This is a genomic window from Mycobacterium sp. Root135, from assembly GCF_001426545.1.
GTDB lineage: Bacteria > Actinomycetota > Actinomycetes > Mycobacteriales > Mycobacteriaceae > Mycobacterium.
The window spans coordinates 285,096-340,883 of sequence record NZ_LMEZ01000006.1 but is presented as its reverse complement, the minus strand read 5'-3'; the positions used below and the strand labels follow the sequence as shown (position 1 = coordinate 340,883).

Genomic DNA, 55,788 nt, shown 5'->3' with positions numbered 1-55,788 from the left:
TGGCACTGCAGTTCATCTCGGGAACCTACGTGCCGCTCGTCGTCCTGCCGGCCTGGATGCTGACCATCGGCTCGATCTTCCCGATCAAGTGGATGGCCCAGGGATTTCGCTCAGTGCTCCTGCCGCCGGAGATGGTCGTCTTCGAGCCGGCAGGAAGCTGGGAGCACTGGCGAATCTTCCTGGTGCTGACCGCATGGAGCGTCGGCGGCCTGATCGGATGCCTCGCGGTCTTCAGGTGGTCGGACGAGCGGTGAGTCGTGCTCACCGCACCAGCGTGGCACCGCCGTCGAGGCGGATCTGCTGCCCTGTCATGAAGCGGGACTCGTCGGCGAGGAGATACACCGCGGCATAGGCGGACTCCCACACCGTGGCTCGACCCATCTTCAGCTTGACCACCTTCGCGTAGGCCTCTGCCACCGCGTCGGCGTCGAGGTCGAACAGCGACTGGGAGTCGTGGTTGCCGATCACCGAGTCGATCGGGCCGAGCATCAACGTGTTGGCGCGGATCCCACTGGCGGCGTACTGCACCGCGGTCAGCTCGGTGATCTGGTTGAGCCCGCACTTGCCCAGTGCGTAGGGCATGATCCCGATGTTCAGGCCAAGTTCGTTCTTCATGCTCGCAATCGAGGAGACGTTGACGATGCTCCCGGTGGTGTCGCCGTCGTTGCGTTCCATGCATTGCGCGGCAAGCAGATTGCAGTGAAAGCACCCCAGCATGTTGACGTTGACGCCGTAGTTGAAGTCCTCGACGGTCATCGAGTTGGTGGCGCGGTCGAACGGAGGATTGACCGCGACGCTGTACACCATGCCGTCCACCCGACCACTCGTCGACGTCGCGACGTCGAAGATGCGTTCGCAGTCCTGTTTCTGGGACACGTCCGCGGCGACGGCGTAGGCGCGGCCGCCCTCGGCGGTGATCAGGTCGACGGTTTCGTTGGCGGCCAGCAGGTTCCGGTCCGCCACGACCACTTCGGCGCCGTGGCGCGCCGCGAGCAGGCAGATGGCGCGTCCGTTGCCCATGCCGGGCCCGGGTTGCTGGCCCCCGCCCACGACGACGACCACCTTGCCGGACAAGTCGAGCGTTGCGCGGTCCCTGCGGCTGAAGTCAGTCGACATCGGACGGTCCTCTCGTGGTCGTAATGGCGTGTTCTGGACAACTGCCGATCGCGTCGACCACCGAGGCCTCCAGCTCAGGCGGAATCTCCGATCGGGTGGCTTCGGCGTAACCGTCGGCGGTGAGCGCGAACACCTGCGGGCACACCGCGACGCAGACACCGTGGCCGGCGCACGCGTCGTCGTCGACGATCACCATCATGTCGTGGCCTCCCGAGGTACGGTCGGGTTGGTTGTGACGTGGAGTTGGGTGAGGCCGCGCAGGATGTAGGTCGGAACGTAGTCGAAGTGCCGGTCGTGTGCGGGACCGTGGACCTCGTCGTCGAGAGCGATTGCCGTGGTTCGTTCGAGCAGTCGTCGGATCAACACGTTGCCCTCGGCACGCGCGAGTGGCGCGCCGATGCAGCTGTGTATGCCCCGGCCGAACCCGATGTGTCGCCGGGCATTCGGTCGATCTGGGTCGAATTCGCCGGGTGTGTCGAAGACACGGGGATCCCGGTTGGCCGCACCGTAGTGGACCATCAGTGTGGTGCCGGCGGGAACGTCGACTCCGCCGACTGTCGTCGCGGACCTGGCCAATCTGAAGTCGCCCTTGATGGGACTCTCGAACCGCAGCGTCTCCTCGACGAAGTTGGGAATCGCCGAGGGATCAGTGCGCAGCCGCGCCTGCAGCGCAGGGTCTTCGGCGAGCACCTTGAGCGCCGAGGACAACAGCCGCACGGTGGTCTCCTGGCCGGCGGAGAACAGGTTGGCGGCCACTCGGACGACGTCGATCACCTCTGGCGTAGACCCGTCGGGGAACGTGGCGAGCGCCATCTCGGTCATCACGTCGCCGCGCGGTGTCTTGCGCCGCTCGTCGATGTAGCCGGTGAAGCGCGAATAGAGATACTCCAGCGGGGAGTGCGCCATGACGGTGGTGCCGTCGGGGCTACCCAATGCGACGTCTCCGGTGAGGACGGCGGTGAGTTCGTCGTGGTCGTCCTCCGGCACGCCGAGCAGGTCGGCGACGACGAGGAGCGCGAACGGATTGGCCACCTGCGCAATGACTTCACCGCCGCAGGTGGCGAGCAACGGGTCGAGCACCCGGTCGGCGAGGCGCCACATGAACTCCTCGTTCTGCTTGAGCCGCTTGGGTGTGATGAGCCGCGAGAGCAGCGACCGGTGGGCGGTGTGCTTCGGCGGATCGAACGAGGGCAGTTGATCGCTGAAGGGCAGCTCGTCACGGTGAGCCTCGATGAGCGCGCTGACCTCGGCGTCGTCGAGACCGTTGAGGGAAACCGGGAATCCCGGGATTGGCCCGGTCACGGAGTGGCAGGACGAGAACGTGTCGGGATCGCCGACGACGGCCAGCACCTCGTCGTAACCGGTGACGACCATGACGCCGTATGTCGGTTCGCGCAGGACGGGGCTCGCAGTGCGCATGCGGTCCAGGGTGGGGTATGGGTCGGCGATCAGTGCCTCGTCGTGAAAGAAGTCGAGAGAGTCCACGCCGAAAGTCGTTGCAGGCGTGCACTCGTGGGTTGAATCCTGTGTCGGCACGTGCGCTCCTCGCGTCGAGTCCGGGACGGGTCTTCGGTCGTCGATGACTGACCAATCGTATTGGTATCTACTGACCAAACGTACAGTACATTCCTGTACGGATGGTCGGCTGACGTACCATGGTCGGCAGTCGACGGTGAGGGCAACGCGGGTGAGTCAGCAGGGAGTGCAAGCTGGTCCGACGCGGCAGCGTCTGGTCGAGGTGGCGGTGGAGTTGTTCACTCGGCACAGCGTCGCCGGAACGTCTCTGCAGATGATCTCCGACGAGCTCGGGCTCACGAAATCGGCGATCTACCACCACTTCCGCACGCGCGAGGAGCTTCTGGGCGCGGTGATCGAACCACTCATGGCCGAGGTGACCGCGCTCGTCGAGGCCGCCGAGGCACGTCGGGGCGCGCGCGCCCGAGCCGATCACCTGATCGTCGGATTCGCCACCCTTGCCGCGTGCAACCGGGAACTGGTGCCGCTGCTCAGCGGTGATCCGGGGGTCCTCGAACTCCTACGGATGCGGTCTGAGTGGGCTGCGGTGGTGCGGCGCCAGATGAGTCTGCTCGCCGATGTCGAACCTGGCCTTGGCGGCCAGGTGAAGGCGGTCATGGTGATGTCGGGGCTCGCGTCGGCGGTGGGCGCCGATTACGGCGACGTCGACGACGATGCATTGCGCGAGCAGCTGATCGCGGCCGGCCGGCGATTGCTCGGCCTCCGCAATACGCGCGACGGGTCGTGAACGGCGCGGCAAGTGCGCGCGCGTTCACGACCCGTCGGTGACGAACGGCTAGCTTGCGCCCCTGGCGGCCGGACCCGGAAGGATCGGCTGACCGGGCGCAGGTGCACCTGCGGCGGGCGGGAGGATCGGGTCGCCCTTGCCGCCGTATCCGCCAAGTCCACCCATGCCGCCAACCGCCGGCGCCAATGGTGCGGCGGCCGGAACGATGGGCGGGACGATGGGGGGCGGGACGAGCGGCGGCACGACGGGTGGCGGCGCGATCGGCGGCACCACGGGCGGCGGCGCGATCGGCGGCGGCGGGCCCGGCAGGCCCATGGGAATACCGCCCATGGCGCCGGTCTCCGGCGCGCAGACCGCTCCGCCCGCGCCGGGAGCGGCGCCGCCCGCCGACGGCGCGACGCAGTCGTAACCCCCGGTTTTGTATGGCGCAGCTGCCGCTACGGGGCCCGCAGCCATGGCGACCCCGCACAACCCAGCAACGGCCCCTACCAACCCGATGTTGAATCGATCCAAGATCGTCATCGACGTCGACTCCTTCATATTCGTTCTCATTCCACATTTGATGTAAAGCGGCGAATCGCCCTGCTGCTGCCGACCGACGACTCTGTCAATTATCGGCAGCAAATTCGAACCGAGGACCCGTCCACGCCGTGTCGTATCCAAACGGTGACGTCTCTCGGTGAACCCGCGCGCCGCGGTCACCGCGTCACCGCTCGCGGAACTTCGATGCTGTTCTCCTGAATGATCACCGGGTCGCCGACGTTGACGGTGTTGTAGTACCACTCCGCGTCCTCGGCGCTGAGGTTGATGCAGCCATGGCTGACGTTCTCGTAACCCATGGAGTTGACCGCCCACGGAGCGGAATGGACGAAGAGGCCACGGCTGGTGATCCGCACGGCGAAGTCGACGTCCATTTGGTATCCGTCGGGTGCGCTGACGGGAATGCCCACGCTGCTCGAATCCATGAACACCGTCCGCTCCTTGCCGAGGACGGTGTACGTGCCTACCGGCGTCGGATACTCGGCTCTGCCCATCGAGGCTGGTAGCACACCCGGCTCGCCCCAGTGGGGTCGGTGGTGCGGGGTGGGAACCGTCGACGGCGGTCCCGAGTCGACGCCGTCGATGCGGACGGTGAACGTGTGCGCCGACAGGTCGGCGATGCCCACGACCTCGGCGCCCGTGACGAATTCGGTCTTGAAGCGACCCATCGAAAGCGCGACGGTGCTGTGCGCCGGCCAGAACCTGTCGGGCACCCATTGCAGCGAGGTGGGACTCAGCCATTCGTAGGTGCCCGTCATCGCCGGAGACGACGTCACGTCAAGGGAGCGCTCGGTGGCGAGACGGTCGGCGACCGGCGTGCTGAACGTCATCACCACCGGGTGGGCGACGCCCACCACCTCGCCCCTTGCGGGAAGCACCGACGCGATGGTGGGTGCGGCGGCCGCCGCCATGCTGGTGCCCACCGGCATCGCAGCAACGAGCGTGCTGGCTCCGATCATTGCCAGAACACACCGAAACACCTGACGCATGGCCCCCGACTTTCTAAATTACATGGTTGTCAATTGATCGTAGGGGTGCCATGTGGGTTCGGGATATGCGCGCGCATGAGCAATTCGATGAAGGAATCGTCACGCTTCGGATACGGCCAGCAAATTCGAATGCGCCAGCTGTCGATCACAACCAAGCTCACGGCGAGTCGTCCAAGACACGCCGGAGGGGTCAGGGTGTTTCGAGCGGAACCTTCGTGATGCGGTAGGTCAGCTGATCGGTGCCGAGGACGTCGGCGAAACCCCACTGCGACGCCGTCTCCTGAACGCGGGTCTCCGCGCCGGCCTGCGAGGTGTGGGCCGAGGTGTACTCGTTGCCGTCGTACTCGATGTAGACGACGAACACCGGATCGGGATCGGCGACCGCGGTGGCCAACTCCTGCTCCACGATCTCACTGATCTGAGCGTCGTCGATTTCGTCCGCTCCGACCTCGTCCGCTGTAGTCATGACCGTCCGTTTCGGCTCGTCGGATGTCGCGCCCGTGGACCCGCCACGGGTGCACGGCCGACTCTACGCACCACGCTGATCCCCGGCGCACCGAACCGAATCACCGGGCGACGTGGTCCTGGGGTGACTGGTCGAAGGCGTTCCCGTCGGTGTCCTCCGACGACTCGTCGGTGAAGGCGACCGTCCGCAGGAGGGGTCCGATCAGGGCGTCGAAGACGGCCGGCAGCAGCGTGTAGGCGACGATGGCGGGTCGGTTGAACCACCCCACCTGGCGCTCGCTCGAGTGACGTCGACCAGTAGCTCGGACGATCGCCGTCACGACCGTGGCGGAGGTGACCGCGGTCGGTGGCACGCGAGGGGTACGGCCGAAGTAGTTGCCTGCAGTGCCGTAGACCGGCGTGTCGACGGGCCCGGGGTACACGCCGTGCACCCTGATTCCCGGCAGGTGCCGATTTTCTTGTCGCAGGGCGCGAATCAGACCGCGCAAGGCGAACTTCGTTGCCACGTAGGCGGTCTGGTAGGGGGCGGCGACCGTGCTCAGGAGTGAACCGATCAGCACCAGATGTCCGGTACCGCTGTCGTGGAAGTGATGGAGCGCAGACCGTGCGACGTTGGCCGATCCGACGAGATTGGTGGCGACGATCCTGTCGAAGACCGACGCCGGGACGTCCTCGAAGCGCCCGAAGGCCGTGATCGCCGCGCACTGGACGGCGACGTCGACGTGCCCGAACCGGGCGATGGCGACCTCGAAGAGCGTCTCCACCTGAGCGGAGTCGGAGATGTCCGTCACGTGGACGACGACGTCGGCGGCGCCCGCCAAGCGGCATTCCCCGGCCACCCGCAGCAGTGCGTCCTCCGATCGCGCCGCCAACGCCAGTCGCGCGTGCCGCTCTGCGTAACGAATGGCGGTCTCCCTGCCGATCCCGCTGGACGCACCGGTCACCACGACGACTTCTGAGTCACCCATGGGACACACCCCGATTGCGTTGTCGTTCAGAGACGTTCAGCACATTCAGGACGCCGGTCGCGACGACCGGGGCCCAGCCACCGTGCCGGGTCGCTGCCACGGCGACGGCCACGGCAACGGGCGCGAGCAGGGCGACGGGGTCGCGACGCCGGGCCAGCACACGCTGCGCGGCCATCGGAGTCCCCGAGGCCAGATTGGTCACCACCGCGGCGGTCGTCGGGGCGCCGGTCTTGCCGACCCCAAGCGCACGTGCAACGGCCAACGCGGTCCACAGCAGGAGGCTCACGTCGTGGGTGCGGTCGGAAATTCTGCGAAATCCCGTGGCGGGAAGCGTCTTCCCATTGGTCGGCGTCCATCCCGTCGCCGGACTGCTGCCGACGGCTCCGTCAGCCAGCCCGTTGATGAGTTCCCACGCGCTCTCGGCAGACGACCGCGTCGGTGCCCAGTCCAATTCGTCACGCGCCCTGGAGGTGTCCATGAGAGGGGTATTGGTGGCGACGTCGTACCAGCCCGGCGTCAGCGGCACCATTCGAAGCGCATGCAAGACCGTGACCGCGGCACGTACCCATCGCGGGTCGACGGCGACGGCGCGCCCACCGACGAGACCGGCGATGCCATCGGCGTCCAAGACGTCGGCCGCGACGTTGAAGGAACCGTGCGAACGGCGCTCGATGAGCCGGGTCACCAGGTCGCCGACATCGTCGGCATGGACGAATTGCAGTGCGATGCCGGTGGGTAGCGGCACGGCGGGCAGCGGTCGCCGACGAAGCAGACCGAACAGGGCGCGGGGAACGAGCGGCCCCAGGTAGAGCGACCTGATCAGGTGGGCCGCCTGGCGCTGGACGACCACGGTCGGGCGGAACCGGGCCACGGTGATTTCCGGGTGTCGTTCGATGAAGTCGTCGAGCATCCGCTCGACGACGACCTTGTGCCTGCTGTAGGCCGAGGTGGGCTGGCCGGTGTCGGGCCAGTCCTCCGTGACGGGCACGGTTGCGGACTCAGTTGCGGACTCAGTGGCGATGGGAGCGTAGATCCCGAGGCTGGAGGCGTAGACCAAGTGCGGCACGCCGGCCGCCGCCATCGCATCGAGGACCGCACGTGAGCCGAGGACGTTGGCCCGGTAGAGATGGGCCTCGTCGTCGACCGGTTGCACGGCCAGGGCGATGTGCACCACTACGTCGGCGGATTCCATGGCGGGGGCCAACTCGGCGGTCGCGGTCGGCGAGGAGAGGTCGATTGCGTGCCATCGAATGCCGTCGTAGATCTCCCCGACCGTTGGTGGCCGACGGCACACCCCGACGATCTCGGCCTCGGGCATGCGGCGTGCGAGGGCGCGCAACACCCCGCTGCCCACGTTGCCGGACGCGCCGGTGACGACGATTCGCGACGGGGGAGCGTTCACGAGGCGCACGTGGTGGAACCGATGAGAGGCACCTCGTTGGTCCTACCCGCACGGCACGCGCACAAACGCCGTTTACGCACTCCAACACCGGGTATGCGAACGAGGTGACGTCACCTGCCACGTATCTCGAGCCCGATCTGCCGACCGCCGCCGGCCCTCTCTCCGGTGCCCTCATTGCGCACCTGAAGTGCCGCGCGCCACGACGCAGCTTCATCCCCGTCGACGCGCCGGTCGGCGACTCCTCCCCGTGGGGGCGCGACCTGCAGTTGGCCCTCTACGTTTGCTACGAACTCCACTACCGCGGATTCGCCGACGTCGAACCGCGCTGGGAGTGGGATCCGGGCGTACTGCACCTCCGGGCCCGACTCGAAGACGCGTTCCTGTCGGCGCTGCAGCAGGAGATCGGGGTCGTCGACGCCTCGGCCGAGCAGGAGATGGCCGACCTGTCGACCACGCCGGTCGAAGGCACCGGCCTGTCCTACCACCTGCGCGACGAGGGCACCTGGGAACAGATGCGGGAGTACTTCGTGCATCGGTCGATTTACCACCTCAAGGAGGGCGACCCCCATGCGTGGGCGATTCCTCGGTTGTCGGGGGCGGCGAAGGCGGCCTTCGTGGCGGTGGAGTTCGACGAATTCGGCGGTGGCCGAGCCGATCACGCGCATCAACAGCTCTTCGGCGACCTGTTGGATGCCGCGGGACTCGACTCCCGTTACCTGCACTATCTGACCGAAGTGCCCGCGGAGGCGTTGGCCGTGGTGAACGTGATGTCGCTGTTCGGCCTGCACCGGGAGTTCCGAGGCGCCGCGGTGGGCCACTTCGCCGCCACCGAGATCACCTCGTCGCCGGGGTCGGCTCGGCTGGTCGACGCGCTGAGGCGGATGAAGGCACCCGAGGCCTGCGTTCGGTTCTACCGGGAGCACGTCGAGGCCGACGCCGTGCATGAACAGATCGTCCGCACGGACGTGGTCGCAGACCTGGTGAGGCGCGAGCCGCATCTGGAGTCCGACGTGGTCTTCGGCATGCGTGCCTTCGACGTGGTGGAGGACCGACTCGCCGCGCACATGATGTCGCGCTGGACGGTTGGCGAGTCGTCGCTTCGGACGTCGCTGTCGTGACGGGTATTTCCGACGACGCGCGAGTCGACGAGGTCGCGCCCGGTGACCTCGTCACCTTGGACGTGCCCGGCGACGAGCGCGCGGGGAAACGTCAGTACAAGGTGGTCTTCGTCGACGCTCGCGACGCGGCCGAGGGTGCGACGTTCACCGTGACCCTCGAGACCGACGACGGGCAGACCTTCGACGTGGAGCTTCCCGGTGACGCCGTCGTGCAGCGGTCGATGGAGTCCAAATGGGAGTCCGCCCAAAGCCCGACCGCCACGGAGGACTGATCGCCCACCGCCAGGGGCGCCGTTTGTGCCCGACGGGCCGGGGTAAGCCCTAGATCATGAGTGGCACAGTCGTTCTCGTCGTCGACATGCTCAACGCCTACGAGCATCCCGATGCCGACCTCCTCATTCCGAACGTGGAGCCGATCGTCGATCCGTTGTCGCAGCTGCTGAAGCGCGCCCACGACACCGACGACGTCGACGTGGTCTACGTCAACGACAACTACGGCGACTTCACCGCCGACCACCGCGACCTCGTCAACGCAGCGATGGCCGGACGAAGGCCGGATCTCGTCGGGCCGGTCGTGCCTGCGCCGGACACCAGGATGCTGACCAAGGTGCGCCACAGCGCGTTTTACTCGACGCCGCTGGGATACCTGCTGGGACGGCTCGGCACCGAGCGGGTGGTCATCACCGGACAGGTGACCGAGCAGTGCATTCTCTACACCGCGCTGGACGCCTACGTGCGGCACTTCGACGTGGTGCTGCCACCGGATGCGGTGGCCCACATCGACGCCGAGCTCGGCATGGCCGCCTTGAAGATGATGGAGCGAAACATGGCGGCCACCCTGCTGCCGGCCGCCGAGTGCATTTGATGGGTGCGGTGAGATGGGCGCGTTGAGCAAGGCGGTCTACCTGACGGCAACGGTCGTCGGCGGCGTCCTGGTTGCCAGAGTGGCGGCGGGCAAGCAACTCGCGCACCGCGAGGTGCCCGTCGCACGGCTCGAACCGGGTGACGGGTTCGACGGGGGCGGTCCTTCCCATCCATCCGATGAGGCGGCTCCGCGTCCCGACCCCGACGATCCCCGGAAGCCCGACTCGCCAACCGATCTCACGAAGCCGTCGCTGTGGTTCGTGATCCGCAAGACGCTGCGGGAATTCTCGACCGATCAATGCACGGACCTCGCGGCTGCACTGACCTACTACGCCGTCCTGTCTGTCTTTCCTGCGCTGGTCGTGGTGGTCTCGCTGCTCGGTGTCTTCGGGCAGGGCAAGACCACGACCGACGCCATCCTGCAGATCGCGGGGGAGGTGGGGCCGTCGTCAGCCGTGGACGTCCTGCGTGCGCCGATCGAGCAGTTGGTGCAGTCGCCCACAGCCGGGCTGACGTTGGCCATCGGCATCGTCGGCGCAGTGTGGTCGGCGTCGGGTTACATCGGGGCGTTCGGCCGGGCGATGAACCGGATCTACGAGATCGACGAAGGCCGCCCGGTGTGGAAACTGCGTCCCCTGCAACTGGTTCTGACCATCGTCGGCCTCGTGGTGGTCGCCGCGGCCGCGTTCCTGTTGGCCGTCAGCGGGCCGCTCGCCCGGGCTATCGGGGACACCATCGGCGTCGGGTCGGCGGCGGTCACGGTCTGGAACGTCGCACGGTGGCCGGCGTTGTTGGTCTTGGTCGTCCTCGTCGTCGCCATCCTCTACTACGCCACCCCCAACGTGGAACAGCCCAAGTTCAAGTGGGTGAGCGTCGGTGCCGCCGCGGCCATCCTGGTGTGGGTCGTGGCCTCGTTGGGCTTTGGTCTCTACGTGGCGAACTTCAGCAGCTACAACAAGACCTACGGGACGCTGGCCGGGGTCATCGTCTTCCTGCTGTGGCTGTGGATCACCAACCTGGCGTTGCTCTTCGGCGCAGAACTCGACTCCGAGCTGGAGCGCGGCCGCCAACTGCAAGCCGGGATGTCTGCCGCGGAGGATCTCCAGTTGCCCGCCCGTGACACCCGCCTCATCGACAAGAACGAGGCCAAGGAGCAGCAGGACGTCGAACGCGGCGAGGAATTGCGGCTGTCGCGGGGCCGAGCCGAGGTGTGAGCGGGTAGGACGGACGCGGCAAATTCCCCGCAACCGCTAATTGCCGCCGCGCGTCATCTACTGTTTCCCAAGGTAGCCGCCGCGGGGGATCGGACATCTCGATGACAGACGACAACGTGTTCGCAGTCGTCGCCCCGTGATCCCCGAGTTGAAGCGGGCCATGCGATTGGCCGGCATGCGTCCGGTGCCGCGCTGGCCCGCGCGGACGGCGGTCGATCTGCGTGGCAAACGGGTGCTGCTCACCGGTGCGTCGTCGGGAATCGGTGCGGTTGCCGCGCAGCTGTTCGCCGCAGAGGGCGCCACGGTCGTCGCGGTCGCCCGTCGGGCGGACGCGTTGGCCGACGTCGTCGAGAGGATCACTGCCGGTGGCGGAAGCGCCACCGCAATGGCGGCCGACCTGTCCGACCTGGACCAAGTAGACGCGGTCGTGAACGCCGTTGGCCCCGTTGACATTCTGATCAACAATGCGGCGAGGTCCATTCGACGGCCGCTGATCGAATCTCTGGAACGGTGGCATGACGTCGAACGCGTCATGGCGCTCAACTACTACGCGCCGCTGAGACTCATTCGCGGGGTGGCCCCCGGGATGTTGGAGCGCGGTGACGGCCACATCGTCAACGTCGCGACGTGGCGGGTGCTGCCCGAGTCGTCACCAATGTTCGCCGCCTACAACGCATCCAAGGCCGCACTGAGCGCGGTGAGTCGCGTCGTCGACACCGAGTGGGGTCACGCCGGCGTGCATTCCACGACGGTGTACTACCCCCTGGTGGCCACCCCGATGATCGCCCCAACCCGGGTGTACGACGGCATCGCCGCGCTCTCGGCGGAGGAGGCCGCGCAGTGGCTGGTGACCGCCGCCAAGACCCGGCCGATCCGCATTGCGCCCCGCAAGGCGCTCGCGCTGCGCGCCCTCGACGTCGTCGCACCCCGGATGCTCAACGCCGTACTGGAACGCGAGACCGACCGCATGAACGCCAGAGCCCAGCCGGCCGAGGTTGCCAATCCCACATCAGGAGAACACCGTTGACGCCAAGATCCGCCTTCTTCGCCGTGCTTGCCGCGTGTCTGCTCGTGACGGGTTGTCAGGGTTCCGCATCCGCCGACGGGTATCCCGCGGGTCCGGTGAACATGACCGCGGGCGCCTCGCCGGGAAGCGGCTTCGACCTGACCATCCGCGCGGTGGTGGATTCGGTCCAGAAGGAGGGCATCGTCGACGTGCCGCTCCCGGTGCAGAATCGACCGGGTAACAGCGGGGCGGACTTCCTGGCCACCATGGTCGACGACTACCGGGGCCACGACGACCAGATCTCGGTGACGTCGCTGTCGATGATGACCAATCAGCTCAGCGGCGCGTCCAAGTACGGCTATGCCGACGTCACGATGATCGCCCGCCTGATGACCGAGTACTTCATGGTCGTCACCCGATCCGACGCCCCGTACCAGAACCTCGGTGACGTCATGTCGGCCATCAAGTCCGATCCCTCCCGTGTCGCGGTCGGCGCCGCCCTCGACGACCAGGCTCCGTTCGACCTGCTGGTGTCCGCGGCCGGCGGCAATCCGTCGTCCATCCACTACGTCACCCACGAAGGCGGTGGCGACCAGAGTGCCGCGCTGGCCAGCGGTGAGATCGGCATCGCCATCGGCGGGGTCAGCGAGTTCATCGGCCAGGTGAAGACCAGGGAGCTCAGGGGACTCGGCGTCCTTGCCGAGGACCGGCTGCCCGGATTGGACGTGCCCACCGCGCGGGAACAGGGGCTCGACGTCACGCTGTCGAATTGGCGCGGTCTCTACGGTCCGCCCGACATGCCGGTCTACGCGGTGGAGTACTGGCGCCAGGCGCTGGCCAAGATGGTGGACACCCCGACGTGGAAGGACACCGCGGAGCGCAGCCAGTTCACCACCACCTTCATGGTGGGCGAGGAGTTCCAGACCTTCCTCGCCGAGACCCAAGCCGACGTCGCGGCTGCGCTGCAGGCGGCTCGCCGGTGACGGACGCCGAGACCAGTTTGGGTCGGAGACCCGAAAACCTGGTTCTCGGCGCACTTTTGACCACGGCAGCCTTCTTCTGCGTGGCAATGGTCGGCACGCTGGCGAAGGTGGCCGGTCAGTACACCTCGACGGGCGTGCTGCTGCTGTTTCAGAACGCGATCTGTCTGATGTTCGTGATTCCGGTGGTGACGCGCGGTGGCTGGTCGTCGATGCGCACCGGCAAGATCGGTCTGCACGTGCTGCGGGCGGTCACCGGGACCGCCTGCTGGTACGCGCTGTTCTTCGCGATCGCGCGGATTCCACTGGCCAACGCCACCCTGCTGACGTACAGCGCCCCACTGTGGATGCCGTTGATCGCCTGGGCGGTGACGCGCCAACGGGTGGCGACCGCGACGTGGGTCGGAGCGGTCGTCGGTTTCGCGGGGGTGGTGCTGGTGTTGCAGCCCCAAGGCCACCGCGTCGACGTCGGCGAGTTGGCCGCCTTCGCCGGCGCGTTGTTCCTGGCCGTGGCGATGATGTCGGTGCGGTGGCTCGGCGCCACCGAACCCATTCTCCGGGTGCTGTTCTACTTCTTCCTGATCTCGACGCTGCTGTCGGTGCCCATCGCGATGCTCGACTGGCGGCCCATCCCGCCCGCGGCCTGGGGCTGGCTGATCGGCCTCGGGTTGGCGCAGTTGTCGTCGCAGACACTGATCGTGCTGGCCTACCGCCATGCCCCTGCCGAGAAGCTGGGTCCGTTCATCTACTCCGTCATCGTGTTCACCGCGGTCGCCGATTGGCTCATCTGGAACCATCCGCCCACGTTGGTCACCTATGGCGGAATGGCCTTGGTGATCGGGGGAGGCCTCATCGCGATTCGTGCGAGACGCCAAGGGCGACAACCAATTCCGGAGTGACGCTCAGGCGTCGCTACCGTCCCCGTCACGGAGCAGGGCGACGTCTGATACCAAGCGGATGTGTTCGGCCATGGCGCGACCGGCTTCCATCGAATCGCGCCTGCGCACCGCCTCTGCGATGCGTCGGTGCCCCTCGAGTGACGCGCGCGGACGCTGTGACTGGGAGAGCGACTCGATGCGCGTCTCGCGGACGAGTTCGGCGATCTCACCCATGAGTCGGGCCAGCAGCGGAGAGTGCGCGGCCGCGGTGATCGCGCGATGGAAGTGCTCGTCACCGGACACTCCGCGCTCGCCCTCGGTGATCTCCATGTCCATGATCGCCAGGGCGTCGTCGATGGCGGCCATCTCGGCGTCGCTGCGACGTTCGGCGGCCAACTCGGCCAGCTTCACCTCGAGTGCCTCACGGGCCTCGATCACCTCCGGCAGTCGGTCGGCGTGCTCGCGCAGGGCGCGGATGGCCGAGTCGCCGACCGGGCGGCGGATCAGAACCGCACCGTCGCCGTGTCGCACCGAGAGGATGCCCTGCACCTCGAGCGCCACCAGGGCCTGACTGAGTGACGCCCGGCTGACTCCGAGCTGAGCTGCGAGTTCACGCTCCGGGGGCAGGCGTTCGCCGGCCTTCATGTCCCGGTTGGCCATGTGCTCGCAGAGCTGTTCGACGATGACTTCGTACAGCCGGGGCCGGGCCACCGGACGAATTTGCTCAGCCACTGTGTCACTCACTCTCTGTTCCTCTGGACCACACGATAGCCCGACGATTGGCATGACGGCCGCCATAGTCGGGGTTGACAGTGACCTGGTTCACTGATTCACTGCAAGTGACCCAGTGGCTAGTCCAATTAGCCACCTGACGAGGCGGAGATCGAGATGCCCACCGAACTGATACCGATCTTGGCGCTGGCCGTCATGTTCATCGCCGCCACCGTGTTGCCGGTCAACATGGGCGCGCTCGGCTTCGTCGCGGCGTTCTTCGTTGGCACCGTCGCCGTCGGAATGGACGCCGACCAGATCATCGGCGGCTTTCCCAGCAGCCTGTTTCTGACCCTCGTCGGCATCACCTACCTCTTCGCGATCGCGCAGAACAACGGCACGGTCGACCTCCTGGTTCGCGGTGCCGTGCGTCTCGTCGGAGGGCGGGTCGCGCTCATCCCGTGGGTGATGTTCGGCATCACCGGCGTCCTGACGTCGATCGGAGCGCTCGGACCCGCCGCCGTCGCCATCGTCGCCCCCATCGCCCTCGGCTTCGCGGCTCGATACAAGATCAACGCACTGCTGATGGGCATGATGGTCATCCACGGCGCCCAGGCCGGCGGTTTCTCGCCGATCAGCATCTACGGCGTCACCGTCAACAACATCGCGTCCAAGGCGGGGCTGGAGAACAGCCCGCTCACCCTCTTCCTTGGCAGCCTGCTGTTCAACGCCGCCATCGGTGTCCTGCTGTTCGTCTTCCTTGGCGGCCGCGCGCTGATCGGACGCAGCGTGCACGACGAGGACGCCACCCGTCCGGTCGACGACACCGGCTCGGTGGGCGGTGGCAAGACGCCGACGACGGTGATGCGCGGCTTCGGCACGACCACCACCAAGTCCCCCTCGCAGGCGGTGACCGCCGAGAAGGCGCCGCCGCTGGCCACGGCCGTCAAGGCCATCACGTTCGAGCAGATCCTCACCCTGGTCGGACTGGTGTCCCTGGCGGTGTTCTCGCTCATTCTCGATCTCGACGTCGGCTTCGTCTCCATGACCGTTGCGGTGATCCTGGCGCTCGCGTCGCCGAAGGCTCAGAAGGGAGCCATCAACCAGATCAGCTGGTCGACGGTCCTCCTCATCGGCGGCGTCCTCACCTTCGTCGGGGTTCTGCAAGAGGCGGGCACCGTGGAATGGGTGGGCAACGGCGTTGCGGGCCTTGGTGTTCCGCTCCTGGTGGCCTTGCTGCTGTGCTACATCGGCGCCATCGTCTCGGCCTTCGCCTCGTCGACCGCGATCCTCGGCGTCACCATCCCGCTCGCGGTCCCGTTCCTGCTGGCGGGCGACGTCGGTGCCATCGGGGTCATCGTGGCACTGTCCATCGCTTCGACCATCGTCGACGTCAGCCCGTTCTCGACCAACGGAGCGCTGGTACTGGCCAACGCCCAGGGCGTCGACAGAGACGTGTTCTACAAGCAGATCCTCAAGTACAGCGCGCTGGTGGTCGTCATCGGACCGGTCATCGCGTGGGCGATCCTGGTGGTCCCCGGCTGGCTCTGATCCCAGACGCGACGGCGGCACGCGGCGACGCGTGCCGCCGTTTAGTGCGTCAAAATGATCGCTGAGCTGCAAATTTCGGCATTGACACCGGCTTTCGTTACGTTGATAATTGGCTAGGCCACTAGGTCACCAATCCAACGGGAGGATCGCGCCATGCCACTCAATTCAGGGAGAACGGGTCCGCTGGCCGGCACCGTGGTCGTCGATCTGACGCGGGCGCTCGCCGGCCCCCACGCGGCCATGATGCTGGGCGATCTCGGCGCCGACGTCATCAAGGTGGAGAGCCCCAAGGGCGGGGACGACACCCGGTCCTGGGGACCGCCCTTCGTTGAGCCCAAGGATGCCGAACGCGAATCCACCTACTTCCTGTCGGCGAATCGCAACAAGCGGTCGATCGCGCTGGACCTGAAGACCGACGAGGGCAGGGAGGCGCTCGAGCAGATGGTGTGCCGCGCCGACGTCCTGCTCGAGAACTTCCGGACCGGCGTGCTGGACCGCCTGGGCTTCTCGACCGAACGGCTCGCCGAACTCAACCCGCGACTGGTCGTGCTGTCCATCAGCGGGTTCGGTCACGACGGGCCGGAAGGCGGCCGGTCGGGGTACGACCAGATCGCCCAGGGGGAGGCGGGTCTCATGTCGTTCACCGGTTCGGGGCCCGATGACGTTCAGCGCGTTGGCGTTCCGATCGCCGACCTGCTCGCAGGCATGTACGGCGCGTTCGGCGTCCTCGCCGCACTGCGCGAACGCGACCGTACCGGCCGCGGCCGGGTCGTGCGAACGTCGTTGCTGGCCAGCGTCGTCGGCGTGCACGCCTTTCAGGGCACCAAGTGGACCGTCGCCGGCGAGGTCGGCGAGGCCCAAGGCAACCATCATCCGTCGATCTGCCCGTACGGCTTGTTCCCGACCGCCGATGGGGCAGTGCAGATCTCGGTGGGCAGCGAAGGTTTGTGGCACCGCTTCTGCGAGGGCTTCGGCGTCGACCCCGACCGCGACGGCATGGCCACCAACCCGCAGCGGGTCGGCAACCGCCTCCGTGTGATCGAACTGGTCTCGGAACTGTTCGGCGCGTGGGACACCGAGCCGCTGCTGAAGTTGCTCGACGAGATGGGCGTCCCGGCGGGCAAGGTGCGCAACGTCCAAGAGGTGTACGAGTGGGAGCAAACCAAGTCTCAGGGCCTGCTCGTCGACGTCGACCATCCGACGTTGGGCCGGGTCACCCTGCCTGGTCCGCCGCTGCGCTTCTTCGACGCCGACGGCACCGAAGTCACCGAGACACACCACCTTTCGCCGCCGGTGCTGGGTGGCGACGACGAGCTGGTGCGGGCCTGGCTCAAGGAGGCGGTGTGACGACGCGGCTGAGCGCGGCCGAGCTGCTCGACGTCGTCGCCGACTCTGACAGCTTCGAATGCTGGGACTCGCCGGCCGTCGAATACCCCGTCGACCGGGCCTACGCCGACGAACTGGCGGCCGCCAGAGCCAAGACCGGCCTCGACGAATCGGTCGTCACCGGGGCGGTGACGATCCGCGGCCGACGGGTCGCAATCCTGTTGAGCGAGTTCGCCTTCCTGGCCGGCTCGATCGGCGTCGCGGCGGGGGATCGACTGGTCACGGCCATCAACCGGGCGACCGCCGAAGGCCTGCCGCTGTTGGCGCTGCCCACCTCGGGGGGAACCCGGATGCAGGAGGGCACCGTCGCATTCCTCCAGATGGTCAAGATCACCGCCGCGATCACCGCCCACAAGGCGGCCCACCTGCCGTACCTCGTCTACCTGCGCCACCCGACGACCGGTGGGGTGTTCGCGTCGTGGGGGTCACTCGGACACCTGACGGTCGCCGAACCCAGCGCGCTGATCGGGTTCCTGGGGCCGCGCGTCTACGAGGCGCTCTACGACGACCGGTTCCCCCGTGGCGTGCAGACGTCGGAGAATCTGCAGGCCCACGGTCTGATCGACGCGGTCCGGCCGCCCGAGCAGCTCGGTGAGATCGTCGACCGCGCGCTGCGCATCATGACCGACGCGCCGCGGTGCCGCCGGCTGGTGGTCGACCCGCCCGACTGGGGCGTCGAGGACGTGCCCGCGTGGACGTCGGTGCTGGCGTCGCGGCGCAGCGACCGTCCTGGCGTCCGCGAACTCCTCTTCAATGCCGCCGCAGACGTGTTGCCGCTCAACGGAACCGGGCAGGGCGAGTCGGATCCGGGGCTGATCCTGGCGCTGGTGCGCTTCGGAGACGTGCCGTGTGTGCTGTTGGGTCAGGACCGGCGCGGTCAGACGCCGAGCACCCCGCTCGGACCCGCCGCCCTGCGTGAGGCGCGCCGCGGGATGCGCCTGGCGCAGGACCTGCAGCTGCCGCTGGTCACCGTGATCGACACCGCGGGCGCGGCGCTCTCCAAGGATGCCGAGGAGGGCGGGCTCGCCGGCGAGATCGCGCGGTGCATCGCCGACATGGTCGACCTGGACACCCCGACGGTGTCGCTGCTGCTTGGGCAGGGCACCGGGGGAGGCGCATTGGCGCTGGTGCCCGCCGACCGTGTGCTGGCCGCGCAGCACGCGTGGCTCTCGCCACTGCCGCCGGAGGGCGCCAGCGCGATCGTGCATCGCGACGTCGCCCACGCCGCCGAGATGGCCGACCGGCAGGGAATTCGGTCGCTGGATCTGCGGCGGGCCGGGATCGTCGACCTGGTCATCCCCGAGCGTCCCGACGCGGCCGAGGAGGCGCAACAGTTCTGCGAGCGGGTGGGTGCCGCGTTGCATCGGGAGCTCGCCGAGCTGATCGCTCAGGACGGCGACATGCGAATGATCGCCAGGGCCAAGCGGTTCAACCGGGTGGGATACGGCTCGGCCGACGCAATCAGTCTTGGAGCGCTTCCTCCACCCGTTGCACCTTCGCGCTGAGCTGGCCGGTGTAGCCGGGGCGGATGTCGGCCTTGAGCACCAGGCTCACCCGGGGCGAGGCGGCGGCGACGGCGTCGACGGCCTGCTTGACGACGGCCATCACCTCGTCCCATTCGCCTTCGATGTTGGTGAACATTGCGTTGGTCTCGTTGGGCAGTCCGGACGCGCGCACGACGCGGACGGCCTCGGCCACCGCCTCGTGGACGCCTCCCGTGTCGTCACCGGCAGATGGGCTGAGGCTGAACGCGACGATCATGGCGTCCAGCCTGGCACACCCGCGGACGCTCAGCCCAGGGCGCGTGCTCCGATCGGCTCGTTCAGCTGCGAGCGCACGTTGCGGGTCAGTTCGTCGGCGAGCACCTCGTCTGCGCCGGCCTCCACGCCGTCGAGAACCTGGCGCACCACCTCGGCGGGGTCGGTCTTGGGGGCGTCGGTGAACGACGCCATGTCGGTGTCGACGTAGCCCACGTAGACCCCGACGACCTGGACGCCGCGCGGGGCAAGCTCCAGGCGGATCGAATCGGTGGCGCTCCACACCGCGGCCTTGGACACCCCGTAGCTGCCGGCGACGGGCAACCACGACAGCACCGATGCGACGTTCACGATGGCGCCGCCCCGGTCGGCGATCCGGTCGGCGAACGAGGACGCCAAGGCGAGCGGTCCAAACAGGTTGGTTTCCAGCTCTTCTCGTAGTGTCGGAGCGCCGGGCTCGAGCACGGACGCGATCCGTGCAATGCCCGCGTTGTTGATCAGGACGCTGACGTCTGATGCCGTCTCCGCCGCCGCGGCCACCGACTGGGGGTCGGTGACGTCGAGGGTCAGGGCCACCACGCGAGGATCGGACGCGTCGACCTGTGAGGAGTCTCGGGCCGCGGCGTAGACCTTGGCCACCCCACGGTCGAGGAGCTGGGTCACGTAGTGGCGCCCCATCCCTCGGTTGGCTCCGGTGACGAGGACGGTCTGGTCCTTGAGTGTGGTCATGTGAAATCTCCTGGTGTGCGCCGACTCGAAGTACACCGAATGGTGTACTTCGACGACGGTACACCGCACTGTCCACGAAGTAAACCAAGCGGTATACTTCGGTGATGAACACGCATGTCGAGCCGCAGCGCGGCGGCCGGGGCGCCCGTCAACGAATCCTCGACGCCGCGGTCAGGCTGTTCTACGCCGACGGCATCAACGCCACCGGCGTAGAACGCCTGGCCGCCGAGGCGTCGGTGTCCAAACGCACCCTCTACCAACACTTCCCGAGCAAGGAAGCGGTCGTCGAGGAGTACCTACGCCACATCAGGGAGGGCATCGGCGATCCCGTCAACCCCGGTTCGACGGCAAGCAAGCGCAGCCCCAAGTCGCGCATCCTGGCGCTCTTCGAGGTGCCACCGGGCGGTGAGGGGCCGTTGCGTGGTTGCCCCTTCCACAACGCGGCCGTCGAAGCCGCCGGCGGCATGCCCGAGGTTCACGACATCGTCGAGGCGCACAAGCGGAGCTACGTCGACGGCGTGGTCGAACTGGCGCAGGCCGCGGGTGCGGCCAACCCGAAGCTGCTTGGCAACCAACTCGCCATCCTCTTCGAGGGCGCGGCCGCGATGTCCACGTCGCTCAACGACCCTGCGCCATGGGCGCAGGCCAGGAAGGCCGCTCAGACACTTCTCGACGAGGCGGTCGGCCGCGGCTCGCGGTGACGACCCTCAGCCGTGGGGATTGCTGGCGCACCGCACGATGAGCGCTGCCAGCGGCTCCGACAACCCGTGCCTCTTGACCACTGCGGCGGTCGCCTCCTGCTGGGCGGCCTTGCTCGACCCGCCACCCATGGAGTCGTAGGCCTCGGCGCCGATCTTGGCTGCGGAACTGGAGTCGATGGTGAGACCGCCGACCGACATCGCGTCGGACACCATGCACCGGAGGTAACCCGCGCGGTCGAAGTCGGCCGCCGCAGAGGGGGCCAGCAGAAGGGCCAGCGCGCCAACCGTCGACGTCACTGCGGCGATGCGGATCTTCATCACGCGTAAAGGCCTTTCCGTCCGCCCCCTGCAAGGATTGCCTATGCTACCGACGCCACCCTTAAAGTCAGCATTGGGCTGGGACGCACTGCCCCCTACCTCCCGCCGAGCGTGGACTTTCGTCACGCGTTCACACCCCGCGGCGTCGCAAAAGTGCACAATCGGCGGTAAGAAACCAGTCGGATAACGATTGCGAACCCGAACGATTGCGATTCGTCCCGCAGGGCCGACCCGCCCGCCGCGGAACCTACGGTGGGCCTGGTGCGCCGCAGAACTGCCCTGAAGCTTCCGCTGATGATGGCAGCAGGCGCCGCGCTGACCCGTGTCCCCCTGGCCTCGGCCGACCCGGTGCGGTGGACAGCGGATCGTGCCAACGCCTGGTATCAGGGCCAGGGCTGGCTGGTCGGCGCCAACTACGTGCCGGCAACAGCCATCAACCAGATCGAGATGTTCCAACAGGGCACCTACGACCCGAAGCGGATCGACGCGGAATTCGCGATCGCCCGCCAACTCGGGTTCAACACGATGCGGGTCTTCCTCCACGATCTGCTGTGGGCGCAGGACCGCCAGGGATTCCAACGGCGCCTCGCCCAGTTCGTCGGCATCGCAGCCAGTCGTGGCATCAAGCCGATGTTCGTCCTGTTCGACTCGTGCTGGGACCCGCATCCCAAGCTGGGGCCGCAGCACGCGCCCGTCGTCGGAGTACACAACTCGGGATGGGTGCAAGGCCCTGGTGCCGACCGTCTCGGTGACCCCCAGTACGCCGCCACGCTGCGTGACTACGTGACGGGCGTCGTCGGCCAGTTCCGCAGCGATCCAAGGGTTTTGGCATGGGACATCTGGAACGAACCCGACAACCCGGCCAAGGTGTACCGCAAGGTGGAACGCGGCGACAAGCTGGAGCTGGTGGCGGGGTTGCTTCCGCAGGTGTTCGGGTGGGCCAGGGCCGCGAACCCCGGACAGCCGCTGACAAGCGGTGTGTGGCAGGGCAGTTGGGGTTCGGGTAGTCGCAGCAAGATCGCCGGCATCCAGCTCGACAACTCCGACGTCGTCAGCTTTCACTCGTATGCGTCACCAACGGAGTTCGAGGCAAGGATCGACGAACTTGCCCCGCTTGGCCGCCCCATCCTGTGCACGGAATACCTCGCCCGGCCTCAGGGCAGCACCGTCGAGGGCATCCTGCCAATTGCCAAGCGCCGCAACGTCGCCGCCTACAACTGGGGCCTGGTCGCAGGTAAGACTCAGACTTACCTGCCGTGGGACACCTGGGACAAGCCCGACCCGTCCGAACCCAAGGTCTGGTTCAGTGATCTGCTGCGACCAGACGGAAGTGCCTATCGCGACTCGGAGGTCAAGGCGATTCAACAGCTGACCGGAGTCCTCGGGCGGGCCTGAGCGCCGTGATCCAATCCCGCTGATCGCAACCATCCTTGATTACCATGACCCGGCGTTAGCGTCTGTCAGCTTAGATACCCGTCCTCAATCTTGGTCTAGACGAATCGGTATCGGCACCGACAGATTGGGAATTCGAACATGGCGAATCAGATTGACGGGTCCGGTGACGTACGGGCAGCCGAGCGGGAACCGGACGACGCGAACCCCCACCGAAGGCTCCGGGGATCACTTGGCGTGTGGGGGATCGTCTTCGTCGTCGTGGCCGCGGCGTCGCCACTCGGCGTCATCGGCGGCCCAGTTCCCTTGGGCATCGCGAGCGGGAACGGCACCGGCTTCCCGGCGATCTTCATCATCAGCACCGTCATCGTGCTGTTCTTCGCGGTTGGCTTTACGGCGTTGACGCCGTACGTGCCCAACGCGGGGGCCTTCTACTCCTACATCGGCAAGGGCCTTGGGAGGGTGACCGGTTTCGGGTTCGCCTTCGTGGCCCTGATCTCATACTTGGCCTTGGAGATTGGCGTGTACGGTCTGCTCGGGCAGGGGGCGCAGGCACTGTTCTCCTCCTACGGGTTGCCCGACATCCATTGGGGCGTATGGGCATTGATCGGCCTCGCGATCGTCACCCTGCTCGGTCACCGCAACATCGACCTGTCCCGCAACGTTCTCGGTGTGCTGCTGATTGGGGAAGTCGCGATCGTGCTCGCGCTCGACGCCGTCGTGGCAGTCAACGGCGGCCCGGAAGGACTCTCGACGGGGTTCGTCACGCCATCCGAGATCGTCTCCGGCGCACCGGGTATCGCGTTGTTGTTCGCGTTCCTGAGCTTCATCGGGTTCGAAGCGACCGCGGTCTTCCGCGACGAGGCCCGCGATCCCCTTCGGACGATTCCCCGCGCCACGTTCCTCGCGTTGATCCTGATCGGTGTGTTCTACACGGTCTCGACGTGGGCCTTGATCACGGCGTGGGGCGACAGTCAGGTGGTCGCGCAGGCGGTCGCCGACCCGACTGCACTGTTACCCGGTGCCACCGAGCAGTATCTGGGAGCGGCCGGACTCCACATCGTCCAGGTGTTGTTCGTGACCAGCTTGTTTGCGTGCATCCTGTCGTTCCACAACGTCGTCGCCCGCTACCTCTTCACGCTGTCCAACCGCAAGGTGTTCCCCGCCTCGCTCGGACAGGCACACGAGAGGCATGCGTCTCCCCACCTTGCCTCGGGTCTCGACGGCATCGTCGTGCTGGTGTTCGTCGTGGCGGGGATCGCAGTAGGCCTGGATCCGGTGACGCAGTTCTATACCTGGTTGGCAGGCATCTCGACGGTCGGGATCATCATCCTGCTGATCGCGACGAGCGTGGCGGTGCTCGCGTTCTTCGCGTCGCGCAAGCGGGCCGGGGACCTGGAGGTGCCGGTGTGGCGTGCTTTCGTGGCACCCGCGATCGGACTCGTCGGCCTGGCCGGTGTGTTCGTGCTCGTCCTGCAGAATCTGCCCGGTCTGGTGGGCGGTTCGACGCCAGTCGCGGTCGGAGCCGTGGTGCTTCTCGTCGTGGTCTTCGGGGTCGGCGCCGGGATTGCCGCCAAGCGATCCCAGGTCACGCTCGAGTGATCCTCGCCGAGTGCACGGTTGTCGTACACATCGCCCGAGTGACCCCGTAAACAACCGTGCAGTCGACGAGCCGTCAGCCGTCGGACTCCTCGCGGCTGCGGCCCCGCCACGCCCGGAACCCGCTCCGCGCGACGAAGGCGCCTGCGACCGCCGTCACGCACCACACGCCGATCGCGGTGTACGCCAGCGGCGCCGACAGGTCACCGATCGACGCGCCGAGCGCGGTGTAGACGAAGGCCCGCGGGGCGGAGCCGATGAACGCTCCAACGGCCATCTGCCACAACGGAACTCCGAAGGCGCCGAAGGCATATGACGCGAGGGCGTCGGAAATCCCAGGGACGAAGCGCTGGCCGACGACGGCCCACAATCCGCGCCGCTGAACCTGGGCGTCCAGGCGGTCGGCGCGCTCGGCTCCCATCAGTGAGCGCGCGCCGTCGCGTCCGGCGCGGCGTCCGACGAGACTGGCGATGCACGCGGTGCCGATGGCCGAGAACAGCGTGACGAACGTGCCGAGCACGGGGCCGAACAGCACCCCGCTGCCTGCCGCCAGGATGGGCCCCGGCACGAAGATGGCACCGAGCAGCGCCGACACCGCGACGTAGGCCAGGGGCGCGGCGGGACCGGTCGCCATCACGACGCGCCGGACGTCGTCGACGTCGACGATCCTGGCGACGCCCACCACGTAGAACATGCCGAGGAGGAACGCGACGAACAGGGCGAGCCGGATGACGTGGCTCCGCCTGGTGGCGGGTACCGGAGGATCGCTGTCGGGCACGGCGTCGCGTTACCAGTTGCTCGGTGAATAGTCCTTCAGGAAGCAGCCGTGCACGTCTTCGCCTGCCTCACCCCGCACGATCGGGTCGTAGACGCGGGCGGCGCCGTCGACGAGATCAAGCGGCGCGTGGAAGCCCTCGTCGGCGAGCCGCATCTTGGTGGGGTGCGGGCGTTCGTCGGTGATCCACCCGGTGTCGACCGCGGTCATCAGAATGCCGTCCTGCTCCAGCATTTCGCCGGCGCTGGTGCGGGTGAGCATGTTCAGCGCGGCCTTGGCCATGTTCGTATGCGGGTGCCCCGGCCCCTTGTAGGCGCGGCTGAACTGACCCTCCATCGCCGAGACGTTGACGACGTACTTGCGGCGGGCGGACGCCGCGGCCATCGCCGGACGCAGCCGACTGACCAGGATGAACGGCGCGGTCTGGTTGCACAGCTGTACCTCGAGCAGCTCCATGGCGTCGACCTCGTGCACCCGCTGGGTCCAGCTGTTGACCGACGCGGTGTCGGGGAGCAGTCCGCCGGCGTCGATGGCCGTGCCCGCGGCGATCCGCTCGGGCGACGCGCTGCGGGCCACCAGCGCCAATTCCGTTACGGCGTGCGGTGTTTGGTGCTCGGCCAGGCTGCCCGCGAGGGCGGCCGGGTGGGCGTCGCTGACGTGGTCGAACGTGATGACGTCCACCCCCGATGCCAGCTCGGGTGGGGCGGCGCGCTCCGCCTCGACGAGCGCCGCATACGAACCGGGGGAGCGGCGCACCGTCTGCGCGGCGTTGTTGATCAGGATGTCCAGTGGACCCTGCTCGGCGACCGCGTCGGCGAGCGCGACGACCTGGGCGGGGTCGCGCAGGTCGATGCCGACCACCCGGAGGCGGTGCAGCCAGTCGGCGCTGTCCGGCATCGCGGCGAAGCGGCGGACGGCGTCGTTGGGGAACCGCGTGGTGATGGTCGTGTGGGCGCCGTCGCGCAGCAGCCGCAGCGCGATGTACATGCCGATCTTGGCGCGACCGCCGGTCAGCAGCGCCCGTCGGCCACCGAGGTCCGTGCGGGCCTCGCGCTTGGCGCGGTTGAACGCCGCGCACGGCGGACACAGCTGGTGGTAGAACGCGTCGACCTGGGTGTAGTGGTTCTTGCAGGCGTAGCACGCCCGCGACCGCAGCAGCGTGCCCGCGGTGGCGCCCGCCGCGGTCGAGACCAGCGGCAAGCCCTGCGTTTCGTCGTCGATGCGGCCGGGGGCTCCCGTGGCCGTTGCGGCGATGACCGCGCGGTCGGCTTCTGCGACGGCGTCGCGCCTGGCGTGGCGGCGGGCTTGCTTGACGGCCTTGAAGACACCCGCCGTTGCGCGACGAACGGCCACCGCGTCGGGGTGTTCGGGAGGCAGGGATTTGACCTCGGACAGCACCTCCAGGCACGCCCTGAGCTTCTCCGGGTCTATCTCGGTCACCGAGGAAGCGTACTGGCAGGGGTCCTCTGCAGCCGATTCGTCGGCCTAGGCACCCGCCGTCGAGGCGTCGTAGATGGCCTGGATCGACGCGTCGAGGGTGGCGTTGAACTCGTCGTCGGACTGCTTGGCCGACAACCCCTCGGTCAGCGCGCGGCTGAAGCTCGCGATCAGATCGGTGTTCTGCGCCAGCAGCTGGTCGGCCTCGTCACGGGAGTAGCCGCCGGACAGGGCCACCACGCGCATCACCTTCGGGTGGTCGACCAGCGGCCGGTACAGGTTGGGCACGGTCGGTATCGAAATCTTCAACATCACCTGCTGGCCGTCGGGGATGCCGTCCAGGCGCGACCCGATCTGGTCGAGCAGGATGGCCTCGGCGTCGGCCTTGTCCGGGATCGTCACCGTGACCTCGGGCTCGAGGATGGGCACCAACCCGTGCGCGAGCACCTGGGCGGCGACGTCGAACTGCTGTGCCACGATCGCCTCGATGCCCGCGGCGTCCGCGGCGCCGATCACCGAGCGTTCCTTGGTGCCGAAGATGCCCTTGGCCGTCGCGCGGTCGAGCAGGTCGTCGAGGTCCGGCATCGGCTTCATCGACTGGACCCCGTGCTCGGCGTCGGCCAGCCCCTTGTCGATCTTGAGGAACGGGACGACGCCCTTGTCGTTCCACAGGTAGGTCGCCGACGGCGTGCCCGCGACGTCGCGATCCATGGTCTGTTCGAACAGGATGGCCGCGAGGATTCGGTCGCTGCCGAAGGCGGGTGAGGTGATGATTCGTTCGCGCATGCGGTGGATCAGGTCGAACATCTCGGCGTCGCCGGAGTATTCGTCCTCGTCGACGCCGTAGAGCTTCAGGGCTTTGGGTGTCGAACCGCCGCTCTGGTCGAGTGCGGCTATGAAGCCCCGGCCTGCGGTCATCCGTTCTGCCTGCGTCTGATCGGCCATCTCACCATCCCGTGTCGAGTCGTTCCGAGCCAACGTCGTGAGCATATTCCTCTGGGAGGATTGGCACATGTACGTGCCCGCACACTTCTCGGCCGACGACGACTCGGTTCACGAACTGCTGTCGCAGAACCAGGCGGCGGACCTGGTCACCGCGGGGCCCGACGGTCTCGACGCCACGATGATGCCGTTCCTCTACGACCGCGAACGCGCCACTCTGCAGGGGCATTTTGCGCGCAACAACGACCACTGGCGCCACGCCGACGGCCGGGAGGCGTTGGTCATCGTCCGCGGTCCCGACTCCTACGTCACGCCGAGTTGGTATGCCTCCAAGGCCGAACACGGCCGGGTGGTGCCCACCTGGAACTACCTGGTCGCCCATGTCCACGGCACGGTGACCATCCACGACGACGTGGACTGGCTCGACGATCTGGTCCGTCGACTCACCGACCATCACGAGGGGCGACGCGCCACCCCGTGGTCGGTCGACGACGCGCCCCCGAAATACGTCGAGGGCCAACTGCGCGCGATCGTCGGCGTCGAGGTGGCGATCTCCCGCGTGGAGGCCAAGTTCAAGCTCAGCCAGAACCGGCCCGAGGCCGACGTCGACGGTGTGATTGCGGGTCTGCGATCCGAGGGGGACGGGCGCGGCGCCGACGCCGTGGCAGCTCATCGGCCCGCCCGAAACTAGGTAACACGAACGTTCTCGATCGTCACACCCAAGAAACATAAACGGTATACCGTTTGTTCATCGCAGGGTGATGGTCGCCTCGCGCCGTGACCGAAGGACGGGGGCCGTCGCCTCTCATGAACACCCCGGCGAGTCCGCTGCTCGACCCTAGCTCCAGCCCGCTCGACCCGCGGCAACGAGCGGTGGTGCAACGAGTCTCCGACGCCGAACGCGCCCACATCCTGGCCCTGCCAAGCAACGACCCGCTGGACGCCAAGCTGCGCTTCCGTGTTGAGGCAACCGGCCCGGAGCTGTTCGGCCAACCGCAGGCGATCCGAGAGACGTTGACGCTCAACGATTCCGCCCTCGGCGTCATCGCCGAACATTTGGTCACCTCCGCTAACCGAGTCGTCCTGGTGGGCTGTGGCGACTCGCTCGCCGTGATGGTGGCCGCTCGGCAGGCGCTGGAGACCATGCTCGGCGTGCCGTGTGAACCGGTGCAGAGCCTTGAGTTCGCGTACTACCAGGCCGATCTGGTCGACGAGCGCACGGCGGTGATCGCGCTGTCCAGCTCGGGTGAGACGACGCGGACCGTCGAAGCGCTCCTGATGGCCCAGTATCGCGGATCGTATACCGTTGCCATCACCAACACCGCGGGCTCGACGCTGCAGACCGAGGCGAGCACCTCGTTGAAGATCGAGGCGACCCGGGTCGGGTGGCCGACTCAGTCGTCTACGGCCGCCCTGGCTCTGCTGCTCGAGCTCGCCGTCCGGATCGGTGAGCGCCGGGTTCCGGATCGGGCGAGTGCCTTGCGGTCTGCGTTGAACGGTCTGCCCGATCTCATGGGTGACGTGCTCACCCGGGTCGACCCGGTGATCGCCGACATCGCCGAGTCGGAGGTCGCGGCGGGCGTGCGCAACGTGCTCTTCTCGGGCGCGGGACCGAACCTCGCCACCGCGATCGTCGGCGCGGCCAAGGTCAAGGAGTGCACCACGCTGCACGCGGTGGAGATCCAGGTCGAGGAATACCACCACTACAACTCGCAGAAGGCGGGCGAGCCGCTCTTCCTGTTCGCGCCGTCGGGGCCGTCGGTGCCGCGAGCGGTCGACACCGCCAGGGACGCGCTGCGGTGGGGCGGGCGGCTCTGCGTCGCCACCACCGAAGGCGAGCGCGCCTTCGACGAGTTCGACGCCACGGTCATCACCATGCCGCCGGTGCCGGAACCCCTCTCGCCACTGCTCTACCTGGTGATCGCCCAGTTGGTCGGCTACCACCTTGGGCTGAGCTGCTACGCCGCGGCGGCGCGATGACCGAGTCGCCCACCCTGGTCTGCGTCGGCAACCTGACAGTCGACGAGGCCGTGTTCCCAACCGGGGAGAGGGTCGAGTCCGTCGGCGGAGACGCTCTCTTCGCCGCCCTTGCCGCCAGGGTGGCAGGCGGACGCCCCGTGCTCCTGGCCCCACTGGGCACCGACGCACCGCCGGCGCTGCTGGCCGCGATCCGCTCGGCGGGCACCGATCCGGACTCGCTGCCGGTGCGCGACCTTCCGTTGATTCGCAACGTGATTCGCTACGACGACGCAGGCGGCCGAGTGTGGGACCTGGTTCGCGGCGAGGAGCACTTCGAAGCCCTCTCGGTGTACCCGGCCGACGTCTCGGCCGAGGCCCTGACCGCGGCCGGCGTGCTGCTGTCCGCAATGGCCCTGCGCCCGCAGCTCGAACTCGCCGCGTGGCTGCGCACCAGGACCGCCGCCACGATCTTCTTCGACCCGCAGGAGGACTACGTCGTCGGCCACGAGGCCGAGTTGACCGACGCCGTCCGGGCGTGCGACGTGTTCCTGCCCAGCGAGATCGAGGCCACCGCGCTGGCCGGGACGGCGGACCTGGAGGTGGCCGCCGCCGCCTTCCTCGACCTCGGGCCGCAGGCGGTCGTCGTCAAGCGCGCCGAGGCCGGCTGTCTGGTCGTCACCAGGGAACGCCCCGAACCCGTCGTTGTCCCCACCGACGTGGTCACCCCGGTGGACAGCACCGGCGCCGGTGACGCCTTCTGCGGCGCCTTCGCCGTCGAGTACCTCCGCAGCGGTGACGCCCACCTCGCGGCCCGGATCGGCGCTGCGACGGCGCGCATCGCCGTCGGCGGCCCCGGCGTCAGTGCGCTGCTCGCCGCCGTCGAGACGAACAGCGGAGTCCCGCGATGACGCGCATCACCGTGATCAACCCCAACACCTCCGCCGAACTGACCGACGCCATTGCCCTTGCCGCACGGGAGGTCTCGGGCCCCGACGTCACGGTGCGCGGCGTCCACCCTGCCGACGGGGTGCCCAGCGTGGAGAGCCACGCCGAGGAGGCGATCGCCGCCGTCGGCGTCCTGACCCAGGTCCGCGAGCATCAAGCCGACACCGACGCGTACGTCGTCGCCTGCTTCGGCGACACCGGCGTCGACGCCGCCCGCGAGGTGGCAACCTGCCCGGTGGTCGGCATGACCGAGGCGGCGTTGCAGACCGCCTGCCTGATCTCCCACCGGTTCGTCGTCGTCACCCTGCCGGCCCGTACCGTCGCCCACAGCGACCGCGTGATCCGGGCGCTCGGCCTCGAACACCGTTGCAGCGTCGTCGCGGTCGACGTCCCAGTCGCCGAACTCGTCGGTGGCTCGACCCACCTGCTCGACGCCTTCACCGACGCCGCCCGCACCGCCATCGCCGAGGACGGCGCCGAAGCCGTCGTGCTCGGCTGCGCCGGACTCGCCGACCTCGTCGGCCCGCTGTCGAGGGCCCTCGGCGTCCCGGTCGTCGACGGGGTCGCGGCCGCCGTCGGCATCGCGACCGGTCTGGTCGCGATGGGCCTGAACACGTCGCGCGCCAACACCTTCGCCCCCGTGGAGCTGCCATGAGCGTGCTCTTCCGTCGCGTGCTCGTCTACGACGCCGACGCCCCGGCGGGGATGACCGGGCCAGTCGACGTGCTGGTCGACGGTGACCGGATCGGCGCGATCGGCGCTGACCTTTCGGCTCCGCCCGGAACCAGGATCGTCGAGGGTGGCGACCGACACCTGTTGCTGCCCGGGCTGATCAACGCACACTTCCACTCGCCGGCCAACCACCTCAAGGGCTCCGTCCGCAGTCTTCCGCTCGAGCTGTTCATGCTGTTCGAGTCGCCGTCGGACCCGGCGCTGGCGCCGACGCCGCGAGAGGCGTACCTGCGGACGATGCTCGGCGCCGTGGAGATGCTGCAGCGCGGGATCACCTGCGTGCAGGACGACGCCTTCCTGATGCCGTTCCCCGATCCCGACATCGTCGACGCGGTGGCATCGGCGTACCGCGACAGCGGGATTCGCGCCTTCCTCGCGCTGGACCAGCCCGAGCTGACCGAGGCCGAGAAGCTGCCGTTCGTCGACGAGCTGAACCCCGCCGCCCGGAGAGCCTTCGGTGCACCCGCGCCCGCACCGGCCGCCCAACTTCTCGAGGCCTACGACCACCTGATCGGCACCTGGCACGGCGCCGCCGACGACCGGATCCGCGCGGCGGTGTCGATCTCCGCGCCGCAGCGGGTCAGCCTGGAGTACTTCGCCGCCCTCGACGACCTCGCCGAACGCCACGGTCTGCCGCTGTACGCCCACATGCTGGAGACCAAGGTGCAGCGCACCCTGATGACCGAGCAGTCGCGATTCGCCGGCCGGTCCCTTGTCGGCTACACCGCCGCCGCCGGACTACTCAAGCCGCACACCAACGTGATTCACGCCGTCTGGGTCGACGACGACGACCTCGACACGATTGCCGACGCGGGGTCGACGGTGGTGCACAACCCGGTCAGCAACCTCAGGCTCGGCAGCGGGGTGCTGCCGTGGCGGGCGATGATCGCCCGCGGCATCCCCGTCGCGCTCGGCACCGACGAGGCCATCTGCGACGACTCGGTCAACGTGTGGACCGTCGCCAAGACCGCCGGTCTGATCCACAACGTCGCCGGCCTGGACAGCGACGACTGGCCCACCGCCGCCGAGGTACTCACCGCCCTGTGGGGCGGCGGCGCCCGTGCGACGCGGCGGCCCGACGACCTCGGCGTGGTCGCCCCCGGACGGCTCGCCGACCTCGCGCTCGTCGACCTGCACTCGATCGCGTTCACCCCACTCAACGACCTACGGGAGCAACTGGTGCACTGTGAGGACGGCCGCGGCGTCGTGCTGACCATGGTGGCGGGCCGCATCGTCGCCGAAGACGGCCACGTCACCAGCGTCGACGAGACCGCGCTGCTCGACGAGGCGCGTGAGCTCTTCGCCGCGAAACTGCCTGCCATTCAACGGGCCAGGGGCGAGGCAGCGGATCTGCTACCCGCCTATCAGCACATCGTGCGCCGCGCCGCGGCCACCGACGTCGGCTTCAGCCGCTGGCTGGTGCCATGAACCCGGCCGGCTACCGCTACACCCCGTTGACCGCCCGCCCGCGCGGTACGTGGCCCAACGGCGCTCGTTTGGCCGTCGTGGTCTGCGTCGGAGTGGAGTCCTACCGGTTCGGCGACGGTCACACCGAGGACGTGCTCGCCGACGTGCCCGCGCCGGACCTGGTGAACACCGCCTGGCGGGACTACGGCAACCGGGTTGGCGCATTTCGGCTGTTCGATCTGCTTGGCCGCCTTGGCATCCCGCCGACAGTGTTGCTGAACACCGACGTCTACGACGAGGCGCCCGACGTGCTCGAGGCGGCGCGCAAGGTCTCCGCCGAGGTCGTCGGCCACGGCCGGTCCAACTCCGACTCGCTGTCCGGCATGGCCCCGGAGGCGGAACGGGCGTACCTGGTCGACGTCGCCGACCGCATCCGCGCCGAGGAGGGCCAAGCGCCCGGCGGCTGGTCGAGTCCGTGGCTGAGTCACACCCCGGCCACCCTGAACCTGTTGGTGGACAGCGGATACGACTATCTCCTCGACCTGAGGCTCGACGACCAGCCGGTGTGGCTGCGCACCGAATCGGGCCCGCTGCTCAGCATTCCGTATGCCGCAGAGCTGAACGACTCCTCGACGATGGTCGGCCGCAGCGTGCTTGCCCGCGACTTCGCGGACATGATCGACGACGAATTCGCCGAGCTGCACGCCGCGGCGGCGCACACGCCGCTGGTGATGAGCGTGGTGCTGCACTCGTTCATCAGCGGTGTGCCGTTCCGGTTGCGGGCTGTCGGGCGTGCGCTGGAGCGCATCGCCGCGACCGAGGGCGTGTGGCTGACCACGCCGCGTCAGATCCACCGTGCCGTCGTCGAGTGTCCGGAGCTGTTCGGTGAGTGAGTCGGTGGCGGACACCGTGGCCGGTCCCGTGGCGGAGGTCGAGGACTTCTCGCTGTCGCTGGTGCGCAACGGCGTCCGCAGCCAGGTGCTGCACCACGTCGACCTACACATCCGGCCGGGGGAGATCCTCGGCCTGGTCGGTGAATCCGGTTCTGGGAAGAGCGTTCTCGCGCTCGGACTGCTCGGTCTGCTCCCGCCGGAGTCGCACCCGGTCACCGAGGGCCGGATCACCGTCGACGGGGTCGACCTACTGCACGCCGGACGTGACGAACTCAGGCGCGTCCGTCGTGACGTGCTCGGCGCGATCTTCCAGGATCCGATGACGTCACTGAACCCGACCATGCGGATCGGCAAGCAGATCGGCGAAGCCACCGGTGACGACGCCGAGTCGGTGCGGCTGCTGGAGACCGTTGGCGTCCGCGACGCCGAACTGCGGCTGCGTGTCTATCCCCACGAGCTCTCCGGTGGGTTGCGGCAGCGGGTGATGGCGGCCATCGCGGTCGCGGGGCACCCCCGTCTGATCGTGGCAGACGAACCGACCACGGCGCTGGACGTCACCGTGCAGGCACAGCTGTTGGATCTGCTGCGCGAGTTGCGCGACGACTTCGGCTGCTCGGTGGTGCTGATCACCCACGACCTCGGGGTGGCAGATCAGATCGCCGACCGGCTCGCGGTGCTGCACCACGGCGAACTGGTCGAGGTCGGCGCCGCCGCCGACGTCGTGCGCCGACCGCAGCACGACTACACCCGGTCGTTGCTGGCGTCGCGGCTGACGCTGACGACGCCGCGCGACGAGCGGTTCACGTCCGAATCCGATGGCACCACAACTGAATCCGCCGTCTCGATCCGCGCGCTGACGAAGACGTTCGGCGTGGGACGCGGCCGCCGCAGGCACGAGATCACCGCCGTCGACGGCGTCGACCTGGAGATCGCAGCCGGCGAGGCCTTGGCGATCGTCGGGGAGAGCGGCTCGGGCAAGTCGACGCTGCTGCGGATGGTCGCCGGCCTGGAGAAGCCGACCTCGGGAGTCGTGGAGCTGGCAGGCGACGGCGGGCCACAGATGGTGTTCCAGGACGCGGGCTCGTCGCTGACGCCATGGCTCAGCATCGGCGAGACGCTCGGGGAGCGGTTGCGTCCACTCAAGCTGTCCAGGGGCGAGGTCCGAGAGCGGGTCACCGAGGCGCTGGCCGCGGTCGACCTACCTGCCGAGGTCGCGAAGGCCCGGCCCGGCGAGCTGTCCGGCGGTCAGCGTCAACGGGTCGGGCTGGCCCGGGCGACGATGATCCCGCCCGCGGTGCTGCTGTGCGACGAACCCACCAGTGCGCTGGACGCGTCGCTCGCCAAGAGCGTGCTGGCCCTCATCCGGGACCTGCGGGCCAGGATCGGGATGACGGTCCTCTTCGTCACCCACGACCTGGCCGTCGCGCGCCTCATGGGGGATCGCATCGCGGTGATGCAGTCGGGCCGCGTCGTGGAACTGGGTCCCGCCGAGCGGGTCGTCTCCGAACCCGGCGACCCGTACACCCGCACCCTGCTGGCGGCCGTCCCGGAGATCGCGTCATGACCACTCTGACCCCGCGCTGGCGGCTCAAGCCCGTCGCCATCGGGGGAGCGCATCTCGCCCGGCCGGTGGCGTGGGGCGTCGTCGGCCTGTTGGTGCTGGTGACCCTGGTGGCTCTGTTCGCCAAGACGCTCGCGCCGTACGACCCCATCCAGCCGGTCGGTGCGCTCAACCTGCCTCCGCTGAGCCCGGGTCATCTGCTGGGCACCGACGGAATCGGTCGAGACCTGCTGTCCCGCACGTTGATCGGCATTCAGGTGAGCTGGCTCAGTGCGCTGGTCGTGGTGGCCAGCGGGCTGCTGATCGGCGGCACGGTCGGCCTGATCGCCGGCGCGACCGGTGGCTGGGTCGACTCCCTCGTGCTGATGCGGATCACCGACCTGTTCCTGGCCCTGCCCGGGGCGCTGGTGGCAATCGCCATCGTCGCCGCCCTTGGTTCGGGGCTGACCAACACGCTCGTCGGGGTGGCCCTGGTGTGGTGGCCGTACTACGCCCGCATCGTGCGCGGCGAAGTCAAGGCGTTGGCCGCCCGTCCACACGTCGAGGCCGCCCGCCTGGCCAAGGCCGGCCGGACCCGAATCCTCACCCGGCACCTGCTGCCCGGCGTCGTCCCGACGGCGGTGATCACCGCCAGCCTCGACATCGGCAACGTCGTGCTGCTGCTGGCGGCGCTGTCGTTCCTCGGCCTCGGCCAGCAGGCGCCCGCACCGGAACTCGGCGCCGACACCGCCCGCACGCTGTCCCAGCTGCTGAGCCAGTGGTGGGTGCCCGGCATCCCCGGCCTGGCGGTGCTGCTGCTGACCCTGATCGCGAATCTCGGTGGCGACGCCATCCGCAGTCTCATCCCGGTACGGAGGTAGTGGCGATGACGTCCTTCCTCGCGCGCAGGTTCTCGACGGCCGTGCTGATCCTGCTGATCCTGTCGTTCGTCATCTTCCTGTTGCAGTCGGTGTCGCCCGGCGACCCCGCCCGCGCCTACGTCGGCGCCAACGCGTCGCCGGAAATGGTGGCCGCGGAGCGGCAGCGCCTGGGGCTGAACGATCCGATGCTGGAACAGTTCACGCGGTTCATCGGCGGCCTGTTCAGCGGGGACCTCGGTCGCTCGCTGCGCACGCGGCAGCCCGTGACGGCCGACATCGCCACCTATCTGCCCGCCACCGCCGAGCTCGTCGTGGTCGCGTTCCTGATCGCGTTGGCGTTGGCCACGCTGTACGCCCTCTCGGGGGCGCTGCGCTGGCCGGGCGCCTCGGTGGGCCGCGGCGTCCTGCTGGTGTTGGCCACGGCGCCACCGTTTCTGCTCGCGCTGGTCGGCATCATCGTGTTCTTCGGCCAGCTCGGTTGGTTGCCTGCCCGAGGGGTCGGTGACTTCCAGGACCCCGGCCCGTTCGGCATGCAACTCGTCGACACCCTCTTGCACGGTCAGGCCGACGCCTTCGTCGACGCGCTCAAACACCTGATCCTGCCGGCTGTCGTCCTGGCCATCGCGCCGGCCGTCGCGATCGGGCGGGTGTTCCGGTCGTCACTGCAGGGCGTGCTCGGCGTCGACTACGTCCGAACGGCGCGCTCGAAGGGCCTCAGCGAGACTCGCGTGGTGGTGCACCACGTCGTCCGCAACGCGATCGGCCCTGCGCTGTCCATGGCCGGATTGCAACTCGGATTCATGTTCGCCGGCGTGGTCGTCGTCGAACAGATCTTCTCCTGGCCCGGCATCGGCAACTACCTCGCCGCGTCCATCCCCGTCGCCGACTTCCCGGCGATCGCCGGGGTCACGTTGGTGCTGGGAGCGATCTACGTCCTGTCCAACGTCGTCGTCGACCTACTCCAAGCAATCGCCGACCCCCGCATAGCCGCCGAATGAGAAGGAGCACCGCCGTGTCCGATCGAGTACCCGTCCGCATGGGCATCAGGGGCGTCAAGGGAATCGTCGCCGCTTGTGCCGCAACCACTCTCGTCCTGGCCGGCTGTAGCTCCGGCACCCCCACCGGTGGCGGGGGCGGCGGCGGCGGTGCCGCCCCGACCGACGGCACCCTCACCGTCGGGCTGCTCGGCGACATCGGTCAGCCGCCCGACCCCGACATCTACTACGCCAACAACGGCACCGCCATCATGATCAACGCCTACGAGGGCCTGGTGCAGTACGCGAACAACACCGACACCGTGAAGATCGCGCCCCGCCTGGCCGAGAAGTGGGACGTCAACCCGACCAACGACGTCTACACCTTCCATCTGCGCAAGGGCGTGACCTTCCACGACGGGACCCCCTTCACCTCCGCCGCGGTCGACGTCGCGTTCAAGCGTCGGATCGCGGTCAAGGGCGGCGCGGCGTACATGGTGGAGGCGGTCAAGAGCGTCACGACCCCGGACGACTACACCGCGGTGATCACGCTGAACAAGCCGAACACCGCGTTCCTCAGCTACCTGGCCTCGCCGTTCGGCCCGAAGATGGAGTCACCGGAGGGACTGAAGGCCAACGCGGGCTCCGACGACGCCCAGACCTACCTGTCCTCACACGATCTGGGCACGGGCCCGTACCAGTTGACCACCGCGCAGACCGGCGTCAAGTACGAGATGACTCAGTACGACGGATACTGGGGTCAGAAGTCGCCGTTCAAGAAGATCGAATTGCCCGTCTACACAGACGAATCGGCGCTCGAGCTGGCGTTCGACAACGGCACCGTCGACACCATCGTCGCGGCGTTGCCGTCGTCCAGCCTGGACAAGTACGCGTCCAAGGACGGAGTCTCCAACTACTTCCTGCCCACGTTGCAGGGCGCGCTGGTGACGGTGAACTCCAGCCACGAGTTCTTCAAGACCCCCGAAGCCCGGGTGGCCTTCCTCAAGTCGATCGACCAGGCCACGCTGGTGAAACAGGTGCTCGGCAAGCGGTCCGAGCCGGCCACCACGATGTACGCCAAGGGGATGATCGCGAACAACGCTGACAAGCAAGCGATCTCGTACGACGCAGGTGCACTGAAGTCCTACGTCGCCGCACTGCCGCCCAACGCGCCCAAGACGCTGGTGATCGGCTACGCCAACGGCAACGTCAACGCGCAGTCGATGGCCAACCTGGTGGTCGCGAACTTGCAGACATCCGGGATAACCGCATCGGCTCAGGGATACGACACGTCGACGGTGTTCGGCTGGATCAACGACCCGCCAAGCGGACCGGACGCCTTCATCGACGGCAACAACGGACCAGACGGTGGTGACCCGTACATGTGGGGCCACGTCTTCTGGGATGCCTCTGGCGGGATAAACTACTTCGGTTGCCAGTCAACGGAAGTCAACGACTTGCTGAACCAGGCGTTGGGGACCGGCGACACCGCCACCTACGTCAAGGCCGGCGACCTTTACGGGCAGACCGGATGCTTCCTGAACCTGTCCTACAACAAGGATTGGGTGGTGGCGCAGAAGTGGCTGACCGGGGTGGCGGAGAGTCAGAACGTCGGGGCCAACGAGCTGAACTTCTCGTTGCTCGGCATCGGGGGGTAGCCACTACCGAGTCCGAGGAACCGGCGCAGTCGCTGTCGCGGCTGGTCTACTCCACGGTGCGGGAACGGATCATCCTCGGCCAATACCCGCAGGGGAGCCGGCTTCCCGAGCAGCGCATCGGGGAGGAACTGAACGTGTCCCGCGTTCCCCTGCGGGAAGCGGTGCCCTGGCTCGAGCGTGACGGCTTCGTGCGGTCGCGGCCGCGCCGGGGCGCCGTGGTGGTCCAGTGGGACGCGAAGGCCGTCGACGACCTCTTCGACGTGCGGCTCTCCCTCGAGGTCGGCGCGGCCCGCCTTGCGGCGCGGGAGGTCGCCAACGGTGGCCCCCTCGACGCGCTGAACGAGGCCCTCGAGCACGCGCAGCAGACGGTCGCCGGCGGCGACGCGTACGCAATCGCCAGGACCAGCACCGCCTTTCACGAAGCGGTGATCGAGACCTCGCGCAACGAGCTGATGACGACGTTGATGCAGAACATCTCGGGCCGCATCACCTGGCTGTTCTATCTCACCAGCGGGCTGCCCGCCGACGAGGCCTTCCACGACCACGTGCAGCTGCGCGACGCCATCGCCTCGGGCAACGAGCGCGTCGCCGAATCGGTGGCGTACGCCCACATCGAGCGCGACCGGCTGCCGACATTCGAGGCGATGCGGGGCCGCCTCGGCTGACGCATCGGGCGTCCGGGTCAGCCGATCTCTACCAGCGGGAGCGGGGCGAGCGAGGTAGACCGGACGGCGGCCGAGAGGCGCTGGCGCCCAAGCGGATTCCACGCCTGCACCGCGCAGAAGGGTGCGCACTGGTCCTGATCGGATCGGGTGCCCACGTGCACGCAGCACTGGGTGAGACGCTCCTCGATCATCGTCGACATGTCCATGAACGGCTTGACGGTGATCCGCACGACCCGCTCGCCCAACATCCGCCGCAGCCGCCGACGCCGGCCGGGCAGTCCCGAGGCGGCCAGCGTCAACAGCGTCGACGCGCCCAGATCGCAGCTCTCGCAGATGCTTCGCCACACCTCGCCCATCCCCGGATGCGACAGCGACGACTGCTCGGAGAGCAGACCGAGCAACGATTCGCGGACGGCCAGCCGCATCTCGCGTGGCACCTCGGTGTCGGCGATCCGGTTGGACACCAGCCCGAGATTCTCCTTGAGTCGATCGTGCCCCATCAGCGCCGTCAGGGACCGCCACTGGTCGGCGTCGTCGCGGATCATGTACCCGACCGAACAGCAGTGCGGGTGCGAGCACGGCAGGGCGGTCAGGTCCCGCCAGCTCACCAGTCCGTCGGTCTGCGGGCCAAGGCGTTTGAGAACGCCGGTGTGGGTGAGTCGGTCCATCGGGTCGATGACGCCGGAGCGCCCCGAGCCGAACTGCGGCTGCAGGGAGACCCCACTGACGTAGGGAGTTTCGAGGGCGATCTTCACGACGTCGCCGATCTCGCCGTCGTTGACGCCGAGCGCCGCCGTCATCACCAGGGTCGTGAAGATCTCGCGTTCGGAGAGACGCCGCACCGCGGCCGCCTTGAGCACGCGCAGATCGCCCCCGCGGTGGTGGCGCGACGCTTCGGCCGACACACCGTCGAACTGCAGGTAGACCTCGACCCGTTCGCGGTGGCGGGTGAGCAGGTCGAGCAGCTCGTCATCGCGCGCGATGAGAAGTCCGTTGCTGTTGACCAGGATTCGCGTGACGGGACGACGGACCAGCTCGTCGAGCAGCTCGGCGAGGCCGGGGTGCACGGTGGGTTCACCACCGCTGAGCATCACGACGTCGAGCTTGCCGTTCTCGCGCGCCAGTCTCTGGTCGACGTTGGCGAGGATCTCGGCGACCGGGACGACCCCGTGTAGATCCGGACCCGACTCGGTGAAACACGTCGGACAGCGCAGGTTGCACGACTCGGTGACGTCGGCCAACAGGATGCACGTGTGCTGGGTCTGCATCTCTGGCAGGCCGCGCAGGTACGCCGAAGGAATGGGATCGAAGTTGCCTGCCACGTCGGGGGTGTGGGTCTTGGTTGGCGCCGTCCACTCCTCCAGGTAGGCGAGGATCTCGGGGTCTTCGTCGTACATCGTCCGCACCAGGCCGTGGGTGGCGCAGGCCCGTTCGAGCCAGACCCTGCCGTCGCGGGCGGCGAGCCAGCCCGACAACCGGGCGACGTCGGCGAGCGGCCGGTTCGGTTGCTCGGCGTGGCAGTGCGGACAGAACGCGTTGACGTAGCGGAGGATTCGATCGTCGCGCAGCGGCATGCCCATGAATCAGATTCCTCCGGTGTACATCTCGGGGTTGAGGCCCGTGCAAAAGCCGACGCTGGTGATGGAGAGCAACGCCCAGCCGATCATCAGCCCGATTCCGAGGCCCTTGGCCCACGGCCGTCGAAGCGCGATGAGGCCCGCGCCGCCGCCAAACGCGATGAGGGCGAGGATCACGGCGCCCACACCCACGACGGCACCGCGGTAGTCCGAGGCGAGGACTATGACGACCAACCCGACGACCAGGTTGATCGCGCCGAACAGCAGGACGCCGACGACGGCGAGGCCGACGACCGTCCCGGTGTTGTTCGGCGGGGGAGGAGGAGGTGGATACCAGCCCGGCGGTGGAGGAGGTGGCTGGAACGGAGGAACGGTCATGACGCCACCCTCTGCCTTCCTACGAGTGCCTCGTAGTAACCGCGACGGTAGCCGCGGTGCAACCGGAACCCGACGACGACCATGCTGACGAGCAGGAACCATTGGGGCCGAGTCAGATTCAGCCACACCGTCTCGTTGGCGCGGGTGAACTCGACCAGGAACCGGAACACCGCGTACGCCGCGACGTAGAGGACGAAGAGCTCACCCGGGTGGGTGACGCGCGAGCGCAACCACAGCAGCACGGCGAATGCGGCGAGCTGGAAGACGATTTCGTAGGCGAACGACGGATGCATCGCCTGCCCCGTCAGGCAGCCAGGGCACTCCGGTGTGGTGGCCGGGGCGTGAACGCCCCACGGAAGGCTGGTCGGTCGCCCGGGTGCCTCGGTCAGCAGGCACCCGATGCGACCGACGGCCATGCCCAGTGCGACGGCGGGGGCGAACAGGTCACCGGTCTTGCCGCGGTAGCCAATGATCCGCTTGGCGACGAGGACCCCGACGTACGCGCCGAGCAGTCCGCCCAAGATGCTGCGGGAGCCGAATGCCCACGCCTCGGCGAGGCTGGGGTTCAGCCGCGGGTCGAGGTGCTCGACGAGTCCGGAGAGCCGCATTCCCAACGCCCCACCGACCAGGGCGCCGGTGACCGCCACGAGTGACTCCTCGCCCAACGCGCCGCGCCGCCGTGCCTCGAGGACGAACACCACGCTGGCGACGAGGACGCCAAGGCCGACGAACACGCCGTGAACCGGGATGTCGAGCCAGCCGACGCGCCAGGTCACCCCCATCCGCCTACGGTAGTGCGGCATCTCCGGGGGTGTGCGGCGAATGACCGACGTGTGCGATCGCGCGGCAGTGGGTAGTCGTGGGCCCATGCGACCACTGCGGACAGTCGTCTCCGTCGTCGTGGCCGCTCTGTTGGCGGTGTCGTGCGCACCGGCGCAGCGCGTCGACCTCGGCCAAGGCTCGGGCAACCTGATCGCCGCCATCGCAGGCGAACCCGACCAACTGGACCCCCAAAGGACCAGCGCGTACTTCTCCTTCGAAGTGCTGGAAAACGTGTTCGACACCCTCGTCGAACCCGACGCCGACCTCGAGATGAAACCCGCGCTCGCCGAGTCGTGGACCGTTTCGCCAGATCAACTCGCGTGGACCTTTCGGCTGCGCAAGGGTGTGACGTTTCACGACGGCAGTCCGTTCACCGCGGCCGACGTCGTGTACTCCTACCGGCGGATCATCGACGAGAAACTCTCCAACGTCGACAAGTTCAGCAGCGTTGCCGACGTCACGGCGCCCGACGACGGCACCGTCGTCATCAGGGTGACGAGGCCGACGCCGAACCTGCTCACCAACATCGGTGGTTTCAAGGGCATGGCGATCGTGTCGCGCAAGAACGTCGAGAGCGGTCAGATCGCCACCCACCCGATCGGGACGGGGCCCTTCTCGTTCGTCTCGCAGAAGAGCGGGGATTCGATCGTCCTGAAGGCCAACCCCGCCTACTGGGGCGGTCCACCCAAGATCCCCGGGGTGACGTTCGAGTTCATCACCGAACCGTCGACCGCCCTGTCGGCGCTGCAGGCAGGCGAGATCGACTGGACCGATTCGGTTCCCACCCAACGTATCTCGCAGCTCAAGGGCGACGACTCGATTCATCTCGCGGTGACGCCGAGCAACGACTACTGGTACCTCGCACTCAACGAGGCAAAGGCACCCTGGAACGATCCGCGGGTACGCCAGGCCATCGCCTACGGCGTGGACCGCACGTCCATCGTGCAGGCCACCAGCTACGGCAGCGCCACCGCGAACCAGCTGGCCATCCCCGAGGGCAACCCCTGGTACACGCCGTATGACAAATACCGCTACGACACCGACGAGGCCAGGCGGCTGCTCGACGAGGCAGGCGTCCACCCCGACCGGATGGACCTGTTGGTCACCAGCGAGTATCCGGAGACCGTCACCGCCGCCCAGGTGATCGCCGACAACCTTGCCCCGCTTGGCATCAGGGTGAACATCCGCACCGTCGACTTCGCCACGTGGCTCGACGAACAGAACTCCGGCAACTTCGACATGCTGATGATGGGCTGGCTCGGCAACATCGACCCGGACGACTTCTACTACGCCCAGCATCACACCGACGGCGCCAACAACGCCCAGAAGTTCTCCAACCCCGACGTCGACCGGCTGCTGGACGCTGGCCGCACCGAGACTGACAGGGCTGTGCGCCAACAGGATTACGCCAAGGCGGCCACCATCATTGCCGACCAGGTGAGCTACCTCTACCTCTACAACCCGTCGGTCATCCAAGCGTGGACGACCAGACTGTCGGGATACGAAGCCCGCCGCGACGGCGCAATCCGGTTCAGGACGGCGAGCCTGAGCGGGGGTGAGGATCAGTGACGCACCCGATCCTACGGTTCCTGGTTCGTCGCCTCGCCTATTCACTGGTGGTGTTGTTCGGCGTGCTGATCGTCGTGTTCGCGCTCGTCCAACTCGTCCCCGGCGACCCCGTGCGCATCGCGTTGGGCACGCGCTACACCCCCGAGGCGTACGACGCCCTGCGGGCGGCGAGCGGGCTGGATCGTCCGTTGCTGCAACAGTTCTTCGGCTACGTCGGCTCGGCGTTGACCGGAAATCTGGGCGTCAGCTTCCGCAACGGCGACCCGGTCGCCGGGATACTGCTCGACCGACTGCCCGCCACCGCGTCCCTCGCTGCATTCGGCATCGTCGTTGCGCTCCTGATCGCCCTGCCCGCCGGCATCTACTCGGCATTGCGCGAGGGCCGGATCGGCGACGTCATCGTGCGCGTCACCAGTCAGTTCGGCGTGTCGATCCCCGATTTCTGGATGGGCATCCTGTTGATCGCCCTGTTCTCCAGCACGCTCGGCTGGCTGCCGACCTCCGGGTATCGGCCGCTGCTGGAAGACCCGGGTGGGTGGTTGCGTCACCTCGTCCTGCCCGGGTTGACCGTCGGCCTCGTCGCGGCGGCCATCCTGACGCGTTACGTTCGCTCGGCCGTACTCGAGGTCGCCGCAATGGGTTATGTGCGCACGGCGCGGTCAAAGGGGTTGCCGCCCATGGTGGTGACGTTCCGCCACACCGTGCGCAACGCACTGGTGCCGATCCTCACCATCACCGGCATCCAGCTCGCCACGATCCTCGGTGGCGTCATCGTCGTCGAGGTCGTCTTCGCCTGGCCGGGGCTTGGCCGATTGGTGTTCAATTCCGTTGCCTCCCGCGACTATCCGGTGATTCAAGGTGCGGTGCTGCTGATCGCGGTGCTGTTCCTCGCCGTCAACCTGGTGGTGGACATGCTCTACGCGGTGGTCGACCCGAGGATCAGGCTGTCATGACCGAACCCCACGTCGACGAAACGCAGACCGGGCGGGTCGGCTCGCTGCGGCTTCTGCTGCGCAACCCCGTCACGGCGGTGAGTGCGACCATTCTGGCCGTGGTGCTCATGGTCGCCGTCGGCGCGACGTGGATTGCCCCGTACGGGATCAACGACGTCGACGTGCCAAATGCGTTGCGCGGCCCCAGCGGCGCGCACTGGTTCGGCACCGACGAACTCGGTCGCGACGTGCTGTCGCGCGTACTCGTCGCGATCCAGGCGTCGATGCAGGTCGCCGTCGTCAGTGTGCTGTTCGCGGTCCTGGTCGGCGTCACCGTCGGGGTCGTGGCGGGCTATCGCGGCGGCTGGCTCGACACGGTGTTCATGCGCGTGGTCGACGTCATGTTCGCGTTCCCGGTGCTGCTGCTCGCGCTGGCCATCGTCGCGGTCCTCGGCCCCGGCGTCACCACCACCATGCTGGCGATCGGGGTGGTCTACACACCGATCTTCGCCCGCGTCGCCCGTGCCAGCACCCTCGGCGTCAGGGTGGAACCGTTCGTGCAGGTGTCACGCACCATGGGCACCGGCCACCGCTACATCCTGGTGCGGCACGTCCTGCCAAACATCGCGGGGCCCTTGATCGTTCAGACGTCGCTTTCGTTGGCGTTCGCGATCCTCTCCGAGGCGGCGCTGTCGTTCCTCGGGCTGGGCATCCAACCGCCCGAGCCGTCGCTGGGCCGGATGATCTTCGACTCGCAGGGCTTCGTCACCCTGGCGTGGTGGATGGCGGTGTTCCCCGGCGCGGCGATCTTCGTCATCGTGCTCGCCTTCAACCTCGTCGGAGACGGACTGCGCGACGTGCTCGACCCGAAGCAACGCACGCTGGCCGAAGCGCGGAGGAAGCAGTGAACACGCCTGTCTTGGAGGTCACCGATCTGCGGGTCCGCGTGGGCCGCAGGGAGATCGTCCGCGGAGTGTCACTCGCGGTGCGCCGCGAACAGATCCTCGGCATCGTCGGTGAGTCCGGGTCGGGGAAGTCGATGACGGTGCTCGCCGCGACCGGGTTGCTCGACGCGCCGGGTGCCGTCGTGTCCGGCTCCAGTGTCCTTGCCGGTCAAGGAGATTCGATTGAGCTGGTCGGGGCGACTCCGCGGACGCTTCGCAGCGTGCACGGCGGCCGGATCGGGTTCGTCTTCCAAGACCCCGGAACGTCGCTCAACCCGTTGCTTACCCTCGAGCGTCAGATCACCGAATCGCTCGAGGCGCATCGCCACCCCACGCGTCGAGAGGCGCGTTCGCGGGCACTGGAACTTCTCGAGGCAGTCGGGCTGCCGACCCCGGAGAACCGGTTGGGGTCCTATCCGCACCAGCTGTCCGGTGGACAGCGACAACGCGTGATGATCGCGATCGCCCTGGCCTGCGACCCCGAACTGCTCGTCGCCGACGAACCGACCACCTCGCTCGACGTCACCACCCAGGCCCAGATCGTCGACCTGGTCCGGGACCTGCAACGCGACTTCGGGACGGCCGTGGTCTGGATCAGCCACGACCTCGGCGTGATCGGGCAGATCGCCGACGACGTCACCGTGCTCCACGACGGCGAGGCCGTCGAACAGGCACCCGTCCTCGACGTGTTCGACCGCCCCCAGCAGGACTACACCCGTCGACTCTTGGAGGCCCGGCCGCTCATCGGGTCGAGGGGCCCGGCACCCGTCGCCGACGACGCCGCGATCCTGCTCGACGTGTCGGGCCTCGACGTCCGGTTCCCGGTGACCACCCCGGTCGGACGATCCACCGTCCACGCGGTCCAAGACCTGTCGTTTCAGATCCGCCGCGGATCCACGTTGGGACTGGTGGGGGAGTCCGGCTCCGGCAAGTCCACGGTCGCCGCCGCGCTCACCGGATTGGTGCGTCCCGACGCCGGACGGGTGACGCTCGACGGTGCCGACGTGCTCGGCGTGCGCCGCAGCGACGAGAAGGCTCTGCGGCGACGCATCGGACTCGTACTCCAGGACCCGTTCGCCTCGCTGAACCCGCGGATGCCGGTCGGACGGTCAGTCGGTGAACCCCTGATGGTGCACGGACTGGCCGACGGCAAGGCGGGCCGCCGCGCTCGCGTCGACGAGCTTCTCGACCTGGTCGGCCTGCCGTCCGCCTTCGCGACGCGGTATCCGCACGAGCTGTCCGGCGGGCAGCGCCAGCGGGTCAGCATCGCGCGGGCCTTGGCGCTGGAGCCCGACCTGTTGATCCTCGACGAATCCACCGCCTCCCTCGACGTCTCCGTGCAGGCCAAGGTCCTCGAATTGCTGGCCGACCTGCAACGACGCCTCGCTTTGACGTTCCTGTTCATCGGACACGACCTGGCCGTCATCCAGCAGGTCAGCCACGACGTGCTCGTCATGCGCGCCGGCGCCGCCGTCGAGTATCGGCCCGCCGCGGAGCTGTTCGCCGCACCCCGCGACGACTACACCCGCGCGCTGCTGGCCGCGGTGCCGCCGGCACGTCCCCGGGTGTAACGAATCCGTCGGCTCAGCGATGTCTTTGGTGAGTGATGACGCACCGGCCACTGGTCCGTGACCAGCGTCGGGGGCGAAGACCGTAAGGAGTCGATGCACGATGGGTGCACCAGGGAAAACGCCATTGAAGATCTGCCGCAAGCGGACCGTTTGTGCCGTGCTGGCATCCGGTGTGGTGATCTCCTTGACCGCGTTGACCGGCGGGGTAGCCCCCGCCTTCGCCAAACCGGGTGACGAGACGTCGGCTCCCACGACGACGATCGCGCCAGAGCCGCCAGCTGCCGCGTCCGAGGCCCCTGCGGAGAAACCCGCCGAGAAGCCCGCCGAGAAGCCTTCGGTCGCCGACATCCCGTCCCCCGCCGCGCCGGAGCCTGCGCCCGTCGTCGTCCCGACGGCCCAGCCGCCCGCCGAAGCACCGGCACCGGTAGTCCAACCGACCGCCGAGGCGCCGAAGCAGACGCGCGCCCCTGAGCCCGTTGCGCCGACACCCGAGCCCGAGCCCGCGGTCACCAGCGCCGCGCCGACGCCGCAGCGAGAGGCGCCGGTGACGTCGGCGACCAAGAGCCCGACGACGTCCACTCCGGTGACGACCAGCGCCGCGCCGTCACCGTCGTCGTCGAGCCCGTCGGAGACCTCGACCAGCTCGGCCGCGCCGAAGAGCGAATCCTCGACGTCCGCGTCGACCTCCCCGTCGAGCTCCGCCGAGTCCTCCACGGAGACATCCCCGGAAACGTCGCCGGAGACCTCGACGGAATCGTCGTCCTCCGACGAGCCGAAGCGGTCCGAGGACACGTCGGAATCGTCCACGTCCGGCTCGTCCACCCCGGAGTCCGAGTCGGCTGGCAGCAGCACGGAGCGCGAGTCGAGCTCGTCGGCCGAGGCCTTCCCGAAGGTGATCGAAAAGGTCGCACCGCAGACGCTCGAGGCTCCCGAAGCCGACGTCCAGATCGCCAAGACCGCCAAGGTCGTGGAGGAGAAGCCCGCCGCGGCCGCTCCGCTGGACATCCAGAACGTCGCGCGCATCATCGACCTGCCGAACCGCGACTTCAACCCGTTCAACGGGAACAACCGGTTCGACGACGACCAGGTGAGGCTCGCCGGCGGCTGGGACCGCAACGTGCGGCAGTGGCGGCCGGACTGGGTCGAGTACGACCAGTACTACCGCCCGGTGCTGAGCAACCCGTACCGCGACCCGGTGCGGATCGTCTACGTCTATCAGAATGCGCCGCGCGTGACGTGGATTCCGCCGCTGGGCAGGATCGTCCTGGAAGTGGCCCAGTACGCGGCGTACAGCTTCACGGCCGTGGTCACCAACACGATCAACCAGGCCGTCAACGTGGCGGTGGGCAGCTTCTTCGGTGGCGGCTTCTTCCCGGGTGTCGGGCTGCCGCTGCCGCCGCCTCCGCCCGCACTGGTGAACTTCGCGAACGTGCCCGTCCAGGTGCGCTATCCCGACGCCACCTATCAGCCCTTCCGCGTTGCGAAGATCGTCGACGTGGGGCCGGACCGTCAGTTCGGCGAGCAGAAGGTGCTGCTCGACGGTGTGACGCCGGCGTGGGGTGAATGGAAGCAAACCCCAACGGGCGAGCGCAGTTTCGAGGTGCACAAGACCCAGCAGTTCCCGGGTCTCGACGATCCACGGCCGGGGCCGTTGCCGGGGGACTACCAGCTGACGCTGGCCTCGGACGAGTCGCCGTCGGGGATGACCAAGCGTGACGTCTACCTGATCGCGGTGGCCGTGGCGTGCGGTGCGCTGAGCATCGGGGCGGTCGCGCTCGCGGTGTTCATGGGCCGCAGGCGGCGTCCGCAGCACTAGGGCCCAGACGAAGAATGGCCGCCGAGTCTCAAGACTCGGCGGCCATTCTCGACTCTGCGGCTACCGCGACGAACTACGAGTAGCGGTCGCGGTACACGCAGAGTCGAGGGTGCCTAGCGGGCGACGGGCCAGTCCCAGACGGACATGTCGCCGGCCGGGTAGTTCATGCAGACGTCGGTGGCCTTGGCGACGACGCCCTTGTTGTTGAAGAACACCTTGGCCCAGTTGCCCCAGTGCGTCGCCACGTTCTCGTAGTACACGTTGGTGGCGGTGTCCTCGGAGTACTGGCGGCGGGCCACCNGGGTAGTTCATGCAGACGTCGGTGGCCTTGGCGACGACGCCCTTGTTGTTGAAGAACACCTTGGCCCAGTTGCCCCAGTGCGTCGCCACGTTCTCGTAGTACACGTTGGTGGCGGTGTCCTCGGAGTACTGGCGGCGGGCCACCGGGTCCAGCGAGAAGAACCAGTGGATGCGGTCGAAGGCCTGCTGCTGGACGTCGGCGGGGCGGTTGCTCCGGTCGATCATGTACCGCTCGAAGTAGATTGGGCTGGTGTCGCGGGCGGCCTGCAGGTACTGCTCGGTGTTGCAGGTGGTGATGATCNGGCGGTGTCCTCGGAGTACTGGCGGCGGGCCACCGGGTCCAGCGAGAAGAACCAGTGGATGCGGTCGAAGGCCTGCTGCTGGACGTCGGCGGGGCGGTTGCTCCGGTCGATCATGTACCGCTCGAAGTACACCGGGCTGGTGTCGCGGGCGGCCTGCAGGTACTGCTCGGTGTTGCAGGTGGTGATGATCATCCGGTGCGGGATCGGGAAGTCGTCGGTGGCGTCGGCGGACGCCGGACCCGCCAACGTCGTCGCGGCGATGCCACACGAGGCGGCCGCGAGGGTGGTGCGGAGCGCGATCTTGCGCAGACCGTTCATCATGTTTTCTCTCCTCAGACTGTTGGGGCGGGTTCGGATCGGGTGGTCGGGCTGGGCCATGGTTCCGGCTTGGGTCGCTGCCGAACGTGGGTCGGCCACCAGAACCACTTGCCGAGCATCGCCGCGATGGCCGGCGTCATGAACGACCGGACCACCAGGGTGTCGAACAGCAAGCCGAGACCGATCGTGGTGCCGACCTGGCCGATGACGGTCAAACTGCTCACCGCCATGGACATCATGGTGAACGCGAACACCAGACCGGCCGAGGTGACCACGGAGCCGGTACCGCCCATCGATCTGATGATGCCCGTGTTGAGGCCGGCGTGTATCTCTTCCTTGAATCGAGACACCAGCAGCAGGTTGTAGTCCGCGCCGACCGCCAACAGGATGATCACGGACATGGCCATCACCATCCAGTGCAGCTCGATGCCAAGGAAGTGCTGCCAGATGAGCACCGACAGACCGAACGACGCGCCAAGCGACAGCACCACCGTGCCGACGATCACGGCGGACGCCACCACCGCCCTGGTGATGAGCAGCATGATGATGAAGATCAGGGCCAGCGACGCGATACCGGCGATCAACAGGTCGTAGATGTTCGCGTCGGACATGTCCTTGAACGTCGCCGCGGTGCCGGCGAGGTAGATCCTCGACCCCTCCAGCGGCGTGCCCTTGATGGCTTCCTTGGCCGCCTGCTTGATGGACTCGATGTGCGAGATGCCCTCTTCGCTCATCGGGTCGCCCTCGTGGCTGATGATGAACCGCACCGAGTGGCCGTCGGGCGAGATGAAGTTCTTCATGCCCTTCTTGAACTCGGGGTTGTCGAAGATCTCCGGTGGCAGATAGAACGAGTCGTCGTTCTTCGACGCGTCGAACGCCTCGCCCATCGCGGACTGGTTCTCCTGCATCGCGGCCATCTGATCCGACATGCCCTTTTGGGTCTGGTACATCGTCAGCATCATGGTCTTCATCGACTTCATGGTCGCGAGCATCGGCGGCAGTGACGCCATCAGCTGCGGCATCAACCTGTCGAGCGCGTCGAGGTTGGTGACGAGGCCGCCCAGCTGGTCACTGAGTGCGTCGATGCCGTCCAAGGTGTCGAACACCGAACGCGTCGCCCAGCACAGGGGGATGTCGTAGCAATGCGGCTCCCAGTACAGGTAGGAGCGGATCGGCCGGAAGAAGTCGTCGAAGTTGGCGATGTTGTCGCGCAGCTCGTTCGTCGTCGCGACCATGTCCTTGGTCTTCAGCGTCAAGTCGTGGGTGACGTCGTTGAGCTGCTTCATCAGGACGAGCATGTGTTCGAGGTTCTCGATCATGCCCTGCATCTCGTCGGCCTGCTTGAGCATGCTGGCGAACGAATCCTGTTGGTACTTCAGGTTCATCTGCTGCGTGGTGCCCTGCATGCTGATCTGGAACGGAATCGAGGTGTGCTCGATCGGCGTTCCCAGCGGCCGGGTGATCGCCTGGACCCGCCCGATGCCCGGGGTCTTGAAGACCGCCTTGGCGATCTTGTCGACGACCAGGAAGTCCGCCGAGTTCCGCAGGTCGTGATCACTCTCGATCATCAACAGCTCGGGGTTGAGCCGCGCCTGCGAGAAGTGCCTGTCGGCGGCCGCGTAGCCCTCGTTGGCAGGCAGGTCTGGGGGGAGGTAGTTGCGGTCGTTGTAGTTGGTCTTGTATCCCGGCAGCGTCAGCAAGCCGACCAGTGACAGTGCGATCGTCGCGACCAGGATGGGACCCGGCCAGCGGACGACCAAGGCGCCGATCTTGCGCCAGCCGCGGGTCTGCATCGCGCGCTTGGGTTCGAGCAGGCCGAACCGGCTGGCGATGGTGACCACCGCGGGGCCCAGCGTCAGCGCGCACGCCACCACGATCATCATGCCGATCGCCAGTGGCACGCCGAGGGTCTGGAAGTAGGGGAGTCGGGTGAAGCTGAGGCAGAAGGTGGCACCCGCGATGGTCAGGCCCGAGCCGAGCACGACGTGCGCCGTGCCGTTGAACATCGTGTAGTAGGAGTCTTCCTTGTCCTCGCCGAGACTTCGCGCTTCCTGATATCGGCCGAGCAGGAAGATCGCATAATCGGTCGCCGCGGCTATCGCGAGGGTGACCAGCAGGTTGGTCGCGAAGGTCGAGAGGCCGATGATGTTGTGATAGCCGAGGAACGCGACGATGCCTCGCGCGGCGGCCAGCTCGAGCACCACCATCACCAGGGTGATCAGCACCGTGACGATGGATCGGTAGACGAGCAACAGCATGACGATGATGACGGTGAACGTCACGGCCTCGATCAGCCGGAGGCTCTTGTCGCTCGCGATGTTCTGGTCGGCGGACAGCGCCGCTGGTCCGGTGACGTAGGCCTTGATGCCGTCCGGTGGCTTGAGGTTGTCGACGATCTTCTGCACGGCCTCGACGGAGTCGTTGGCCAGCGCCTCACCCTGATTGCCCGCCAGGTAGACCTGGACGTACATCGCCTTGCCGTCGCTGCTCTGGGAGCCCGCCGCGGACAGGGGATCGCTCCACATGTCGTTGACGTGTTCGACGTGCTTGGTGTCGGCCTCGAGGTCCTTGACCATGCCGTCGTAGAAGTCGTGCGCGGACTGGCCGAGCTTGTCCTGGCCCTCCAGCACGATCATGACGGAGCTGTTGGACTTGAATTCCTTGAACGTTTCGCCGACGTGCTTCATGGCGATCACCGATGGCGCGTCGTCCGGGCTCATCGACACCGACCGCAGCTTGCCGACCTCTTCGAGCTGGGGGACCAGCACGTTGCCGAGGGCGATGATGACGATCCAGCCGAGAATGATCGGCAGGGCGAAGGTGCGGATGAAGCGGGGGAGCCGGTGGCGGGTGGGGTTCACCGCGGGTCCAGACGTGGGGATGGCGTCCGTGGTCGGCTCGTTGTCGGCCGAGCGGCTGTGCGGCTCGGTCATGCGTTCTTCGCCAGGCAGAAGGTCTGGGCGTTCACGCCGGTCGTCGTCCTCTCGTCCTTGACCTCGTCGTCGACGGTGATCCGGCACGAGATGGAGCTACCGTCGCCCTGGGCCACCACGTTCGGCAGCACGGAGGGGGCCGTGGTGCTCAACGTCAGTGACCACGGCAGCGCGGCGCCGTCGACCCGAACCGGCTTGGAGTCCAGGTCGAGGTAGTTGATGTCGGCGTAGGAGCCGGTGCCGAAGATCTCGTACTTGACGACCTTGGGGTTGAACGGCTCGGCGTCGTCGGCGAAGTTCTTCGGGGTGACGAGGATGGGGTTCATCCCGAAGAAGGTGCGCACGCGGTGAACGGTGAATCCGGCGATCACGATGACTATCACGATCACGATCGGAATCCACGCTCGACGTAAAACCTTGGTCATGACCCCTGCCCCGAACGTTTCTGAGATTGAAATGAGAGATTAGCCTATATAACTGTATGGTGGAGAATCGCGACGTGCGGTAAAACGCCACGCCCGCGTGAGGTCGCGCACACCGGCTCGGCCGTGTGAGCTGGCTAACTCGAAACATGCTGTGCTGCAACGTATTTGAGCTCTACGAATAGGATCCGGCTATGAAGACCCTGCTGCGTACTGGACTCGTTTCCGCGATCGCCGCGTGCTCGATGGCGTTGGCTGCGGTGGCACCGGCCAATGCCGATCCGGACACCGACTTCGCCAACGAATTGCACGTGTACGGCATCTACGGACCCAAGGACTACAACGCCTGGATCGGCAAGATCGAGTGCAAGCGGTTGCGCACGGGATTGGACGCCAACGCGGCCGAGTCGGCGGTGTTCTTGAAGACGAATCTTCCCCGCGGGACCTCCGAGCAGGCGATTTACCAGTTCATGTCGGCGGGGATCAACTACTACTGCCCCGATCAGCGTCCGGTGGTCGACAGCTTGGCGGGGCAGCCTCAGGCCGCCAACCCCCCGATCGGTGCACCGCTGCCCGCCGAGCAGGGCTGACGACGCCCCACCCGGCAGGCGGCGGCCGCCTGGCGGCTTAACCGCCGCCGGTGTTGATGTTCGACGACAGCGTGATGAACTGGTCGTTCTTCCAGACGCCCCATCGTCCGCCCCACATGTGAGTCCACACCACGGGCTCGCCGTCCCAGAATTCCGCGGTCTTCGGCGGCGCGTTGGGCGGTGGCACCTCGCCGACGGACATGTCCGGCGGAGGTGGATCGGCGATGGCGACGGCCGTGCCCAAGCCCAGCGCCGCCGAGGCCAAGCCTGCCGTCACCGCGAGGGCGGACAGTGTGGATTTGATTGTGGTCATCGGCGGGGCTCCTGATCGCGGCAGTCGAATACTTAGTAGGCATAACCACGTTACGTCATCACCCAACTCTCGGTATACCGCCGCCGCGGCGGCCGGTGACGGACGTCACTTCCCGACTCGGGTATCGAAGCTCGCGGTCCGGCACTTGTAGCGGTCAGTAGCCACCTCAACGAAGATGCGATGGCGCCGGCAGGGCAGGGGACCAGCTCATGACCACACCACAACTGGCACGCACGGCGGCGGTCGTCGCCAAGACGGCGAAGACCGCGACGTTCGGCATCGCCGCGATGGGCGCCGTCGTCGTCGGCTCGATCGTCGGTCCCACCGCGACCGCCAACGCCACCGACGACTCCTGCGCCGCCGTCGAGGTGGTCTTCGCCCGCGGCACCTTCGAGGCCCCCGGCGTCGGAGCCACCGGGCAGGCATTCGTCGACGCCCTCACCGCTCGGCTTCCCGGCAAGGCCGTCGACGTGTATGCGGTGAACTACCCGGCGTCGCTGAACTTCGGACAGGCCGTCGACGGAATCACCGACGCCAGCAACAGAATTCAGTCGATCGCCGCGCAGTGTCCCGCCACCAAGATCGTGCTCGGCGGCTACTCCCAGGGTGCCGCGGTTGCCGGGTACACCACCTCCAGCGTCGTGCCCGCCGGATACGTCCTGCCCGCAGGACTCACCGGTCCGATGCCGGCGTCGGTCGCCTCACACGTCTCGGCCGTCGCCCTGTTCGGCACCCCCGACGACTGGTTCCTCGGACTGGTCGACCACGACGCGCCCCCGATCGCCATCGGTGACCAGTACACGGCGAAGACCATCCAGTTGTGCGCAACCGGTGACCCGGTGTGCTTCCCCGGAGGCTTGGATCGCTCCGCCCACAGCTCGTACAAGTCCAACGGAATGACGGACCAGGCAGCCGATTTCGTCGCCGCTCGCCTCGGCGGAGCGGCTCCGGCGGCACCGATGGTCCAGGCCGCCGGCGAGGCCACACCCGGCAACTAGCGGCCGCGCCCGGCTAGTATCCGGCTATGACGGCCCTGCTGCGTACCGGACTCGTCTCTGCCGTGGTCGGGGCCGCCGTAACGCTGGCCACCGCGGGCCACGTCGCCGCGGCTCCGGCCGACGGGACGGCGTACGCGATCGGCAAGTGCTTCGCCGCCGGTGACGTGCCGGTGGTGCAGCCTTCCCGATTCGCCTACAACTGCGACGAGACCGGCGTCATGCAGGACATGACGTGGTCCTCGTGGGGCACCGACGGAGCCCGCGGGACCGGCTTCGACAACGCCGTCGAATGCCAACCCAACTGCGCGCAGGGCACCCGACTGGTCAACCCAATCATGGTGCACGCCTGGAACCCGAAGACGCCGACGACGCCGGGTTGCCCGCCGGGGGTGCAGTTCTTCGCCGACATGTCGATCGCCTACCCCAAGGCCGCGCCGCCCTGGATCCAACCCGGCATCACCTGGGACACCGGCACCGACTTCGTGACGGTGGACGGCATGCCCGCAGTCCACTACTCCGGGCTGACGCCGACCTGCTCCTGACCGTCAGATCTCGACGGTCACCGGCCCCACGTTCCAAATGTCGTCGCAGTACTGCGTGATGGCGCGGTCCGACGAGAACTTGCCGCTGCGTGCGGTGTTCAGGATCGACATCCGCGACCAGGTGTCGCGGTCCTGCCACGCCGCGGCCACCTCGTCCTGGCAGTTGACGTAGGCCGCGTAGTCCGCCATCACGAGGAATGGGTCGTCGTTCAACAGGTTGTCGACGAGTGGGCGGAACACCTCGACGTCGCCGTGCGAGAACTGTCCCGCCGAAATCAGTCCCAGCACCGTCTTGAGTTCGTCGTTGCCGTCGACGTAGGTCGACGGACGGTATCCGTCGCGCTTGACCTTCTCGACCTCGTCCTCGGTCAGACCGAAGAGGAAGAAGTTCTCCGGCCCGGCCTCCTCGCGGATCTCGACGTTGGCGCCGTCGAGGGTGCCGATGGTCAAGGCGCCGTTCATCATGAACTTCATGTTGCCGGTGCCCGACGCCTCCTTGCCTGCCGTCGAAATCTGCTCAGAGAGGTTCGCGGCCGGGTAGATGAGGTGTGCGTTCTGCACGTTGAAGTTGGGGACGAACACCACCTTCATGAACTTGTTGACGTCCGGATCGTTGTTCACCGTCTCGCCAACGGCGTTGATCAGCTTGATGATTCGCTTCGCCATGAAGTAGCCCGGGGCGGCCTTGCCGCCGAACACGTAGGCG

General features: G+C 67.7%; 58 protein-coding genes and 1 pseudogene (2 of these 59 running past the window's edge). 34 read left to right on the top strand and 25 right to left on the bottom strand.

The window, feature by feature from the left end:
* On the top strand, positions 1-254 hold the end of the coding sequence (locus tag ASD37_RS18315) for an ABC transporter permease (protein WP_056554308.1). Its footprint begins 598 nt before the window's first position; the window shows 254 of its 852 coding nt (coding positions 599-852); its start codon lies off the left edge, out of view; it ends in the stop codon at positions 252-254.
* 7 nt (positions 255-261) lie between these two features.
* Here ASD37_RS18315 and ASD37_RS18310 read toward each other — a convergent pair whose 3' ends face one another.
* Genes ASD37_RS18310 through ASD37_RS18300 form a run of 3 tightly spaced genes read right to left on the bottom strand, consistent with a single transcriptional unit; the run spans position 262 to position 2,535 of the window.
* Complete coding sequence (locus ASD37_RS18310) at positions 262-1,116, bottom strand: SDR family NAD(P)-dependent oxidoreductase (protein ID WP_056554305.1); 855 nt, start codon at positions 1,114-1,116, stop codon at positions 262-264.
* Complete coding sequence (locus ASD37_RS18305) at positions 1,106-1,315, bottom strand: ferredoxin (RefSeq protein WP_056554302.1); 210 nt, start codon at positions 1,313-1,315, stop codon at positions 1,106-1,108. The genes ASD37_RS18310 and ASD37_RS18305 overlap by 11 nt, the downstream gene beginning before the upstream one ends.
* The gene (locus ASD37_RS18300) at positions 1,312-2,535 is read right to left on the bottom strand and encodes a cytochrome P450 (RefSeq protein WP_082570285.1); all 1,224 of its coding nucleotides are present in this window, start codon (positions 2,533-2,535) and stop codon (positions 1,312-1,314) included. Before ASD37_RS18300 ends, ASD37_RS18305 begins: the two co-directional genes overlap by 4 nt.
* 268 nt (positions 2,536-2,803) lie before the next feature.
* Between ASD37_RS18300 and ASD37_RS18295 the strand changes: the two genes are divergently transcribed.
* Complete coding sequence (locus tag ASD37_RS18295) at positions 2,804-3,379, top strand: TetR/AcrR family transcriptional regulator (RefSeq protein WP_056554296.1); 576 nt, start codon at positions 2,804-2,806, stop codon at positions 3,377-3,379.
* Positions 3,380-3,427: 48 nt separating this feature from the next.
* Here the strand turns inward: ASD37_RS18295 and ASD37_RS31015 are convergent, their stop codons facing one another.
* The 5 genes from ASD37_RS31015 to ASD37_RS18270 form a co-directional block, all read right to left on the bottom strand.
* Positions 3,428-3,901 (bottom strand): hypothetical protein, encoded by a 474-nt coding sequence (locus ASD37_RS31015; protein WP_082570284.1) that lies wholly within the window; start codon positions 3,899-3,901, stop codon positions 3,428-3,430.
* A gap of 176 nt (positions 3,902-4,077) precedes the next feature.
* Positions 4,078-4,908: a L,D-transpeptidase family protein gene (locus tag ASD37_RS18285; RefSeq protein WP_056554290.1), complete on the bottom strand. Its 831-nt coding sequence runs from the start codon at positions 4,906-4,908 to the stop codon at positions 4,078-4,080.
* Positions 4,909-5,098: 190 nt separating this feature from the next.
* Positions 5,099-5,374, bottom strand: coding sequence for a hypothetical protein (locus ASD37_RS18280; protein WP_056554287.1), 276 nt, complete (start codon positions 5,372-5,374; stop codon positions 5,099-5,101).
* A 100-nt stretch (positions 5,375-5,474) separates the two neighbouring features.
* Positions 5,475-6,341 (bottom strand): SDR family oxidoreductase, encoded by an 867-nt coding sequence (locus tag ASD37_RS18275; RefSeq protein ID WP_056554284.1) that lies wholly within the window; start codon positions 6,339-6,341, stop codon positions 5,475-5,477.
* Positions 6,334-7,752 carry an NAD-dependent epimerase/dehydratase family protein gene (locus tag ASD37_RS18270; protein WP_235568459.1) on the bottom strand — a complete coding sequence of 473 codons (1,419 nt, stop codon included), beginning with the start codon at positions 7,750-7,752 and terminating at the stop codon, positions 6,334-6,336. The genes ASD37_RS18275 and ASD37_RS18270 overlap by 8 nt, the downstream gene beginning before the upstream one ends.
* 95 nt (positions 7,753-7,847) lie before the next feature.
* Between ASD37_RS18270 and ASD37_RS18265 the strand changes: the two genes are divergently transcribed.
* From ASD37_RS18265 to ASD37_RS18235, 7 genes are all read left to right on the top strand, one after another.
* Entirely contained in the window at positions 7,848-8,861 is a 1,014-nt protein-coding gene (locus tag ASD37_RS18265) for an iron-containing redox enzyme family protein (protein WP_056554281.1), read from the top strand.
* Complete coding sequence (locus ASD37_RS18260; protein WP_056554278.1) at positions 8,858-9,133, top strand: hypothetical protein; 276 nt, start codon at positions 8,858-8,860, stop codon at positions 9,131-9,133. Before ASD37_RS18265 ends, ASD37_RS18260 begins: the two co-directional genes overlap by 4 nt.
* Positions 9,134-9,189: 56 nt before the next feature.
* Complete coding sequence (locus ASD37_RS18255) at positions 9,190-9,726, top strand: cysteine hydrolase family protein (protein WP_056554275.1); 537 nt, start codon at positions 9,190-9,192, stop codon at positions 9,724-9,726.
* Positions 9,727-9,739: 13 nt separating this feature from the next.
* Positions 9,740-10,939: a YihY/virulence factor BrkB family protein gene (locus ASD37_RS18250; protein ID WP_235568458.1), complete on the top strand. Its 1,200-nt coding sequence runs from the start codon at positions 9,740-9,742 to the stop codon at positions 10,937-10,939.
* 136 nt (positions 10,940-11,075) lie between these two features.
* A complete protein-coding gene (locus ASD37_RS18245; protein WP_082570231.1) occupies positions 11,076-11,966 on the top strand; it encodes an SDR family oxidoreductase in 891 nt (296 codons plus the stop codon).
* Positions 11,963-12,928 carry a tripartite tricarboxylate transporter substrate binding protein gene (locus tag ASD37_RS18240; RefSeq protein ID WP_056554273.1) on the top strand — a complete coding sequence of 322 codons (966 nt, stop codon included), beginning with the start codon at positions 11,963-11,965 and terminating at the stop codon, positions 12,926-12,928. Before ASD37_RS18245 ends, ASD37_RS18240 begins: the two co-directional genes overlap by 4 nt.
* Entirely contained in the window at positions 12,925-13,824 is a 900-nt protein-coding gene (locus ASD37_RS18235; protein WP_056554270.1) for a DMT family transporter, read from the top strand. Before ASD37_RS18240 ends, ASD37_RS18235 begins: the two co-directional genes overlap by 4 nt.
* Positions 13,825-13,827: 3 nt before the next feature.
* Here the strand turns inward: ASD37_RS18235 and ASD37_RS18230 are convergent, their stop codons facing one another.
* A complete protein-coding gene (locus ASD37_RS18230) occupies positions 13,828-14,535 on the bottom strand; it encodes a FadR/GntR family transcriptional regulator (RefSeq protein ID WP_056555415.1) in 708 nt (235 codons plus the stop codon).
* Positions 14,536-14,691: 156 nt separating this feature from the next.
* Here ASD37_RS18230 and ASD37_RS18225 point away from each other — a divergent pair, with 156 nt between their 5' ends.
* From ASD37_RS18225 to ASD37_RS18215, 3 genes are all read left to right on the top strand, one after another.
* On the top strand, positions 14,692-16,065 hold the full coding sequence (locus ASD37_RS18225; protein WP_056554267.1) for an SLC13 family permease: 1,374 nt from the start codon (positions 14,692-14,694) through the stop codon (positions 16,063-16,065).
* A gap of 153 nt (positions 16,066-16,218) precedes the next feature.
* Positions 16,219-17,412 carry a CaiB/BaiF CoA-transferase family protein gene (locus tag ASD37_RS18220; protein WP_056554264.1) on the top strand — a complete coding sequence of 398 codons (1,194 nt, stop codon included), beginning with the start codon at positions 16,219-16,221 and terminating at the stop codon, positions 17,410-17,412.
* Positions 17,409-18,956 carry a carboxyl transferase domain-containing protein gene (locus ASD37_RS18215; protein WP_056554262.1) on the top strand — a complete coding sequence of 516 codons (1,548 nt, stop codon included), beginning with the start codon at positions 17,409-17,411 and terminating at the stop codon, positions 18,954-18,956. The genes ASD37_RS18220 and ASD37_RS18215 overlap by 4 nt, the downstream gene beginning before the upstream one ends.
* Here the strand turns inward: ASD37_RS18215 and ASD37_RS18210 are convergent.
* Both ASD37_RS18210 and ASD37_RS18205 read right to left on the bottom strand, forming a co-directional pair.
* Positions 18,913-19,212 carry a thiamine-binding protein gene (locus ASD37_RS18210; RefSeq protein WP_056554259.1) on the bottom strand — a complete coding sequence of 100 codons (300 nt, stop codon included), beginning with the start codon at positions 19,210-19,212 and terminating at the stop codon, positions 18,913-18,915. The two genes, ASD37_RS18215 and ASD37_RS18210, sit on opposite strands and share 44 nt — an antisense overlap.
* Before the next feature lie 29 nt (positions 19,213-19,241).
* Positions 19,242-19,937, bottom strand: a complete 696-nt coding sequence (locus tag ASD37_RS18205; RefSeq protein ID WP_056555412.1) for an SDR family oxidoreductase — start codon at positions 19,935-19,937, stop codon at positions 19,242-19,244.
* A 104-nt stretch (positions 19,938-20,041) separates the two neighbouring features.
* Here ASD37_RS18205 and ASD37_RS18200 point away from each other — a divergent pair, with 104 nt between their 5' ends.
* Positions 20,042-20,638: a TetR/AcrR family transcriptional regulator gene (locus ASD37_RS18200; protein WP_056554255.1), complete on the top strand. Its 597-nt coding sequence runs from the start codon at positions 20,042-20,044 to the stop codon at positions 20,636-20,638.
* Between the two features lie 6 nt (positions 20,639-20,644).
* Here the strand turns inward: ASD37_RS18200 and ASD37_RS18195 are convergent, their stop codons facing one another.
* The gene (locus tag ASD37_RS18195) at positions 20,645-20,959 is read right to left on the bottom strand and encodes a hypothetical protein (protein WP_156720958.1); all 315 of its coding nucleotides are present in this window, start codon (positions 20,957-20,959) and stop codon (positions 20,645-20,647) included.
* A gap of 258 nt (positions 20,960-21,217) precedes the next feature.
* On the opposite strand from ASD37_RS18195, the gene ASD37_RS18190 reads away from it, so the two are divergent.
* Positions 21,218-22,351 (top strand): cellulase family glycosylhydrolase, encoded by a 1,134-nt coding sequence (locus tag ASD37_RS18190; protein ID WP_056555409.1) that lies wholly within the window; start codon positions 21,218-21,220, stop codon positions 22,349-22,351.
* A 138-nt stretch (positions 22,352-22,489) separates the two neighbouring features.
* Positions 22,490-23,950, top strand: a complete 1,461-nt coding sequence (locus tag ASD37_RS18185) for an APC family permease (RefSeq protein WP_056554249.1) — start codon at positions 22,490-22,492, stop codon at positions 23,948-23,950.
* Positions 23,951-24,023: 73 nt separating this feature from the next.
* Here ASD37_RS18185 and ASD37_RS18180 read toward each other — a convergent pair whose 3' ends face one another.
* From ASD37_RS18180 to ASD37_RS18170, 3 genes are read right to left on the bottom strand one after another with little or no spacing between them, the layout of a single operon-like run.
* Positions 24,024-24,725, bottom strand: coding sequence for a TVP38/TMEM64 family protein (locus ASD37_RS18180; protein ID WP_056554246.1), 702 nt, complete (start codon positions 24,723-24,725; stop codon positions 24,024-24,026).
* A gap of 9 nt (positions 24,726-24,734) precedes the next feature.
* The gene (locus ASD37_RS18175; RefSeq protein WP_056554243.1) at positions 24,735-26,162 is read right to left on the bottom strand and encodes an SDR family NAD(P)-dependent oxidoreductase; all 1,428 of its coding nucleotides are present in this window, start codon (positions 26,160-26,162) and stop codon (positions 24,735-24,737) included.
* 45 nt (positions 26,163-26,207) lie between these two features.
* Positions 26,208-27,104, bottom strand: a complete 897-nt coding sequence (locus tag ASD37_RS18170; RefSeq protein ID WP_056554240.1) for a fructose bisphosphate aldolase — start codon at positions 27,102-27,104, stop codon at positions 26,208-26,210.
* Positions 27,105-27,171: 67 nt separating this feature from the next.
* On the opposite strand from ASD37_RS18170, the gene ASD37_RS18165 reads away from it, so the two are divergent.
* From ASD37_RS18165 to ASD37_RS18115, 11 genes are all read left to right on the top strand, one after another.
* Entirely contained in the window at positions 27,172-27,792 is a 621-nt protein-coding gene (locus ASD37_RS18165) for an FMN-binding negative transcriptional regulator (RefSeq protein ID WP_056554237.1), read from the top strand.
* Between the two features lie 86 nt (positions 27,793-27,878).
* On the top strand, positions 27,879-29,081 hold the full coding sequence (locus ASD37_RS18160) for an SIS domain-containing protein (protein WP_156720957.1): 1,203 nt from the start codon (positions 27,879-27,881) through the stop codon (positions 29,079-29,081).
* Positions 29,078-29,968 carry a carbohydrate kinase family protein gene (locus tag ASD37_RS18155; protein ID WP_056554231.1) on the top strand — a complete coding sequence of 297 codons (891 nt, stop codon included), beginning with the start codon at positions 29,078-29,080 and terminating at the stop codon, positions 29,966-29,968. Before ASD37_RS18160 ends, ASD37_RS18155 begins: the two co-directional genes overlap by 4 nt.
* The gene (locus ASD37_RS18150; RefSeq protein WP_056554227.1) at positions 29,965-30,660 is read left to right on the top strand and encodes an aspartate/glutamate racemase family protein; all 696 of its coding nucleotides are present in this window, start codon (positions 29,965-29,967) and stop codon (positions 30,658-30,660) included. The genes ASD37_RS18155 and ASD37_RS18150 overlap by 4 nt, the downstream gene beginning before the upstream one ends.
* The gene (locus ASD37_RS18145; RefSeq protein ID WP_056554224.1) at positions 30,657-32,165 is read left to right on the top strand and encodes an amidohydrolase family protein; all 1,509 of its coding nucleotides are present in this window, start codon (positions 30,657-30,659) and stop codon (positions 32,163-32,165) included. The genes ASD37_RS18150 and ASD37_RS18145 overlap by 4 nt, the downstream gene beginning before the upstream one ends.
* Entirely contained in the window at positions 32,162-33,037 is an 876-nt protein-coding gene (locus ASD37_RS18140) for a polysaccharide deacetylase family protein (protein ID WP_056554220.1), read from the top strand. The genes ASD37_RS18145 and ASD37_RS18140 overlap by 4 nt, the downstream gene beginning before the upstream one ends.
* Positions 33,030-34,601, top strand: coding sequence for an ABC transporter ATP-binding protein (locus ASD37_RS18135; protein ID WP_056554217.1), 1,572 nt, complete (start codon positions 33,030-33,032; stop codon positions 34,599-34,601). The genes ASD37_RS18140 and ASD37_RS18135 overlap by 8 nt, the downstream gene beginning before the upstream one ends.
* Positions 34,598-35,458: an ABC transporter permease gene (locus ASD37_RS18130; RefSeq protein WP_082570228.1), complete on the top strand. Its 861-nt coding sequence runs from the start codon at positions 34,598-34,600 to the stop codon at positions 35,456-35,458. The genes ASD37_RS18135 and ASD37_RS18130 overlap by 4 nt, the downstream gene beginning before the upstream one ends.
* Before the next feature lie 5 nt (positions 35,459-35,463).
* Positions 35,464-36,456 (top strand): ABC transporter permease, encoded by a 993-nt coding sequence (locus tag ASD37_RS18125; RefSeq protein ID WP_056555403.1) that lies wholly within the window; start codon positions 35,464-35,466, stop codon positions 36,454-36,456.
* A 14-nt stretch (positions 36,457-36,470) separates the two neighbouring features.
* Positions 36,471-38,090 (top strand): ABC transporter substrate-binding protein, encoded by a 1,620-nt coding sequence (locus ASD37_RS18120; RefSeq protein ID WP_162253280.1) that lies wholly within the window; start codon positions 36,471-36,473, stop codon positions 38,088-38,090.
* On the top strand, positions 38,012-38,755 hold the full coding sequence (locus tag ASD37_RS18115) for a GntR family transcriptional regulator (protein WP_255354902.1): 744 nt from the start codon (positions 38,012-38,014) through the stop codon (positions 38,753-38,755). Before ASD37_RS18120 ends, ASD37_RS18115 begins: the two co-directional genes overlap by 79 nt.
* 17 nt (positions 38,756-38,772) lie before the next feature.
* Here ASD37_RS18115 and ASD37_RS18110 read toward each other — a convergent pair whose 3' ends face one another.
* From ASD37_RS18110 to ASD37_RS18100, 3 genes are read right to left on the bottom strand one after another with little or no spacing between them, the layout of a single operon-like run.
* On the bottom strand, positions 38,773-40,329 hold the full coding sequence (locus ASD37_RS18110) for a radical SAM protein (protein ID WP_056555400.1): 1,557 nt from the start codon (positions 40,327-40,329) through the stop codon (positions 38,773-38,775).
* A gap of 9 nt (positions 40,330-40,338) precedes the next feature.
* Complete coding sequence (locus ASD37_RS18105) at positions 40,339-40,710, bottom strand: hypothetical protein (protein WP_056554207.1); 372 nt, start codon at positions 40,708-40,710, stop codon at positions 40,339-40,341.
* Positions 40,707-41,492: a prolipoprotein diacylglyceryl transferase gene (locus ASD37_RS18100; protein ID WP_056554204.1), complete on the bottom strand. Its 786-nt coding sequence runs from the start codon at positions 41,490-41,492 to the stop codon at positions 40,707-40,709. The genes ASD37_RS18105 and ASD37_RS18100 overlap by 4 nt, the downstream gene beginning before the upstream one ends.
* A gap of 85 nt (positions 41,493-41,577) precedes the next feature.
* Here ASD37_RS18100 and ASD37_RS18095 point away from each other — a divergent pair, with 85 nt between their 5' ends.
* The 5 genes from ASD37_RS18095 (at position 41,578) to ASD37_RS18075 (ending at position 48,364) form a co-directional block, all read left to right on the top strand.
* Entirely contained in the window at positions 41,578-43,101 is a 1,524-nt protein-coding gene (locus ASD37_RS18095; protein ID WP_056554201.1) for an ABC transporter substrate-binding protein, read from the top strand.
* Positions 43,098-44,054: an ABC transporter permease gene (locus ASD37_RS18090; protein ID WP_056554198.1), complete on the top strand. Its 957-nt coding sequence runs from the start codon at positions 43,098-43,100 to the stop codon at positions 44,052-44,054. The genes ASD37_RS18095 and ASD37_RS18090 overlap by 4 nt, the downstream gene beginning before the upstream one ends.
* The gene (locus tag ASD37_RS18085; protein WP_056554196.1) at positions 44,051-44,941 is read left to right on the top strand and encodes an ABC transporter permease; all 891 of its coding nucleotides are present in this window, start codon (positions 44,051-44,053) and stop codon (positions 44,939-44,941) included. Before ASD37_RS18090 ends, ASD37_RS18085 begins: the two co-directional genes overlap by 4 nt.
* Positions 44,938-46,548 (top strand): ABC transporter ATP-binding protein, encoded by a 1,611-nt coding sequence (locus ASD37_RS18080; RefSeq protein WP_056554193.1) that lies wholly within the window; start codon positions 44,938-44,940, stop codon positions 46,546-46,548. Before ASD37_RS18085 ends, ASD37_RS18080 begins: the two co-directional genes overlap by 4 nt.
* Before the next feature lie 157 nt (positions 46,549-46,705).
* Entirely contained in the window at positions 46,706-48,364 is a 1,659-nt protein-coding gene (locus ASD37_RS18075) for a hypothetical protein (RefSeq protein WP_235568457.1), read from the top strand.
* Between the two features lie 113 nt (positions 48,365-48,477).
* On the opposite strand, the gene ASD37_RS31850 is transcribed toward ASD37_RS18075, so the two are convergent.
* From ASD37_RS31850 to ASD37_RS18050, 5 genes and pseudogenes are all read right to left on the bottom strand, one after another.
* A complete protein-coding gene (locus ASD37_RS31850) occupies positions 48,478-48,609 on the bottom strand; it encodes a DUF5078 domain-containing protein (protein ID WP_255354924.1) in 132 nt (43 codons plus the stop codon).
* Between the two features lie 56 nt (positions 48,610-48,665).
* Positions 48,666-48,965, bottom strand: a pseudogene (locus ASD37_RS18065) (DUF5078 domain-containing protein); the annotation flags it as partial.
* Between the two features lies 1 nt (position 48,966).
* Positions 48,967-49,287, bottom strand: a 321-nt coding sequence (locus ASD37_RS18060; RefSeq protein WP_370073066.1) for a DUF5078 domain-containing protein, incomplete at its 3' end; no start/stop codon positions are given.
* Positions 49,288-49,298: 11 nt separating this feature from the next.
* Positions 49,299-52,217 carry an RND family transporter gene (locus tag ASD37_RS18055; RefSeq protein ID WP_056554187.1) on the bottom strand — a complete coding sequence of 973 codons (2,919 nt, stop codon included), beginning with the start codon at positions 52,215-52,217 and terminating at the stop codon, positions 49,299-49,301.
* Entirely contained in the window at positions 52,214-52,642 is a 429-nt protein-coding gene (locus ASD37_RS18050) for an MmpS family transport accessory protein (protein WP_056554184.1), read from the bottom strand. Before ASD37_RS18050 ends, ASD37_RS18055 begins: the two co-directional genes overlap by 4 nt.
* Positions 52,643-52,833: 191 nt before the next feature.
* On the opposite strand from ASD37_RS18050, the gene ASD37_RS18045 reads away from it, so the two are divergent.
* Positions 52,834-53,229: a DUF732 domain-containing protein gene (locus tag ASD37_RS18045; protein WP_156720956.1), complete on the top strand. Its 396-nt coding sequence runs from the start codon at positions 52,834-52,836 to the stop codon at positions 53,227-53,229.
* Positions 53,230-53,266: 37 nt separating this feature from the next.
* Here ASD37_RS18045 and ASD37_RS18040 read toward each other — a convergent pair whose 3' ends face one another.
* Positions 53,267-53,542 (bottom strand): hypothetical protein, encoded by a 276-nt coding sequence (locus ASD37_RS18040; RefSeq protein ID WP_056554181.1) that lies wholly within the window; start codon positions 53,540-53,542, stop codon positions 53,267-53,269.
* Between the two features lie 209 nt (positions 53,543-53,751).
* Here ASD37_RS18040 and ASD37_RS18035 point away from each other — a divergent pair, with 209 nt between their 5' ends.
* Both ASD37_RS18035 and ASD37_RS18030 read left to right on the top strand, forming a co-directional pair.
* A complete protein-coding gene (locus tag ASD37_RS18035) occupies positions 53,752-54,540 on the top strand; it encodes a cutinase family protein (protein ID WP_056554179.1) in 789 nt (262 codons plus the stop codon).
* Between the two features lie 26 nt (positions 54,541-54,566).
* Complete coding sequence (locus tag ASD37_RS18030; RefSeq protein WP_056554176.1) at positions 54,567-55,082, top strand: hypothetical protein; 516 nt, start codon at positions 54,567-54,569, stop codon at positions 55,080-55,082.
* A gap of 3 nt (positions 55,083-55,085) precedes the next feature.
* On the opposite strand, the gene ASD37_RS18025 is transcribed toward ASD37_RS18030, so the two are convergent.
* Positions 55,086-55,788, bottom strand: partial view of a glycogen/starch/alpha-glucan phosphorylase gene (locus ASD37_RS18025; protein ID WP_056554173.1) — the final stretch only. It continues 1,787 nt past the right edge of the window; the window shows 703 of its 2,490 coding nt (coding positions 1,788-2,490); its start codon lies off the right edge, out of view — the gene reads right to left on this strand; the stop codon is at positions 55,086-55,088.

What these genes read in the sequence shown, in the direction of transcription:
- ASD37_RS18220 (WP_056554264.1), top strand. Translation starts at nt 16,219, where the DNA reads ATGCCACTCAATTCAGGGAGAACGGGTCCGCTGGCCGGCACCGTGGTC.
- ASD37_RS18130 (WP_082570228.1), top strand. Translation starts at nt 34,598, where the DNA reads ATGACCACTCTGACCCCGCGCTGGCGGCTCAAGCCCGTCGCCATCGGG.
- ASD37_RS18310 (WP_056554305.1), bottom strand. Translation starts at nt 1,116, where the DNA reads ATGTCGACTGACTTCAGCCGCAGGGACCGCGCAACGCTCGACTTGTCC.
- ASD37_RS18300 (WP_082570285.1), bottom strand. Translation starts at nt 2,535, where the DNA reads ATGCGCACTGCGAGCCCCGTCCTGCGCGAACCGACATACGGCGTCATG.
- ASD37_RS18250 (WP_235568458.1), top strand. Translation starts at nt 9,740, where the DNA reads ATGGGCGCGTTGAGCAAGGCGGTCTACCTGACGGCAACGGTCGTCGGC.
- ASD37_RS18255 (WP_056554275.1), top strand. Translation starts at nt 9,190, where the DNA reads ATGAGTGGCACAGTCGTTCTCGTCGTCGACATGCTCAACGCCTACGAG.
- ASD37_RS18165 (WP_056554237.1), top strand. Translation starts at nt 27,172, where the DNA reads ATGTACGTGCCCGCACACTTCTCGGCCGACGACGACTCGGTTCACGAA.
- ASD37_RS18275 (WP_056554284.1), bottom strand. Translation starts at nt 6,341, where the DNA reads ATGGGTGACTCAGAAGTCGTCGTGGTGACCGGTGCGTCCAGCGGGATC.
- ASD37_RS18200 (WP_056554255.1), top strand. Translation starts at nt 20,042, where the DNA reads ATGAACACGCATGTCGAGCCGCAGCGCGGCGGCCGGGGCGCCCGTCAA.
- ASD37_RS18030 (WP_056554176.1), top strand. Translation starts at nt 54,567, where the DNA reads ATGACGGCCCTGCTGCGTACCGGACTCGTCTCTGCCGTGGTCGGGGCC.
- ASD37_RS18150 (WP_056554227.1), top strand. Translation starts at nt 29,965, where the DNA reads ATGACGCGCATCACCGTGATCAACCCCAACACCTCCGCCGAACTGACC.
- ASD37_RS18185 (WP_056554249.1), top strand. Translation starts at nt 22,490, where the DNA reads ATGGCGAATCAGATTGACGGGTCCGGTGACGTACGGGCAGCCGAGCGG.
- ASD37_RS18050 (WP_056554184.1), bottom strand. Translation starts at nt 52,642, where the DNA reads ATGACCAAGGTTTTACGTCGAGCGTGGATTCCGATCGTGATCGTGATA.
- ASD37_RS18055 (WP_056554187.1), bottom strand. Translation starts at nt 52,217, where the DNA reads ATGACCGAGCCGCACAGCCGCTCGGCCGACAACGAGCCGACCACGGAC.
- ASD37_RS18225 (WP_056554267.1), top strand. Translation starts at nt 14,692, where the DNA reads ATGCCCACCGAACTGATACCGATCTTGGCGCTGGCCGTCATGTTCATC.
- ASD37_RS18140 (WP_056554220.1), top strand. Translation starts at nt 32,162, where the DNA reads ATGAACCCGGCCGGCTACCGCTACACCCCGTTGACCGCCCGCCCGCGC.
- ASD37_RS18085 (WP_056554196.1), top strand. Translation starts at nt 44,051, where the DNA reads ATGACCGAACCCCACGTCGACGAAACGCAGACCGGGCGGGTCGGCTCG.
- ASD37_RS18095 (WP_056554201.1), top strand. Translation starts at nt 41,578, where the DNA reads ATGCGACCACTGCGGACAGTCGTCTCCGTCGTCGTGGCCGCTCTGTTG.
- ASD37_RS31015 (WP_082570284.1), bottom strand. Translation starts at nt 3,901, where the DNA reads ATGACGATCTTGGATCGATTCAACATCGGGTTGGTAGGGGCCGTTGCT.
- ASD37_RS18170 (WP_056554240.1), bottom strand. Translation starts at nt 27,104, where the DNA reads ATGGCCGATCAGACGCAGGCAGAACGGATGACCGCAGGCCGGGGCTTC.
- ASD37_RS18110 (WP_056555400.1), bottom strand. Translation starts at nt 40,329, where the DNA reads ATGCCGCTGCGCGACGATCGAATCCTCCGCTACGTCAACGCGTTCTGT.
- ASD37_RS18100 (WP_056554204.1), bottom strand. Translation starts at nt 41,492, where the DNA reads ATGGGGGTGACCTGGCGCGTCGGCTGGCTCGACATCCCGGTTCACGGC.
- ASD37_RS18035 (WP_056554179.1), top strand. Translation starts at nt 53,752, where the DNA reads ATGACCACACCACAACTGGCACGCACGGCGGCGGTCGTCGCCAAGACG.
- ASD37_RS18105 (WP_056554207.1), bottom strand. Translation starts at nt 40,710, where the DNA reads ATGACCGTTCCTCCGTTCCAGCCACCTCCTCCACCGCCGGGCTGGTAT.
- ASD37_RS18125 (WP_056555403.1), top strand. Translation starts at nt 35,464, where the DNA reads ATGACGTCCTTCCTCGCGCGCAGGTTCTCGACGGCCGTGCTGATCCTG.
- ASD37_RS18040 (WP_056554181.1), bottom strand. Translation starts at nt 53,542, where the DNA reads ATGACCACAATCAAATCCACACTGTCCGCCCTCGCGGTGACGGCAGGC.
- ASD37_RS18280 (WP_056554287.1), bottom strand. Translation starts at nt 5,374, where the DNA reads ATGACTACAGCGGACGAGGTCGGAGCGGACGAAATCGACGACGCTCAG.
- ASD37_RS18205 (WP_056555412.1), bottom strand. Translation starts at nt 19,937, where the DNA reads ATGACCACACTCAAGGACCAGACCGTCCTCGTCACCGGAGCCAACCGA.
- ASD37_RS18210 (WP_056554259.1), bottom strand. Translation starts at nt 19,212, where the DNA reads ATGATCGTCGCGTTCAGCCTCAGCCCATCTGCCGGTGACGACACGGGA.
- ASD37_RS18155 (WP_056554231.1), top strand. Translation starts at nt 29,078, where the DNA reads ATGACCGAGTCGCCCACCCTGGTCTGCGTCGGCAACCTGACAGTCGAC.
- ASD37_RS18285 (WP_056554290.1), bottom strand. Translation starts at nt 4,908, where the DNA reads ATGCGTCAGGTGTTTCGGTGTGTTCTGGCAATGATCGGAGCCAGCACG.
- ASD37_RS18045 (WP_156720956.1), top strand. Translation starts at nt 52,834, where the DNA reads ATGAAGACCCTGCTGCGTACTGGACTCGTTTCCGCGATCGCCGCGTGC.
- ASD37_RS18145 (WP_056554224.1), top strand. Translation starts at nt 30,657, where the DNA reads ATGAGCGTGCTCTTCCGTCGCGTGCTCGTCTACGACGCCGACGCCCCG.
- ASD37_RS18305 (WP_056554302.1), bottom strand. Translation starts at nt 1,315, where the DNA reads ATGATGGTGATCGTCGACGACGACGCGTGCGCCGGCCACGGTGTCTGC.